The following is a 46,696-nucleotide window of genomic DNA, read 5'->3' as shown; positions in this document are numbered from 1 at the left end:
CGGAAGTGGGGCGAATTATAGACTTCCAGAATCTGCCGTCAACACCTAATTACGCCTTTCTTGCAGAAGGTGCCTTTTTAGCCATTAATCGCGGGATTCGACGGGCCACAGGGGGCAGACGCAGCACTAATAGCAATGCACCTATAGAAGCATAAACAGCCCACTCCTTAAGATCCGCGCGAACGATCCACAACATATGCAGCAACCCGAGACCGAGAATCACATAAATCAGTCGATGCAGCTTTTTCCAGCGAGCGCCCAAACGCCGCTGACTGTAACGATTGGATGTCACGGCCAACGCCAGCAAACAGAGAAACCCCAGCGTCCCGACAATAATGTAAGGCCGCTTACGCAACTCGACGCCCAACTGCGACCAATCAAAACCAAGAATGAATGCCGTATACCCACTCATATGCAGGACGACATAGGCAAAACACCACAATCCCAATTGCCGCCGGACTGCCACCCACCCCGCCCAACCGGTCAATTTCTGCAGGGGCGTCATGCTTAATGTCATCAGCAGCACAACAAGCGTCCCCAGCCCCAGCCGATCAACCAGCACTTTGCCCGGATCAGGCCCCAGCACATCCGCCCAAGCCTGATACAACCAAAACAATGGCCAAACCGCTGCAGCTATAAAGACGCCTATTCGCCAAAACGGAAAACGCATCAGTAGTTCTTCCGCAAATCGAGCCCGGCATATAAAGAAGCGACTTCATCCGAGTACCCATTGAACATCTGCGTGTCCCGCACATTGGGTTTGAACAGACCACTCGGCAAACGCCGCTCCCGCGCCTGAGTCCAGCGCGGATGGTCGACCGTAGGGTTCACGTTCGCATAGAACCCATACTCATCCGAAGCAATACTCTGCCAGGTCGTCTTCGGCTGTTCGCTGACCAGACTGATCCGGACGATGGATTTGATGCTCTTGAAGCCGTACTTCCACGGCACCACCAAACGCAGCGGCGCGCCATTCTGATTCGGTAACTCGCGGCCATACATGCCTACAGCCAGAATCGCCAACGGATTCATCGCCTCATCGAGACGCAACCCCTCAACATAAGGCCAGTCGATCAAGGCAAATCCGGAACGCTGCCCGGGCATGACCTTGGGATTCTCCAGGGTTTCAAAGCGAATGAATTTGGCTTTGGAAGTAGGCTCGACTTCCTTAAGTAACGCGGAGATAGGAAAACCGATCCAGGGAATCACCATCGACCACGCCTCCACACAGCGAAGACGGTAGATCCGCTCCTCCAGTTGATAAGGTTTCATGAAGTCTTCCAGCGCATACCTTCCCGGCTTGCCCACCTCCCCGTCCACCACCACGCTCCACGGCTCGGTCTTCAGCGCGCCGGCATTGGCTGCCGGATCACCTTTATCGGTACCGAACTCATAGAAGTTGTTGTAATGGGTCGCGTCCTTGAACGGCGTGATCGCCTCATCCTTGACGTTGACCGCCCCCCATTGAGTAGAAGGCAGCTTTTCCGCAAACCAGGAAGGCGCCTTACCGGGCGCTACATCGGCATAACGCGCCGCGTCATCAGCACGGGCCCAACGCGGAAGACTGCTCACGGCCAAGCCGGCCACGGCAGCACCGAGCACATTGCGACGAGAAAGATAGAAGGATTCAGGCGTAACGTCCGACTCATGGCAGTCGGACGCTTTAGGGACTTTGATCAGCATGGCTACTCCGCAGCATTGGAGGACAGATGCACCAACAGACTGCGGAGTATGAGGGAAATTACATCACTCGGCGTTTTTGTGCCGACGAAGACGTAACAGATATTGAACCGGGCCAGAGGCCGCGTACCCGAGGAATACCAACAGCAGAATGCGCGGCGGATCACTGAACACCACGGCGAACACCAACACCACGGCGAGGATTGCCACGAAAGGCACACGCCCTTTCAAGTCCAGCTCCTTGAAGCTGTTGTACTTGATGTTGCTGACCATCAGCATCCCGGCAGCCGCGACCATCAACGCCACCAGGAACGACATCTTCGAACCCTGGATGCCGTAATCACTGAATGCCCAGACAATCCCCGCCACCACACCGGCAGCGGCCGGGCTGGCCAGACCAATGAAGTAGCGCTTGTCCGCAGTGCCCACCTGAGTGTTGAACCGCGCCAGACGCAACGCCGCGCCCGCGACATAGATGAAGGCAACCATCCAGCCAACCTTGCCCATATCGCCCAAGGCCCAACCGAATGCCAGCAACGCCGGCGCAACACCGAAGGCGACCATGTCCGACAGCGAGTCATACTCGGCACCGAAGGCACTCTGGGTATTGGTCATGCGGGCAACCCGACCATCAAGGCCATCGAGCACCATGGCGACGAAAATAGCGATGGCCGCGAAACCAAAATACTTGCTCGCACTGACTGAGTCACCGGCGCTCAAGGCAGCCTGCGCACTCATCGAGTTGATGATGGAATAGAACCCTGCGAACAGGTTCGCAGTGGTGAACAGATTCGGCAGAAGATAGATACCACGATGCCGGACTTTACGACCTTCAGCGTCATGCCCTTCCTCGATGTGTTCATCGATGGGCAGCAGACTTTCGGCGTCAGGAGCCTGTTTTGGCTCTTCGGGACGTTCGCTCATGGACATTACCTTGCAACAGGGTGGAAAGTTTCGACAGGTGTCTGGGACGACGGTTCGGCCACAAACGATGCAGCTTTATACCAGAACCGGCGATCCAAACGAAAAAACGCGGCCTAGGCCGCGTTTTCCGTACAAGCGTGCGACTTAGTTTTTGGCTTTGTCGACGATCTTGTTGGCACCGATCCACGGCATCATGGAGCGCAGTTGCTCGCCGATGATTTCGATACCGTGAGCGGCGTTGTTACGACGCTTGGCGGTCATCGAAGGATAGCCGGTCGCGCCTTCGCTGATGAACATCTTGGCGTACTCGCCGTCCTGAATACGTTTCAGGGCGTTACGCATGGCCTGACGGGATTCGGCGTTGATCACTTCCGGACCGGTCACGTACTCGCCGTACTCAGCGTTGTTGGAGATCGAGTAGTTCATGTTGGCGATACCGCCTTCGTACATGAGGTCAACGATCAGTTTCAGTTCGTGCAGGCATTCGAAGTAGGCCATTTCCGGCGCGTAGCCAGCTTCAACCAGGGTTTCGAAACCGGCTTTGACCAGTTCAACGGTACCGCCGCACAGAACGGCTTGTTCGCCGAACAGGTCGGTTTCGGTCTCGTCCTTGAAGGTGGTTTCGATGATGCCGGTACGACCGCCACCAACGCCAGCGGCGTAGGACAGAGCAACGTTTTTGGCGTTGCCCGAAGCATCCTGGTAGATAGCGATCAGGTCAGGGATACCGCCGCCTTTGACGAACTCGGAACGCACGGTGTGGCCCGGAGCTTTCGGCGCGATCATGATCACGTCGAGGTCGGAACGCGGAACAACCTGGTTGTAGTGGATCGCGAAGCCGTGGGAGAAGGCCAGGGTGGCGCCTTTCTTGATGTTCGGCTCGATTTCGTTTTTGTACAAAGCAGACTGGAACTCGTCCGGGGTCAGGATCATGACCAGGTCGGCCGCTGCAACAGCGGAAGCAACGTCGGTCACTTTCAGGCCGTGAGCTTCGGCTTTGGCAACAGTAGCCGAACCTTTGCGCAGGCCGACAGTTACATCAACGCCGGAGTCTTTCAGGTTGCACGCTTGAGCGTGGCCTTGGGAACCGTAACCGATGATGGCAACTTTCTTGCCCTGGATGATCGACAGGTCGCAGTCTTTTTCGTAATAAACTTTCATGAAATTCCCCTATATATCCAGGCCGTTCAGGCCATTCACTAATTTGGTTTAGATGCTGAGTACTTTGTCGCCGCGAGCAATGCCGGTTACGCCGCTACGGACGGTTTCCAGAATCGACGCGGTGCCGATGGACTGAATGAAGCTGTCGAGCTTGTCGCTGGTACCGGTCAATTGAACGGTATACACGCTGGCGCTGACATCGACGATCTGCCCACGGTAAATATCGGTCGTGCGCTTGATCTCGGCGCGCTGTGCGCCGGTGGCCTTGACCTTGACCAGCATCAGTTCACGCTCGATGTGAGCACTCTCCGACAGGTCGACCAATTTGACCACTTCGATCAGCTTGTTCAGGTTCTTGGTGATCTGCTCGATCACTTCATCATGGCCAACAGTGGTCAACGTCAGGCGCGACAGGGTCGGGTCTTCGGTCGGGGCCACGGTCAGGCTTTCGATGTTGTAGTTGCGCTGCGAGAACAGGCCGACTACACGAGACAGAGCGCCGGGTTCGTTTTCCAGAAGCAAGGAAATAATGTGCCGCATGATTAAGTACGCTCCGTCTTGCTCAGCCACATATCGCGCATGGAGCCGTCTTTGATCTGCATCGGGTAGACGTGCTCACTGGTGTCGACCGAAACATCGATGATCACCAGACGATCCTTCATGGCGAACGCTTCTTCCATCTTCGACTTCAAATCTTTCGATTCGGTGATGCGCACGCCGACGTGACCATAGGCCTCGGCCAGCTTGACGAAGTCAGGCAACGATTCCATGTAAGAGTGCGAGTGACGGCTACCGTAACTCATGTCCTGCCACTGGCGAACCATACCCAGAACACCGTTGTTCAGGATGACGATTTTGACCGGCAGGCCATATTGCAGACAGGTGGACAGTTCCTGGATGTTCATCTGGATGCTGCCCTCGCCCGTCACGCAGACAACGTCGGCATCCGGGAAGCTCAACTTGATACCCATGGCCGCCGGGAAACCGAAGCCCATGGTGCCCAGGCCACCGGAGTTGATCCAGCGGTTCGGCTTGTTGAACGTGTAGTACTGCGCGGCGAACATCTGGTGCTGGCCCACGTCCGAAGCAACATAGGCATCGCCCTTGGTCACTTCGCACAGGGTTTCGATCACGGTCTGCGGCTTGATGACGCTGCCGTCGCCCTTGTCGTAAGGGAACAGGCCGCGATCACCGCGCCACTCATCAACCTGCTTCCACCAACTGGCCACGGACTCCTTGTTCGGGGTTTCGCCGATTTCCTTGAGGATCGCGACCATTTCGGTCAGGACGCTCTCGACCGGACCGACGATAGGCACGTCAGCCTTGATGGTCTTGGAAATCGAAGCCGGGTCGATGTCGATGTGGATGATCTTGGCATTCGGGCAGAACTTCGCCGGGCCGTTGATCACGCGGTCATCGAAACGTGCACCAACAGCCAGGATCACGTCTGCATGGTGCATCGCCAGGTTGGCGGTGTAGCTGCCGTGCATGCCGAGCATGCCGATGAACTGACGGTCGGTGCCAGGGTAGGCACCCAGACCCATCAGGGTATTGGTCACTGGCAGGTTGAGCATCTTCGCCAATTCGGTCAGCGGCGCAGAGCCACCACCGAGGATCACGCCGCCGCCGGCGTACATCACCGGACGCTTGGCCGCCAACAGCATTTCGGCTGCCTTGCGGATTTGCCCGGAGTGACCGCGAACGGCCGGGCTGTAGGAACGCAGCTTGGCTTTCTTCGGGAAGATGTATTCGAACTTCTCGGCCGGATTGGTCATGTCTTTCGGGATATCGACCACGACCGGGCCCGGACGACCGGATTGCGCCAGGTAGAACGCTTTCTTCATGACTTCCGGGATTTCCGAGGCGTGCTTGATCATGAAGCTGTGCTTCACGATCGGCCGGGAGATACCGATCATGTCGGTTTCCTGGAACGCGTCGGTACCTACCATGGTGCTAGGCACCTGGCCGGAAATGACCACCATTGGAATGGAGTCCATATAGGCAGTGGCGATACCGGTGATGGCATTGGTTGCGCCAGGACCGGAAGTCACCAGTACCACGCCGGCTTTACCGGTGGCACGGGCATAGCCGTCAGCCATATGGGTAGCCGCTTGTTCGTGACGAACCAGGATGTGGGTCACTTCCGGTTCTTTGAACAGGGCATCGTAGACATGAAGAAGAGCACCACCTGGGTACCCGTAAATATATTTGACGCCTTCGTCACGCAAAAAGCGGACGAGCATCTCACCGCCAGATAAAAGCTCCACGTTGTTCACCTCTAAAACGCCAGAATACCGTCCACTCACAAGAGGACGGGTCTTAATAGGTTTACTTCTCGGCAGAGCATGAGCGACGGTGGTCGCCGACTACGTCAGCACTGACTGAGCAAGTATTGGGATCGTCCCAAGTGTTGCGGGCCTTTCCCACCCAGCGCGAGGTAACGCGTTGCGGGTGTAACAGGTCGGCGCGGGTATGCGCCTCATGATCTGCCGAGTGGGTCTGCTTCTGGCAGTCCCTCTACAGCGGACTTTGGATTCTTCTGTTTCGTCCCCTGCAAGTCAAGTCGTCTATGTGCTTTATTGTGAGTAAGCACATGAGAACGCAAGAAAAAACCCGTAAACCGCGAGTGTGTTAGCTTCAATTGCGCAACTTATGACAAGGAAATGGCATGCGTACCTTCTTCTTCACCGCCGGTCTGCTGATCGTCCTGAGCCCTTGGTGCATGGCCGCGCAGATCTACAAGTGGGTCGACGCCCAAGGCGTGACCCACTTCGATGCCCAGCCGCCCCAGGGCCAGCAAGCCACCACCGTGGTCACGCCCGCCTCGCCCGCCGGCAAACCGCCCGCACCTGAACGCACCAACGTGCTCGGCGATCAGCAAGCCATCGATAAAACCGTGAAAAAGCAGGTCGCCGAGCAGCAAGCCCAGCTCAAGGCGTTCTGCGAACAGGCGCGGACGAACCTCGCGCAACTGCAGAACAATCCACGACTACGGGAAGAGATTGACGGCGAGATGCGCCGCCTGACCGACCAGACACGTCAGGAGCGCATGACCGAAGCACAGAAACAGATTGCGGATAACTGCCAATAACTCTCTCTGTAGGAGCTGTCGAGTGAAACGAGGCTGCGATCTTTTGACGTTGGTTGTTAAAACAAATCAAAAGATCGCAGCCTCGTTTCACTCGACAGCTCCTACGTGCTCCTACGGGCTCCTGCGCAGCGCGTTAGCGGGAGGCGGTGATCAGCAGGTCGAACTCTTTGAGCAGGACCTGCAAATAGCGATCCTTGCCCTGAACATTGCGCGCGGCGAAGACCATTTCGGCCATCTCCTGAATGCCCGACGCGTTGGGCAACGGCAGATCCTGTTCGAGGATCATCTTCATGCGCGGCAGGAAGATCCATTGCAGCCATTGCTCGAAGTCCAGGGTATCAACCGAAAATGGCTCGACACTGGACAGTGCTTCAGCACTCGGCGCGACTTCGTCCCACCAGCCCTGAATCCGCAGTTCACGCTCGATCAGCAGCAACTGCTCGGCAATCTTTGGGAAACGTGCATCCATCACAGCGAAACCTTGGCCTTCTGACGAGCCAGTGCAGCGCCAGCGGAATCGCCCTGTTTCTCACGCGCCTGAGCGATCAATTCCCACAGGCTGGCCTGAAGATCCGGACGGCCATTGGCGAACGTCAGACCACGACGGGCGAACTGCTCGGCTTGCGGTGCATCGCCCTGGGCCATGCGCACCTGCGCCAGGCGATAAAGCACTTGCGGCTCGCGCGGAGCCACGCGCTGGGCACGTTCCAGGCTGGAGGACGCGCCGTTGAGGTCGCCAGTGGCCTGTTGCTGTTGAGCGGTGGTCAACAACGCCAACACTGGACCGTCCAGTTGTTCGTCGGCAGACAACCCGCCACCGGTGCTGGCCGACGGAATCCCGCTCGGCGTCGATGGCATGCTGTAGCTACCTTGATTGATCGGCGCGGACTGAACCGGCGACGTATCAATCGGGCCAGGTGTAATCGGACCCGGCGTGATCGGCGAAGCGCTGATCGGTGCCGAAGACACGGCACCACCACCCGGCACCATCACCACCACACCGGTATCACCCTGCGGGATTGCCTGTGTCTGGCCTTGTGCGGGACGCTTCACGGTCGTCTGACGGAAACCGCCATTTGCCTGAATCCGTTCACTGTTCGACACCGCGCTGCCGGAATCCACAACCGGGATCGAACCGCGCTGCACGCTGGAGCAACCGCTGAGCAAAGCCACGGCGGTAACCGCTGGAATCAACCACTTGTTCACTTGAAACCCTCTTTGCTTAATTCATCCAGCCCTTGACCCAATCCATCACCGTTTCGCCGGAAGCTGGGGTTTCCCCACCGCAAGCGGCGCCGGGAGGCGGTTCGCTGCCGCGAATATACGGCATCTGCACCGCACCTGGGCAGTTGGCATCAGAGCCTTGCCCGGTGCGCGAATCAACCCAGGCCTGAACAATGTTGTCCGGCTGCGGCATGTCCAGCGGCAGCGGGTCGGCCTTGCGCATGAAACTGGTCCAGACCTGCAGCGCACCGGTGGCACCGGTGAACGGCGTCTTGCCGTTATCGTCGCGACCCAGCCACACAACCGCCAGTAAATCCTGGCTGAAACCGGCGAACCAGCTGTCCCGCGAATCATTACTGGTACCGGTTTTGCCCGCCAGCGTCAGGGTCTTGGGCAGCACGTTATAAACCGAACTGCCGGTGCCTTCACGCATGACTCGCTGCATGGCGCTCTGGATCAGGAAAATCGACGCCGGATCAAACCGCTGTTGAATCTGGAACGGATAACGCTTGAGCGGCTCGCCCTCGGCAGTCAGCACGCTGCGAATCCCGCGCATCGGCGTATTGAAACCGCCGTTGGCCAGGGTCTGGTACATGGTTGCCACTTCCATCGGCGTCAGGCCACCTGCGCCCAACAGCATCGATGGGAACGCCGGGAATTCGCGAGTCACGCCCAGCCGCGCCAGGGTCTTGAGGACATTCGGCACGCCCAGTTCCAGGCCGAGACGCGCAGTCGACAAGTTATAGGAATGCGCCAACCCTTGGTACAGGAACACCGTGCCATGGGAGCGGCGGTCATAGTTCTGCGGTTTCCAGACCTGACCGTCCGCGCCCTTCACCGAGAAGGCCTCGTCCGACAACCAACTGGTCAAGCTGTACTGGCTCGGCTTCTCAAGCGCGGTCAGATAAACCGCCGGTTTGATCAACGAGCCGATCGGTCGCACAGCATCGAGTGCGCGGTTGAAACCGGCAAAACTCGCCTGACGGCTGCCGATCATAGCCTGGACTTCGCCGGTTTCCGGGTTGGTCACGACCATCGCCGCTTCGACATCATCCGAACCTTTGCGCCCGGCCAGGCGTTTAAAGGTGTCGTTGACCGAGGCTTCGGCTTTCATCTGCAGGATCGGGTCGAAACTGGTGAAAATCCGCAGGCCTTCTTCGGTCAAATCTTCGTCGCGATAGTCTTCGCGCAGTTGACGCTTGACCAGATCGATAAAGCCAGGGAACGAGCTATCGGCAAGCTTGCCGCGCGTGGTCACACCCAGTGGCATGGCCTTCGCCGCCGCGACCTGTTCGGCGGTAGCGACACCTTGTTGCTCAAGTACATCGAGCACCAGATTGCGTCGCTCCAACGCCCGCTCCGGGTTGCGACGCGGGTTGTAATAGGACGGGCCTTTGACCATGCCGACCAGCAACGCGACTTGATGCAGTTTCAGTTCGGACAATGGCTGGCCAAAGAAGAACTGGCTGGCCAGGCCGAAACCGTGCACCGCGCGCTGACCATCCTGGCCGACGAACACTTCATTGAGGTAAGCCTCAAGAATCTCGCGCTTGTCGTAATGCAGCTCAAGCAGCATCGCCATCATGGCTTCGGTAAGTTTGCGGGTCAGGCTGCGTTCGCTGGTCAGGTAGAAATTCTTGACCAACTGTTGCGTGAGCGTACTGCCACCCTGGGTCATCTTGCCGCCAGAGGTGTTGACGTAGACGGCCCGGGCAATCGACTTCGGCGATACGCCCCAGTGGTGATAGAAATCCCTGTCTTCGACCGCGACCAGGGTTTCCAGCAGGTACGGCGGGACCTGATCGATTTTGATCAGTATCCGGTCTTCAAGGTTTTTCGGGTAAATGCCGCCGATCATGAGCGGCTCAAGACGCACCACGGACAGCTTCGAACCGTTGGTCGCCGAAAGCTCGGCCACGTAGTCGCCAGAGAAGCGCACGCGCACTGGCTGCGGTTTCTCCATGCCTTCATAGAACTGGAAGCCACGGGTATTCAAGTCAACGGTATTGCCGTTGACCGCCGCAGCGCCGGGGCCGTTGCTCACGGCTTCGCGTCGGTAGCCAAGGGCATCGAGTTCGGTGAGGAAGTCGTCCTTGCTCAGCTTCTGGCCGGTAAACAGCTCCAGCGGGCGCGCGTACACCTTGGCCGGAATGGTCCAGCGCTTGCCGGAGAACTTCTCCTGGACGATGGCGTCCAGGTAAACCGCGAACCCGGCGAGCACAACGAGGCCGACCAGGCTGAGTTTAAGGGCCCAGCCCAGCCAGGGGCGCAGGCCGCTGGACGGTGGTTTTTTTTTGCTGCGGGGGGATCGAGTACGAGTCATGGCGGCGGATTATACGCACTTTATTCATACTCAACAGGAGCCCGCCGAGGTTTGCGTCAGGCGGACTTACGGCCATAATGGCGACCTTGAATTTTCCCCCTACTCTGAAGGATCGCCTGTGAGCCAGTCCCTGATCGCCGCCCTGCAAAACCCGGCCCTCTACCCGCATCCCGTCGACGGGTTCCAGGTTATCGAGACCCATATCTCCTGGGTCATCCTCACGGGTCCCTTTGCTTATAAAGTGAAGAAGCCAGTGAATTTCGGCTTCCTCGACTTCACCAGCCTCGACGCGCGCGAACATTTCTGCACCGAAGAGCTGCGTTTGAACCAGCGCCTGACCAACGATTTGTATCTGGAAGTGTTGCCGATCACTGGCAGCGCCGAAGCCCCGCAACTGGGCGGCGACGGTCCGGCTGTCGAATTCGCGCTGAAGATGCGTCAGTTCCCGCAAAGCCAGTTGCTCAGCACCCTGCAAGCCAATGGCGAATTGACCACCGCGCATATCGACGAAATGGCCGAGCAAATTGCGCAGTTCCACCTCACTGCGCCGAAAGTACCGGCCGAACACGATGCCGGCACCCCGGACAGCGTCATGGCGCCCGTGCGCCAGAACTTCGAACAGATCCGCCCATTCCTCAGTGACAAGACCGACCTGTTGCAACTCGATGCCCTGCAAGCCTGGGCCGAAAGCAGCTTCGAACGCCTCAAGCCGCTGCTTGCCCAACGCAAGGCCGACGGTTTCACCCGCGAATGCCACGGTGACATCCACCTCGGCAACGCCACCGTGATCGACGGCAAGGTCGTGATCTTCGACTGCATCGAATTCAACGAACCGTTCCGCTTCACTGACGTCTACGCCGATACCGGTTTCCTGGCGATGGACCTGGAAGACCGTGGCCTGAAAAGCCTGGCGCGCCGTTTCATCAGCCAGTACCTGGAGCTGACCGGCGATTACCAGGGCCTTGAGGTGCTGAACTTCTATAAAGCCTACCGCGCACTGGTTCGGGCCAAGGTCAGCCTGTTCAGCATGCCGGCCGAGGCCGATCCTGTGCAGCGCGCCACCACCCTGCGCCAGTACCGCAACTACGCCAACCTGGCGGAAAGCTACAGCACCATTCCTTCGCGATTCCTGGCCATTACCCACGGCGTTTCCGCGGTCGGCAAGAGCCGCGTGGCGATGCGCCTGGTTGAAGCCCTGGGCGCCGTTCGCTTGCGTTCCGATGTAGAGCGCAAGCGTCTGTTCGGCGCGCAAACCGTCCCGAACGATCCACAGGCCGGCATCTACAGTGCTGACGCCAGCGCCGCGACCTACACCCGCTTGCATGAAATCGCCGGCGTGATCCTGCGGGCCGGTTTCCCGGTCGTGATCGATGCCACCTACCTCAAGCGCGACCAGCGCGACGGCGCGGCAAAAACTGCCGAAGCCACCGGTGCACCGTTCCTGATCCTCGACTGCAACGCGCCACAAGCCGTGATCGAAGGCTGGCTGGCCTTGCGTCAGGCAGAAAAGAAAGACCCGTCCGACGCCAATCTGGCCGTTATCGCCGCCCAGCAAGCCAGCCGAGAAGCGCTGACGCCGGCCGAGATTCTGTGCAGCAAACGCGTTCAGACCAATGAAAGCGGGACCCTCGATACCGTCGTGGCGCAGATTCGTCAGCGCATGCCAGGCCTGTAGGAATCTATTTCAGCCGTGAAGCCTTCGCCGACTTCACGGCTGCTAAATAGTGGCACTATACTGGCGTCATAAAACCATCAGGTGATGTGACATGAGCCAGCCGAAACTTCTCGACACCCCGCTTTATGCGTTGCTGCACAAAGACGACATCACAGGTTTCAACAAGGAACGTCCCAAGGATGGCCCGATCGACATGGTCGGTGGCGACTTCCGTGGTCTCGACCTGCGTGAGCTGAATGCCGATGGCGTCGATTTTACCGATGCGTACTTCCGTTCCGCCGACTTGCGCGGTATCGACTTTCGCAATGCGTCCCTGGAAGGCGCGAGCCTGGCCCACGCGCAAATCTCCGGCGCCTACTTCCCGCCAGAGCTGAGTGCCGACGAGATCCTGATGTCGATGAATTTCGGTACACGCCTGCGTTATCGCACGCGCTGATACCGCATCACCTCCTGACATGACACAGCCCCCTGTGGGAGCGGGCTTGCTCGCGAAAGCGGTTTAACCTTCAACACTTGTATCGACTGACACTACGCCTTCGCGAGCAAGCCCGCTCCCACAAAGGGATTGCACCGTCCTCCTCTACTGCATTCGCAGCCCCTTCGAACGCGCTTCTTAGAAGCTTTTGCGTCGAATCCGACCAAACAATCACGCTTTTCCTACTGATGGCTACACTCCTCAAAGGCTCGCCCACGCACCGTTCGGCCGTCGCAAGGAGGCTTGATGAATGATGAACTGCAACACCTGAAGAATCTTGGCAAGACGTCGGCACAGTGGCTGCATGCCGTGGGCATCCACAGTGCCTCGGACTTGCGTCGCCTGGGGGCGGTGGATGCTTATCGGGCCGTTCGCACGCGCGGGTTCCGGGCGTCCAAGGTGTTGCTGTATGCGATAGAAGGCGCGCTGATGGATGTGCACTGGAACGACATCCCCGCCGAACGCAAGGAAGCCTTGAACAAACAACTGGAAGCCATCTCGTCACGCCACAAGAATTGAACAGGCGCCATCGCCATGTACCTGCTCGGGGAACAACCGGCTTACGCCGACGCACTGATCAATCGCCTGCAAAACATACCTGCCCGGTTGCTGGAGGGGTTATCACCCTGCGGGCTGGCCCTGGAAGTTCCTGCCGTCGACGACCTTGCGGCGATATTGCCCGGCGATCAGTTGTTCTTGCTCGACAGTGGTTTGCTGCATGGCTGTATCGATGAGCGCGCGTTGTTTTATCTGCATGAAGGTGACCTCGTCGGCCTGCGCCAGGACGCCGAACTCCCCCATTGCCGTTTGCGCAGCGATGGACCGTTGTCGTTGATGCCTTATCTGCGCACCGAAGTGTTCCAGCATATTTATGCCGATCCAGAGCGTTCGGAGTTGTTCCTGCAGTACCTGGGCGGTCAGGCCTCCCTGCTGTCCGACGCCGTCGCGCGCCTGAAACAACCCGAATTTCGCAGCACCCACGGCTTTCAGCGCGTGGCCCGGGGCGAAGTGCTGATTCAGCAAGGCGATGAGGCGGACCACGTGTTCGTCATCATCGAAGGCCATGCCGAAGCATTTGTCGACGGACATAAAGTCGGCGATGTACCCAAGGATGAGATTTTCGGCGCCATGGCGGTGTTTACCGGCGAGAGGCGCAATGCCAGTGTCATCACCAGCGAACCGAGTACGGTGATCCTGATCCCCAAGGACCAGTTTTTGAGCCTGACGCAAAGCAATCCGAAGGTCGCCCACAGCCTGATCGAGAGCATGGCCCGGCGCATTGGCCTGCTGAACAAACAGATCACTCACCTGAGCGCAGCTAAAATTTCAGGCTGAAACCCAATAAATACGGGGTTTCCAGACGATTCTAAAATTAATCGCTAAACAGCGGTTGACTTGGTAATGAGAATCGCTATGATTATCACAACCGGTCGCGAGACTGGTCGATATTCTGAAAAGCCCTTGGTTCGGACTCTCAGATTATCTCCTCATCAGGCTAATCACGGTTATTTGACCCGGCTCTTGCCGGGTCTTTTTTTGCCTGTGGAAAAGTCGCCTGAGCCTACTTGCCCATCTGCTTGCCCATCTGCTTGCCCATCTGCTTGCGCATCTCTGCGCAATAATCGTGCGTCGGCGTGGCAGGCGTGTACCAGACGTAATCGGCCATGGCCGACGTGACCTCACTGCCCTGCTCCGCCAGCATCAAAACGGTGGGGGCTTCGGGCTCACCCAGATCCAGCACATGCAGCGGCGCACCGACATTCTTGCGCGCATGGTAAGCACCGGCGAATAACAATGAAGGCTTGGGTGCGGCAAGCAGCCGCTCAGCCATCCGCCGATCTCGCTGCTGCTGCACCGCCAACATGGCCGGCATTTGCGATTCGGGCAGCAGACCGCAATGAGATCCGCTGATTTGCGCCAGCAACTCTTTCTTGACCGACGGGGCATTGCTGCGCGAACCGCTCACTGCTGGCGATTGAGCGTAGAAAGCACGAACCTCGGCGTTGTCCAGATTGGCGGCCAGCAGCGGATAAGGCTGAGTCAGGGCAAAACGCACAATCGGCCCATACAAATCCCAGTCCCAACCCGATTGCCAGGCCAATGCGCCGGGCAGATCCGTTGGCAGCGTCGAGGCATGGCGCACGTCATCGACGCGCAGTTGCTGATCGGGCGTGAGCATTTCCAGCAGCAGGCTGCCCTGCGGTCGCCGCTGCCCCAGTTCCTGGAGCAACCACAATTGCAGTTGATGGTGATCGCGGTTGTCATGCTGCTCGCCGACGATCAGACGCTCAGGCCTGGCCAATCGCGCAACCAGTTCTTGCGCCGTCAGTGACTGACCACTGCGCAAGTCGCGAATCTGTCCGGCGATCGGCGGTGGCGTTGAAACATGCTGACAAGCACTCAGCAACAGCACCGCCAGCAGCAAAATCCCACGCATGTTCTCGCCTCCATGAACGACTCAGCGGGCGATGATCAGCGGATGCCCACGCTCCGGGTGCGGTTGCACCAGTACTTCCAGGCCGAATACCGCTTTGAGCGGTTCCGGACGCAACACTTGCTGCGGCGTATCCAGCGCCACCGGGCGCCCGCCTTCCAGCAGCAAGATGCGATCACAATACCGCGCCGCCAGGTTCAGATCATGCAGGATCACCAACACCGCCGCGCCGCGATCAGCAAACTCGCGCACCGCTTGCAACGTGGTGTGCTGATGCAGCGGATCGAGCATCGAAGTCGGCTCATCCAGCAACAGCGTCTGCCCCGCCTCGCCCGGCCAGAGCTGCGCCAGCACCCGCGCCAGATGCACCCGCTGACGCTCACCGCCGGACAGCGCCAAATAACTGCGACCGCTCAGATGCCCGGCATCAGCGGCAGCCAATGCGGCGACGACGATTTCATCATCGCGCACCCGGCCGGTCTGATAGGGCAAGCGGCCCATGCCGACCACTTCCTCGACACGAAAGCCGAAGTCCAGGGTCGACACCTGCGGTAACACGGCCAGTCGTTGGGCGCGCTGGATGCCGGTGCAGTGCCGCAATTGCTGTTGATCGAGCCAGACGCGCCCCTCATCAGGATGCAGTTCGCCGCACAACGCGCCGAGCAACGTACTCTTGCCAGCGCCGTTCGGTCCCAGCACGCCGAGGACTTCGCCCGGTTTGAGTTCAAGGGTGATATCCGTCAGCACGGTTTTGCTGCCCCGGCGGATCAACAGATTTTCGGTGCGCAGCATCAGGCAGGTCTCCTGAGCAGCAAAAACAGGAAGAACGGTGCGCCAATAAAAGCGGTGACGATGCCGATCGGCAATTCGGCCGGCGCCAGGGCCAGGCGCGCCACCAGATCGGCAAACAGCAACAGACTCGCTCCCGCCAACACCGACGCAGGCAACAACACCTTGTGATCCGGCCCGGCCAGCAGCCGCACCAGATGTGGCACCACCAACCCGACAAACCCGATCATGCCCGCCGCCGCTACTGCTGCACCGACGCCCAGCGCGGTACAGAACACCAATTCACGCTTGAGCCCTTCGACATCAATGCCCAAGTGACCGGCCTCTGACTCGCCCAGCAACAACGCATTCAGTGCCTTGGCCCGACGCGGCAACCACAACGCCACACCAGCCGTCACCAGCAGCAATGGCCAGAGCCGTGAATAACTGGCGCCATTGAGGCTGCCCAAGTTCCAGAACGTCAATGTGCGCAGCGTCGCGTCGTCCGCCAGATAAGTGAACAAACCCACCGCCGAACCGGCCAACGCCGTCAACGCGATCCCCGCCAGCAACATGGTCGCGACATTGGTTTGCCCGTTACGCCGACCCAGTCGATACACCAGCGCCGTCACCCCAAGCCCACCGAGAAACGCACACAACGATAAAAGATAAGGCCCGAACGCTTCAGGCAAACCACCGAACGCCGAACCGCCGACAATCGCAATCGCCGCGCCCAATGCCGCGCCACTGGAAACACCCACCAGCCCCGGATCGGCCAAGGGATTGCGAAACAATCCCTGCATCGCCACGCCAGATAACGCCAGCACACCGCCCACCGCCAGGCCCAACAGGGTTCGCGGCAGGCGAATCTGCCCGAGAATCAACTCAGCCTGTTCCAGTCCATCGGGCGCAATCGGCACACCGGTCAGCCGCAGCGCCGCACGCAACGTGTCGAGCAGCGGCAAGCTCACCGGGCCAAGGGCCAACGACAACCAGATCGCCAGCAAACACAGCACACTCAAGCCGATAAACAGTGCGCGAGGTTTAACCAGCGTGGTCATTGGCCGGTCGCGCCGGGATAGAAACCGTCAGACAGCTTTTTCAGCGCCTCGGGTAACCGCGGCCCGAGCCCACCCACCAGTAACGTTGGGTCGAGTTCTATCACTCGCCCGTCCTTGGCGGCGCGGGTCGAGGAAAGGATCGGGTTTTCCTTGAACAACGCCGCGCGAGCCGCATCACCGGTCAGGGCACGATCAGCGAACACCAGCACTTCGGGGTTCAGGCTGACCAGGGATTCATTGGAGAAAGGTTTGTAACCGGTATGCGTCGCCAGATTGTGGCCACCGGCCTGTTGCAGCAGCCAATCGGCAGCAGTGTCCTTGCCGGCGATCATTGGCTTGCCGCCCATATGACCAAGCAACAACAGCACGCCCGGTGAGTTCTGCTTGAGCTGGGCCCGGGTGACCCGGATCTTTTGCTGGTCCAGCTGCTGTTGATACGCCTGCAAGGCTTGGGATGCCTGAGCCTCGGCGCCGAGCAACTTGCCCAGATGCTCCAGGTTGCTTTGCAGCGCCGGCAAATCCGGCTGGGCCGAGAACAATTCGACTTGAATGCCTGCGGTGCGAATCTGCGAAAGCACCGGCGGCGGCCCCATTTCTTCGGTACCGACCAGAATCTGCGGGCGCAGGCTCAAGATGCCTTCCGCCGACAACTGCCGCTGATAACCGATGCTCGGCAGCGCCTTGAGGGATTCCGGATGCTGGCTGGTGGTATCGACGCCGACCAGTTTCGACTCGCCGCCCAGCGCGCTCACCCACTCGGACAAAGCGCCACCGGCACTGACCCAACGTTGCGGCAGTTCGGCCGCTGTCGCCTGATGGCTGACGAGCAGTCCGACACACAAGGCAAGAACGCGGGGACTCAGGCGCATAAACAGCTTCCTTAAAGGGTTTTCCCGGGCATCAGGCGGGCAAGCCAAGTATCCTCGGCAGACCGCACGCGCCCCATGGGCGGGCGGCCATTTGATAATTGTTTGCATTTGCACGTCAAGCCCGGACATATCTCGTCACGCGCCGCGACACTTGAGGATAGACATGAAGTTTCTCTGCCCAGGCCCAGAGCTGGCCGATGCCAGCAGCCGCGGTTTCGACATCGACGGCCAGAAGCTCTTCGCCGTGCGCCGGGCGGGTCAGGTTTACGTCTATCTCAACCGCTGCCCGCACCGTGGCGTAAGCCTTGAATGGAAACCCGACCAGTTTCTCGACCCCAGCAACAGCCTGATCCAGTGCGCCACCCACGGCGCACTGTTTCTGATCGAAGACGGCGAGTGCGTCGCCGGCCCGTGTGCCGGGCAATCCCTGACCGCGATTCCCAGCCGCGAAGACGCGCAAGGCATCTGGGTCAGCCTTTAACCGTTGAGCAACACGTCCAGGCGCCGATCCACCACCATCTCTTCGTGACTCAGGCGCACGCCATAGGCCAACACCTCGACCCCACACGCCACCGCCTCACGCAACGCGGCGGCGTAGGCCGAATCGATTTCTTCCGCCGGACGCACGGCCTCAATGCCAGTGAGGTTGACGCAATACAATTGCACCGCACGAATCCCATCCCGGGCCAAATGCGCCAACTCCCGCAAATGCTTGGCCCCTCGCTGGGTCACCGCGTCGGGAAATGCCGCCACCGCTGTACCGTCGTAGCCCAGGGTTACACTTTTGACTTCCACGTACGCCGGCCCGCTCGGGTAATCGAGGCGGAAATCGATGCGGCTGCTTTCCTGACCGTAGGCCACTTCGCGTTTCAGTTCGGTAAAGCCGTTCAGCTCGGTGATCACGCCGGCCCGCAGCGCCTCTTCGATCAAGCCGTTAGCCCGCCCGGTGTTCACGCAGAACAAGCGTCCTTGCGGGGTTTCACCGATTTCCCAAGTGCCGGGCAATTTGCGTTTTGGGTCATTGGAGCGGCTGAACCAGACCTGCCCGCCCTCGACTTGGCAATTAAGCATCGAACCGGTGTTCGGGCAGTGAATGGTCAGTAACTCGCCGCTAACGGTTTCGATATCGGCGAGAAAACGCTTGTAACGACGAATCAAACGACCTTCTTCGAGGGGAGGATGAAAGCGCATCAGCCTTGCCAGCTCTTCAAGCCGCGAGCGATGCGTTCCACCGCTTCCTGCAAGCGCGGCAGGCTTTGGGTGTAGGCAAACCGCACATGATGCCCGGCCTGATAACGCCCGAAGTCCAGGCCCGGCGTGATTGCGACGTGCTCGGTTTCAAGGAAATGTCGGCAGAACGCGAAGGCATCGCCGCCGAACTGGCTGATATCTGCGTACAAATAGAAGGCGCCTTCTGGCTCCACGGCGATTCCAAAACCGAGCTCGCGCAGGGCCGGCAGCAGGAAATCGCGACGACGACCGAATTCGGCGCGGCGCTCTTCCAGAATCGCGATGGTGGCAGGCTCGAAACAGGCCAACGCGGCGTGCTGAGCCATGCTCGGGGCGCTGATGTAGAGGTTCTGGGCGAGTTTTTCCAGTTCGCCGACAGCTGCTTCCGGCGCCACCAGCCAACCGAGGCGCCAACCGGTCATGCCGAAATACTTGGAAAAACTATTCAGGACGAAAGCACTGTCATCGACTTCCAGCACGCTGGCCGCGTCGGCGCCGTAGGTCAGGCCGTGGTAGATCTCGTCCACCACCAGATGACCGTGACGCTGCTTGATAGCGGCAGACAGACCGGCCAATTCATCGCGAGTCAGAATGGTGCCGGTCGGGTTGGCCGGCGAGGCCACCAGGGCGCCGACGCTGTCGTGGTCCCAATGCCGCGCCACCAGGTCCGGGGTCAGTTGATAACGCACGTCCGGCCCGACTGGCACCAGTTGCGCCGCGCCTTCCACCAAACGCAGGAAATGCCGGTTGCATGGGTAGCCCGGGTCCGCCAACAGCCAGTGTTTACCCGGATCGACCAGCAAGGCGCTGGCCAGCAGCAACGCACCGGAACCGCCCGGCGTCACCAGGATTCGCTGTGGATCGATGTTCAGCCCGTAGCGCTGCTGATAAAAGCCCGAAATCGCCTCGCGCAGTTCGGGAATGCCCCGGGCGGCGGTGTAGCGGGTCTTGCCTGCGGTCAACGCGGCCTGGCCGGCCTGAATGATCGGCTCGGCAGTGGTGAAGTCCGGCTCGCCGATTTCCAGGTGGATCACGTCGTGGCCGGCGGCTTGCAGTTCATTGGCCCGCGCCAGCAGCGCCATGACATGGAACGGTTCGATCGCACGACTGCGCGCACTGTAGGGCTGAGCCATTAGCCTTCCTTCAACAGGGAAAAGAATCGATTCTACCTATCCGCAGGAACGAGGGAGAACCTAAAGCGGTCAGAGCCCTATAACCGGAGCTGTAAACGACTCGAGCGAGTGTCTCAGGTTTGACTAAAATCAATATTTGATCAGGTCTCCAACACCACCAGTCAAGGTTTTGCAATCATTTGCAAGCACCATGGGCCATTACCTCGACATCCGGGAGTAGCGCGGTCCGTTTTGATCTGGTAAGTTCGCCCGCTTGCAGCCGCAGGGCCGGCAGGTGTCGGTGATGGAGCAATCCTGCGCAATGGATTACAAGAGTAGAGGCGGTCCATTTCATGCCCACCCAAGCAAAGCAGCAAAATCAGTCGATCAGCGGCTTCGAACCCTACAAAGAAGTTAAGGGCGAGGAATACATGGGCAAGCCCATGCGCGCTCACTTCACCAAGATCCTGAATAAGTGGAAACAGGACTTGATGCAGGAAGTCGACCGCACGGTTGATCACATGAAAGACGAAGCGGCCAACTTCCCTGACCCGGCAGATCGTGCCAGCCAGGAAGAAGAATTCAGCCTTGAATTGCGCGCCCGCGACCGTGAGCGCAAGTTGATCAAGAAGATCGACAAAACGCTGCAATTGATCGAAGACGAAGAATATGGCTGGTGCGAGTCGTGTGGTGTCGAGATCGGCGTCAAGCGACTGGAAGCCCGCCCTACCGCCGACATGTGCGTTGACTGCAAGACCCTGGCGGAAATCAAGGAAAAACAAGTCGGCAAGTAATCTCGACTTGATTAGAAAACGGAGCGTGCGAACGCTCCGTTTTTGTTTCCGTAATTTGCCACGCCACAAACCCTGTAGGAGCGGGCTTGCTCGCGAATGCGGTGTGTCATTCAGCTTAAATGTTGCCTGACCCACCGCATTCGCGAGCAAGCCCGCTCCCACAGGTGGATCGCGCACGATTAGACGACGTACCATCGCCCTCATGAATGCTTCCCCCTACATCGGCCGCTTCGCCCCCACGCCCAGCGGCCACTTGCACTTCGGTTCGCTGGTCGCCGCCCTGGCCTCGTACCTCGACGCGCGCTCGGTGGGCGGTCGCTGGCTGATGCGCATGGAAGACCTCGACCCGCCACGGGAAGAGCCCGGCGCCCAAGCCGCAATTCTCAAAGCGCTGGAAAGCTACGGTTTCGAGTGGGACGGCGAACTGGTCCGCCAAAGCGACCGACACGATGCCTACGCCGAAGTGCTCAATCGCCTGTTCAATCATGGCCTGGCCTACGCCTGCACCTGTTCGCGCAAACAACTGGAGCCGTATCACGGCATTTATCCGGGCCTGTGCCGCAACGCCGGGCATGGCACCGAAGACGCGGCGATCCGCTTGCGCGTGCCGGAGCTTGAATATCACTTCATCGACCGGGTGCAAGGCGAGTTCCGTCAGCATCTGGGCCGGGAAGTCGGGGATTTTGTGATTCGCCGCCGCGACGGGCTCTACGCCTATCAACTGGCCGTGGTGCTGGATGACGCCTGGCAAGGCATCACCGACATCGTGCGCGGCGCCGACTTGCTCGACTCCACGCCGCGCCAGCTCTACCTGCAAGAACTGCTCGGCGTGCCGCAACCGCGTTACCTGCACGTGCCGCTGATCACCCAGCCGGACGGTAACAAACTCGGCAAATCCTACCGTTCGCCACCGCTAGCCACTGATCAGGCCACGCCGCTGTTGCTGCGGGCATTGCGGGCGCTGGGGCAGCATCCGGGCGGCGAACTGGCGTACGCCACGCCACGGGATGTGCTGAATTGGGGCATCGTCCACTGGGATGCGGCACAGATCCCGCGCACACTGACCCTGCCCGAAGCGCAACTGCAGTGATGGCACTTGCAGTAGCGCCGCCATCCGTTACCATCGCCGCACGTTTTCGGGCACGCGCCTAAAAAAGAGAGGCCGGGATGTACATCTATCGCTTGGTCCTGCTTTTGGTAGTGGGGATTTACCTGTTCTCCCCGGCCATCATGGATTGGTGGATCGACGCCACTGGCGCCTGGTATCGCCCTTATCTGCTCTGGCTGATTCTGATCGTCGTGACCTTCATCCTGCAGAGCCAAAAAGATGCCGATGAGCTTTAGCCTCACCCAGATGCTGCTGATCAGCGCCGCCTACCTGGCTGCGTTGTTCGGCGTCGCCTGGATCAGCGAACGGGGCATGATCCCCCGGGCGATCATTCGCCACCCGCTGACCTACACCTTGTCGCTGGGGGTTTACGCCAGTGCCTGGGCGTTTTATGGCACGGTCGGCCTGGCCTATCAGTACGGCTACGGTTTTCTGTCCAGCTATTTAGGTGTCTCTGGGGCATTCCTGCTGGCGCCGGTGTTGCTGTACCCGATCCTGAAAATCACCCGCACCTATCAATTGTCGTCGCTGGCGGATCTGTTCGCTTTCCGCTTCCGCAGCACCTGGGCCGGCGCGCTGACCACGATTTTCATGCTGATCGGCGTTCTGCCGCTGCTGGCGTTGCAGATTCAGGCCGTGGCCGACTCTATCGGCATCCTGACTCGCGAACCGGTGCAGCACCGCGTGGCCCTGAGCTTCTGCGCACTGATTACCCTGTTCACGATTTTCTTCGGCTCGCGGCACATTGCGACGCGGGAGAAACACGAAGGCCTGGTGTTCGCGATTGCCTTTGAATCGGTGATCAAGCTGATCGCCATCGGCGGCGTTGGTTTGTACGCGCTGTACGGTGTGTTCGACGGCCCGCAACAGCTTGAGCTGTGGCTGCTGCAAAACCAGACCGCCCTCGCCGCCCTGCACACGCCATTGCAGGAAGGCCCGTGGCGTACGCTGCTGCTGGTATTCTTCGCCTCGGCGATCGTGATGCCGCACATGTACCACATGACGTTTACCGAAAACCTCAACCCGCGTTCGCTGGTCAGCGCGAGCTGGGGCTTGCCGCTGTTCCTGCTGCTGATGAGCCTGGCGGTGCCGCTAATTCTCTGGGCCGGGCTGAAACTCGGCGCCACAACCAATCCGGAATATTTCACCCTCGGCATCGGCATCGCCGCCAACAGCAAGGCCCTGGCGCTTTTGGCCTACGTCGGTGGTTTGTCGGCGGCCAGTGGTTTGATCATCGTCACTACCCTGGCGCTGTCCGGGATGGCACTCAACCACCTGGTGCTGCCGCTGTATCAGCCTCCGGCCGAAGGCAACATCTACCGCTGGCTGAAGTGGACCCGCCGGGCGCTGATCGTCGCGATCATCATGGCCGGTTACGGCTTTTATCTGCTGCTGGGCGCCGAGCAAGACCTGGCCAACCTCGGCATCGTCGCCTTCGTCGCCACCCTGCAATTCTTGCCGGGCGTGCTGTCGGTCCTGTATTGGCCGACCGCCAACCGTCGCGGCTTCATCGCCGGTTTGCTGGCGGGGATTCTGGTGTGGATGGTGACCATGTTGATGCCGCTGGTGGGCAATCTGCAGGGTTTCTACATTCCGCTGCTGAACATGATCTACGTGCTCGACGACACCAGTTGGCACATGGCGGCGATTGCCTCGCTGGCCGCCAACGTGCTGATGTTCACCCTGATTTCGCTGTTCACCAACGCCAGCCCGGAAGAGGCCAGCGCCGCCGAAGCCTGTGCCGTGGACAACGTGCGTCGCCCGCAACGCCGGGAATTGCACGCCGCCTCGCCCCAGGAATTCGCCACGCAACTGGCCAAACCTTTGGGCGCCAAGGCTGCACAGAAAGAAGTGGAACAGGCCCTGCGCGATCTTTATCTGCCGTTCGATGAGCGCCGGCCGTATGCGTTGCGCCGTTTGCGCGACCGCATCGAAGCCAACCTCTCCGGCCTGATGGGCCCGAGCGTCGCCCAGGACATGGTCGAAACCTTCCTGCCTTATAAGGCCGGCGGCGAAAACTATGTGACCGAAGACATCCACTTCATCGAAAGCCGCCTCGAGGATTACCACTCGCGCCTCACCGGCCTGGCCGCCGAGCTCGATGCCCTGCGCCGCTACCACCGCCAGACCTTGCAGGAACTGCCGATGGGCGTCTGCTCCCTGGCCAAGGATCAGGAGATCCTGATGTGGAACAAAGCCATGGAAGAACTGACCGGGATTGCTGCGCAGCGCGTGGTCGGTTCGCGTCTGAGCACCATTGGCGATCCGTGGAAAGAATTACTCCAAGGCTTCATCAATCTGCCGGACGAACACTTGCACAAACAGCATTTGGCCCTCGACGGCCAGACGCGCTGGCTGAACCTGCACAAAGCGGCGATCGATGAACCGCTGGCGCCGGGCAACAGTGGCCTGGTGTTGCTGGTGGAAGACTTGACCGAAACCCAGATGCTCGAAGACAAACTGGTGCACTCCGAGCGGCTGGCGAGCATTGGTCGATTGGCGGCGGGCGTGGCCCACGAAATCGGCAACCCGATCACCGGCATCGCCTGCCTGGCGCAGAACCTGCGCGAGGAACGCGAGGAAGACGCCGAGCTGACGGAAATCAGCGGGCAGATTCTGGAGCAGACCAAACGCGTGTCGCGCATCGTGCAGTCATTGATGAGTTTCGCCCATGCCGGTAGCCATCAGCACAGCGACGAGCCCGTCTGTCTGGCCGAAGTGGCCCAGGATGCCATCGGCCTGCTGGCCCTGAACCGGCGCAATTTCGAAGTACAGTTCTACAACCTGTGCGACCCCGATCACTGGGTCGAAGGCGATCCCCAACGGCTCGCCCAGGTGTTGATCAACCTGCTCTCCAACGCCCGCGACGCCTCGCCGCCGCACAGTGCGGTGCGGGTCAAAAGCGAAGCCGGCGAACACACGGTCGACCTGATCGTGGAAGACGAAGGCAGCGGAATTCCGAAGAACATCATGGATAGATTGTTCGAACCTTTCTTCACCACCAAGGATCCTGGCGAAGGCACCGGTCTGGGCCTTGCACTGGTCTATTCCATCGTTGAAGAGCATTATGGACAAATCACCATCGACAGCCCGGCTGATGTTCAAAGCCAACGCGGTACCCGTATCCGGGTGACATTACCGCGTCATGTCGAAGCGACGTCCGCTGTGAACTGAGACCGTCGAGAGTATCGAATCAATGCCGCACATTTTGATCGTCGAAGACGAAACAATTATCCGCTCCGCCTTGCGCCGCCTGCTGGAACGTAATCAGTACCAGGTCAGCGAAGCCGGATCCGTGCAGGAAGCACAAGAGCGTTTCAGCATTCCCACGTTTGACCTGATCGTCAGTGACCTGCGTCTGCCTGGCGCACCGGGCACTGAGCTGATCAAGCTGGGCCAAGGCACTCCGGTGCTGATCATGACCAGCTACGCCAGCCTGCGTTCAGCCGTCGACTCGATGAAGATGGGCGCGGTGGATTACATCGCCAAGCCTTTCGATCACGACGAAATGCTTCAGGCCGTTGCGCGGATCCTGCGCGATCGTCAGTCGTCCCCCGCTGCCGGTGAGCCAGTGGTCGGCAAAGCCGCCAATGGCGCAGCGAAACCGGGCGTCGATAACAGCAACGGCGAGATCGGCATCATTGGTTCCTGTCCGCCGATGCAGGACCTGTACAGCAAGATCCGCAAAGTCGCGCCCACCGATTCCAACGTCCTGATCCAGGGCGAGTCCGGTACTGGTAAAGAACTGGTGGCCCGCGCCCTGCACAACCTTTCCAAACGCGCCAAGGCACCGATGATTTCGGTGAACTGCGCGGCCATTCCGGAAAGCCTGATCGAGTCCGAACTGTTCGGCCACGAAAAAGGCGCGTTCACTGGCGCCAGCGCCGGGCGTGCCGGTCTGGTCGAGGCGGCGGACGGCGGCACCTTGTTCCTCGATGAAATCGGCGAACTGCCACTCGAAGCCCAGGCTCGCTTGCTGCGTGTGTTGCAGGAAGGTGAAATTCGCCGGGTTGGCTCGGTGCAGTCGCAGAAAGTCGATGTACGCCTGATTGCCGCGACTCACCGGGACCTCAAGAGCCTGGCGAAGATCGGCCAGTTCCGTGAAGACCTTTATTACCGTCTCCACGTGATTGCCCTGAAACTGCCGGCCCTGCGCGAGCGTGGTGCCGACGTCAACGAAATCGCCAATGCGTTCCTGGCGCGGCAGAGCGCGCGGGTCAACCGCACGGACCTGAAGTTTGCCCCGGATGCCGAGCAGGCGATTCGTCACTACACCTGGCCGGGTAACGTTCGCGAGCTGGAAAATGCGGTCGAACGCGCGGTGATCCTGTGCGAGAGCCCGGAAATTTCCGCCGAGCTACTGGGCATCGACATCGAGCTGAGCGATCTGGGCGATGACGATTTCATCGGCCTGCCTCCCCAGCAGGGCGGCGGCGCCGGTAACAATAGCCATGAGCCTACCGAAGACCTGTCCCTGGAAGACTACTTCCAGCACTTCGTCCTCGAGCATCAGGACCACATGACCGAAACCGAACTGGCCCGCAAACTCGGGGTCAGCCGCAAGTGCCTGTGGGAACGTCGCCAACGCCTGGGCATTCCACGGCGCAAAACCGGGGTGGCCAGCGAAAGCTGAACATCACCTGTAGGGTGTGCGGGTAACGCGTGACATTGTGGAAAAACTGTTACCTCAGACTTTTCACGTAACAGAAGCCGGGGCTTACGGTAACGAAGCCCCGGCTTTTTTTCGCCTCGGAAATCCCCTACCCACCACCTAACCCCTTGTTTTGCTGGGCCTCGTAAAAGTTGGCACGCACCCTGCTATATGCTTAGTACAAAAACAATAACAAGCAATGCACAAGACAATAAAAATAAGACGAATCGACTCACGCACAATAAAAACAAGACGGCGAGAGGCGCAGCTAACTGATTCTTTTGGAGAGGCGTTGTATTTGGGGCGTGCCCCACGACCAGGCCGAGAACAACAAAAACTGTCCTAAGACAGAGCCTGAACTGGTTGGATCGCAAGATCACTGCAACACAGCGACCAAAGCAATCCGTTTGCTCTTGGCTCCCGATTGGGAGGGTCATGAAGGAAAATCTTCATGACGAGGGCACTTAACAAAAACAAAAAGCCCGAAACCAATAATAAAAATAGAGCATGCAACTACTTCTTGGGGAGCTTCGGCTCCCCTTGTAGTTTCTGGCGTTTGAGCCACTTACGGCGTGTAGCAGCTGACGAGCACCGCGAGGCAGCGTTCGGGCGCGAAGCACCCGCAAACTGGCTGACCGCATTTATCCTGACACACCGCAATCTCTGGTTTTACGACGGCTTCGCCGCCGAACGCGGCCGCGCGCTGCTCGTCAGCTGCGACATCGGTCACATCCCGCGCCGACCAGACATACCCTTCAAGCCGTTTCGCAGCTTCCTACACCATCCCCCGACTAAATGCTAGAATCCCGGCCCATCATGCGGTCATTCTTCGTTATGGCCGAACATTCCTTCAAACAGTGCATCCCATGCTGAAGAAGTTGTTCCAGTCATTCCGTTCTCCCAAGCGTCATACGCAACACATCCGCAGCACACCTGAAGTGCTCAACAGCGGCCAACATTCGCTGCAGAAGGGGCAATTCAGCCGCTACGCGGTGAATATCGTCGAACGCCTGCAGAACGCCGGTTACCAGGCTTACCTGGTCGGCGGTTGTGTGCGTGACATGATGCTCGGCATCACGCCGAAAGATTTCGACGTCGCCACCAGTGCCACCCCAGAACAGGTACGGGCCGAATTCCGCAATGCGCGGATCATCGGCCGTCGTTTCAAACTGGTGCACATCCACTTTGGTCGCGAAATCATCGAAGTCGCGACCTTCCGCGCCAACCACCCGCAAAACGATGAAGAGGAAGACAGCAACCAGTCTTCCCGTAACGAGAGCGGGCGCATCCTGCGCGATAACGTCTACGGCACCCTGGAAGAAGACGCGCAACGTCGCGACTTCACCATCAACGCCCTGTATTACGATCCGGTCAGCGAGCGCATTCTCGACTACGCCAACGGCGTACACGACATCCGCAATCACCTGATCCGCCTGATCGGCGACCCGAAGCAACGCTACCAGGAAGACCCGGTACGGATGCTGCGGGCCGTGCGTTTCGCCGCCAAGCTGAATTTCGGTATCGAAAAACACAGCGCCGCGCCGATCCGCGACCTGGCGCCGATGCTGCGCGAGATTCCGTCGGCTCGTCTGTTCGAAGAAGTGCTCAAGCTGTTCCTCTCCGGCCACGCCGCGGACACCTTCGAGATGCTGGTCGACCTGCAGTTGTTCGATCCACTGTTCCCGGCGAGTGCCGAGGCCTTGGAATACAACCCGACGTACACCCACACGCTGATCAGTGAAGCGCTGATCAACACCGACCTGCGGATCAAGCAGAACAAACCGGTCACCCCGGCGTTCCTGTTTGCAGCGTTGCTGTGGCCAGCCCTGCCGGCCCGTGTGTTGCGTCTGCAAGAGCGCGGCATGCCGCCGATTCCGGCGATGCAGGAAGCGGCTCACGAGCTGATTGCCGAGCAATGCCAGCGCATTGCGATTCCGAAACGCTTCACCATGCCGATCCGCGAGATCTGGGACATGCAGGAGCGCCTGCCACGCCGTAGCGGCAAGCGCGCCGACCTATTGCTGGACAACCCGCGGTTCCGCGCCGGTTACGACTTCCTGCTGCTGCGCGAAAGCGCCGGCGAGCAGACCGATGGCCTGGGCGAATGGTGGACGGATTATCAGGACGCCAACGACAGCGAACGTCGCGACATGATCCGCGACCTCAGCGGCAAGGATGACGGCACCGGCGCACCGCGCAAACGTCGTCGCAGCGGTGGCGCCAAGCGCAAACGCGCCGCCGGCGCACCGAGCACCACGAGCGAATAAGCCATGGAACGCGTCTACATCGGCATGGGCAGCAATCTGGCTGACCCCGCCGAACAGTTGCGCAGCGCCGTCGAGGCGCTGTCCCGGTTGCCACAAACCGAACTGGTTGGCGTATCCGCGTTTTACCAAAGCGACTCGTTGCTGCCCGGTCAACCACGCTACACCAACGCCGTCGCCGCCCTCGACAGCCGGCTCGCGCCGCTGGACCTGCTTGATGCGCTGCAAGCCATCGAGAACGGCCAGGGTCGCGAGCGCCTGGAACGTTGGGGGCCGCGCACGCTGGATCTGGATATCGTGCTGTTCGGTGATCGCCTGATCGACGAGCCTCGCCTCAAAGTCCCGCACTACCATATGCAGGAACGCGCCTTCGTTCTGTATCCATTGGCCGAACTCGCGCCGGCGGACCTGCGGTTGGCGGACGGCCGAGCCTTGACCGACCTGCTGGCAGCGTGCCCGTTTGTCGGTCTGGAACGCCTCCCCCAAAATTGACAAAAATCCCCCTGTGGGAGCGGGCTTGCTCGCGAATGCGGTGTGTCATTCAGCATCAATGGTGACTGACACACCGCATTCGCGAGCAAGCCCGCTCCCACATTTGTTATGTGGTGCCACAAAACCTGCTGAATCGCATCAGTTACCCCGGTAACACCCCACACGTAACAATGCGGTAACACACGCAATTGACTTCCCGAGTCCTCCTCACGACTATAGGCGTCCCGCTGCCGCCAACGCGGCGCTAAAGGGCGCAATCCAGGCCTTATAAGCACGACAAAAGACCGTGCGCCTGAGTAAATGAAGAATCACGCGCGTTACTCGCAGTAGTTTCCATAGCGCCTGAACGAGGATTTTTTACATGCCAGCCATCACCCTGACCACGCTCCAGAGCCTCAAGCAGAAAGGTGAAAAAATCACCATGCTGACCTGCTATGACGCGACCTTCGCCCACGCCTGCAACGAGGCCGGTGTCGAAGTGCTGCTGGTGGGCGACTCCCTCGGCATGGTTTTGCAAGGTCACGACAGCACCCTGCCCGTTACCACCGCTGAGATGGCCTACCACGTGGCCGCCGTCAAACGCGGCAATGCCGACGCCCTGATCCTCGCCGACCTGCCCTTCATGGCCTATGCCACCACCGAACAAACCATGATCAACAGCGCCCTGCTGATGCAGGCCGGTGCGCACATGGTCAAGGTGGAAGGCGCCTTGTGGCTCGCGGACTCGATCCGCCTGCTGGCCGAACGCGGCGTGCCGGTGTGCGCGCACATGGGCCTGACCCCGCAATCGGTGAACATCCTGGGCGGTTACAAAGTCCAGGGTCGCAGCGAGAACCAGGCGCGACAGATGCGTGCCGACGCGATCGCCCTGGAACAGGCCGGTGCCGCCATGTTGCTGCTGGAGTGCGTACCGAGCGAACTGGCTGAAGAAATCACCCAAGCGGTGGGCATTCCGGTGATCGGCATCGGCGCCGGGAGCGGTACCGACGGCCAGGTATTGGTGCTGCACGACATGCTCGGCCTGTCGATTACTGGTCGCGTGCCGAAGTTCGTGAAGAACTTCATGGCCGGGCAGGTCAGCATTCAAGCGGCACTCGGCGCTTACGTCACTGAAGTCAAAGCGGCGACTTTCCCAGGTATCGAACACGGATTTTCTGCATGAACACCGTCAAAACCGTCCGCGAACTGCGGGCTGCCGTCGCCCGTGCCCGCGGCGAAGGCAAGCGTATCGCCTTCGTACCGACCATGGGCAACCTGCACAGCGGTCATATCGCATTGATTACCAAAGCCGCTCAACGGGCGGATTTCGTGGTCGCGAGCATCTTCGTCAACCCGCTGCAATTCGGCGCTGGCGAAGACCTCGACAAGTACCCGCGCACGTTGACGGCGGATCAGGAAAAACTGCTCCAGGGCGGCTGCCACCTGCTGTTCGCCCCGACCGTCGAAGAAATGTACCCCGACGGCATGGCCGGCCAGACCCGTGTCAGCGTTCCGCAATTGTCCGAAGGCCTGTGCGGCGCCAGCCGTCCGGGGCATTTCGAAGGTGTGGCGACGGTGGTCAGCAAGCTGTTCAACATGGTCCAGCCGGACATTGCGATTTTCGGTCAGAAAGACTTCCAGCAATTGGCGGTAATTCGCGCCTTGGTGCATGACCTGAACATGCCGATCCAGATCATCGGCGAACCGACCGTCCGCGCCGCCGATGGCCTCGCGCTGTCGTCGCGCAACGGCTTTCTCAGCGAAGAACAACGCGCGACGGCCCCCGTGGTCTATCGCACGTTGTCGACGATTGCCGACGCGATCAAACAGGGTGATCGCGATTACCCGGCGCTGATCGACGCGCAGATTAAACAGCTCGACGCCGCCGGTTTGCGCCCCGACTACCTGGAAATCCGCCATGCCGTGACGTTGCGTCCGGCCACCCCGGAAGATCGGGACCTGGTGATTCTGGTGGCGGCGTTCCTCGGGACGACGCGGTTGATCGACAACCTGCACCTGAACCTCGACACGCCCGCCTAAACACCGCAATACCCCTGTGGGAGCGGGCTTGCCCGCGAAAGCGGGGTGTCAGTCGACATCTCAGTTGAATGACACACCGCTTTCGCGAGCAAGTTCGCTCCCACATTGGTTTTTGTGGTGGTTTCCAGACCGTATTGCCGCCCTCAAAGCCTTCGGGCAAACTGCCCGCCGTTCGATTCCGACCTGGGAAAACACTCATGCACGCCATCATGCTCAAGGCCAAGCTGCACCGCGCCGAAGTCACCCACGCAGTACTCGACTACGAAGGTTCTTGCGCCATCGACGGCGAATGGCTGGACTTGTCCGGCATCCGTGAATACGAACAGATCCAGATCTATAACGTCGATAACGGCGAGCGCTTCACCACTTACGCGATTCGCGGTGAAGAAGGTTCGCGCATGATCTCGGTCAATGGTGCAGCGGCGCACAAGGCCAAGGTCGGTGACCGGGTGATCATTTGCGCTTATGCCCACTACAGCGACGCCGAGCTGCTGAATTTCAAGCCGCGCATGCTCTACATGGCGCCGGGCAATGAGTTGAGCCACACCAGCAATGCCATTCCGGTTCAGGTCGCCTGACAGCTCGCCCCTTCCGTTTGTCGGGGCGTTTGCCGTTTAGATGTTAAAAAAGTACAGAAAACGAGTCATACAAAGCCGAGACAGATGCACACGCGAGGTTTACTGTTACCGCCCTGCGCTATTTAATCGTGTCCACGCAGATTGACCGGAAGTAACCCACCCCGTGGTCGGGACATTCCGGGATCTTCAGTGTCTTAAAGGCAGTTCAAGTAAAAGGAAAATCGCAGCGATGGCGTACTACCGCACTCCTCACGACGTTACCGCTCTGCCCGCCTGGCAAGCGTTGAAAGACCACCGCCAAGCCATGCAGGATTTCAGCATGCGCGAAGCGTTCAATGCCGACCCGCAGCGCTTTACTCAATTCACCCTCAGCAGCTGCGGTCTGTTCCTCGACTATTCGAAGAACCTGATCAACGCCGAGACCCGCAATCTGCTGGTGGGCCTGGCCAACGAAGTCGACCTCAAGGGCGCGATCCAAGCGCTGTTCGACGGCGAAATCGTCAACTCCTCCGAAGGCCGCCCGGCACTCCATACCGCATTGCGCCGCCCGGTGGGCGACAAGTTGTCGGTCAACGGCGTCAACGTGATGCCGGAAGTGCACAAAGTGCTGAACCAGATCACCGACCTCGTGGGCCGTATCCACGATGGTCTGTGGCGCGGTTACACCGAGAAGCCGATCACCGACGTGGTGAACATCGGCATCGGTGGTTCGTTCCTCGGCCCCGAGCTGGTGTCCGAAGCGCTGTTGTCCTACGCCCAGAAAGGCGTGCGCTGCCATTACCTGGCTAACATCGACGGCAGTGAGTTCCACGAACTGACCATGAAGCTGCGCGCCGAGACCACGCTGTTCATCGTCTCGTCGAAATCCTTCAACACCCTCGAAACCCTGAAGAATGCCCAGGCCGCACGCGCCTGGTACCTTGCCCAGGGCGGTTCGGAAGCCGAGCTGTATCGGCACTTCATCGCGGTATCGAGCAACAACGCCGCAGCCGTGGCCTTCGGCATTCGCGAAGAGAACATCTTCCCGATGTGGGACTGGGTCGGCGGGCGTTACTCGCTGTGGTCGGCTATCGGTTTGCCGATTGCCCTGGCCATCGGCATGTCGAACTTCAAGGAACTGCTGTCCGGTGCCTACACCATGGACCAGCATTTCCAGAGCGCGCCATTCGAACAGAACATGCCGGTGTTGCTGGCGTTGCTCGGCGTCTGGTACGGCAACTTCTGGGGCGCGCAAAGCCACGCGATCCTGCCGTACGACCACTACCTGCGCAACATCACCAAGCACTTGCAACAGCTGGACATGGAATCCAATGGCAAGAGCGTGCGCCAGGATGGCACGCCCGTGTCCACCGATACCGGCCCGGTGATCTGGGGCGGCGTAGGCTGCAACGGTCAGCACGCGTACCACCAGTTGCTGCACCAGGGCACCCAACTGATTCCGGCCGACTTCATCGTGCCGATCGTCAGCTTCAACCCGGTGTCCGACCACCACCAGTGGCTGTACGCCAACTGCTTGTCGCAAAGCCAGGCACTGATGCTCGGCAAGACCCGCGCCGAGGCCGAAACCGAGCTGCGTGACAAGGGCATCAGCGAAGAAGAGGTGCAGAAACTGGCACCGCACAAGGTCATCCCGGGCAACCGTCCGAGCAACACGCTGGTGGTCGAGCGCATCAGCCCACGCCGTCTCGGCGCATTGGTGGCGTTGTACGAGCACAAAGTCTTCGTGCAAAGCGTGGTCTGGGGCATCAACGCCTTCGACCAGTGGGGCGTGGAGCTGGGTAAAGAACTGGGCAAAGGCGTCTACAACCGTCTGGTCGGCAGTGAAGAAACCCCGGCTGACGATGCTTCGACCCAAGGCCTGATCAACTACTTCCGCGGCCGTCACCGCGGCTAACGCCCTCATCCTGTAGGAGCAAGGCTTGCCCGCGATTGCGGTTTGTCATTCAGCAATGATGTTGACTGACCTGACGCTATCGCGAGCAAGCTTTGCTCCTACAGAGGCCGTCACCGCGGTTGATCTGACGCAGATCTGCTCTACCCTGTGGGAGCGGGCTTGCTCGCGAAGGCGGTGTGTCATTCAGCTTAGATGTTGACTGACACACCGCCTTCGCGAGCAAGCCCGCTCCCACATTGGTTTTGCGTCTGACTTGAACCCTTTCTTCTCTCGGCGCATCTTAATCTTGTCGCAAAACAAGAATAAGGAACCGTCATGTTCGATATCAGCACGTTCCCCAAAGCCGATGCCGTACGCCGGGCAGCCAACCTGAGTCAGGACGACTACCAGCGTCTATACCGACAGTCCATCGAACACCCCAGCACCTTCTGGGCCGAACAGGCCACGCGCTTCCTCGACTGGAGCACACCGTGGCAAACCGTCCAGCGCTATAACCTGAAAACCGGCGAAGCCAGTTGGTTTGCCGGGGGCAAGCTGAACGTCAGTTACAACTGCATCGACCGTCACCTGGAAAAACGCGGCGATCAGATCGCAATCATTTGGGAAGGCGACGACCCCGCTGAATCCGCCCAGATCACCTACAAAAAACTGCATCACAACGTCTGTCGCCTGGCCAACGTGCTGAAAAGCCGTGGCGTGAAGAAAGGCGATCGGGTGTGCATCTACATGCCGATGATTCCCGAAGCCGCCTACGCCATGCTCGCCTGCACGCGGATTGGCGCGGTGCATTCGGTGGTATTTGGCGGGTTTTCCCCGGACTCGGTACGCGACCGCATTCTCGACGCCGACTGCCACACCGTGATCACCGCCGATGAAGGCGTGCGCGGGGGCAAATTCGTGCCGCTCAAGGAGAAGGTCGACAAGGCGCTGCAAAGTTGCCCGAAGGTCAGCACGGTGATCGTGGTCGAGCGCACCCAGGGCGAAGTGAACTGGGTCGAAGGCCGGGATATCTGGTATCACCAGGCCCTGCGCGACGTCAGCGACGATTGCCCGCCAGAGCCGATGGACGCCGAAGACCCGCTGTTCATCCTCTACACCTCCGGCAGCACCGGCAAACCCAAAGGCGTGCTGCACACCACCGGCGGCTATTTGCTGCAAGCAGCGATGACCTTCAAGTACGTGCTCGACTACCGCGACGACGAAGTGTTCTGGTGCACCGCCGACGTCGGCTGGGTCACCGGCCACAGCTACATCGTCTACGGCCCGCTGGCCAACGGTGCGACCACGCTGATCTTCGAAGGCGTGCCGAGTTACCCGACCAGTTCGCGCTTCTGGCAAGTCATCGATAAACACCACGTCAACATCTTCTACACCGCGCCAACCGCCCTGCGCTCGCTGATGCGTGAAGGCCCCGAGCCGTTGAAGGAAACGTCGCGCGCGAGCCTCAGATTACTCGGCAGCGTCGGTGAGCCGATCAACCCGGAAGCGTGGGATTGGTACTTCAACGTCGTGGGCGAGCAGCGCTGCCCGATTGTCGATACTTGGTGGCAGACCGAAACCGGCGGCATCATGCTCAGCCCATTGGTCAGCGCGCAGCGCATCAAACCGGGCTGCGCCACGCAACCGATGTTCGGCGTGCAACCGGTGCTGCTCGATGAGGTGGGCAAGGAAATCAAAGGTGCCGGCAGTGGCGTGCTCGCGATTAAATCAAGCTGGCCGGCGCAGATCCGCAGCGTCTATGGCGACCCGCAACGGATGGTCGAAACCTACTTCAAGCCCTACCCCGGCTACTATTTCACCGGCGACGGTGCCCGGCGCGACGAGGACGGCGACTATTGGATCACCGGGCGTATCGATGATGTGATCAACGTCTCCGGGCACCGCATCGGTACCGCCGAAGTGGAAAGCGCCCTGGTGCTGCACGACAGCATCGCCGAAGCCGCGGTGGTCGGTTATCCCCACGACGTCAAGGGCCAGGGCATCTACGCCTTTGTCACGCCCATGAATGGCACCGAACCCAACGACGAACTGAAGAAAGAACTGCTGGCCCACGTCAGCAAGGAAATCGGCAGCTTCGCCAAGCCGGACCTGATTCAATGGGCGCCGGCCTTGCCGAAAACCCGTTCGGGCAAGATCATGCGGCGGATTCTGCGCAAGATCGCCTGCAATGAACTGGACAGCCTGGGCGACACGTCGACCCTGGCCGATCCGAGTGTGGTGCAGGAGTTGGTCGATAAACGCCTGAATCAATAACACTCGTACTGGAACGTCTCGCGTAGGAGCTGCCGAAGGCTGCGATCTTTCGATCTTGTTTTTTTAAGTCCAGATCAAAAGATCGCAGCCTTCGGCAGCTCCTACAGTGGCATTCCAGGTCTGCCTCTTTTTCCGCCATTGAGCCGCCATGGAATTCATCCGTAACCGCATCGAAACCCAGCTCATGAGCTTGACCGGTCTGTCCCTGGGCAACCTCGACCTGGAGAACCCCAAGGGCGATCCCGGCCTGTTCGGCCCTGATTCGGTGAGCTGGCAAGTGCATGGCGACTTCAGCAGCATGCTGATCGGCGGCATCAGTGCGTTGATGCTGCAAGCCTTGCATCCATTGGCGCTGGCCGGGGTCTGGGATCATTCGAATTTTCGCGAAGACATGATCGGCCGCTTGCGCCGCACCAGTCAGTTCATCTCCGGCACGACCTTCGGTTCGCGCAAGGACGCCGACTGGCTGATCGAGAAAGTGCGCACCATTCACTTGCAGGTGGTCGGCACTGCGCCGGATGGTCGGTCTTATGCGGCCAGCGATCCGGACTTGCTGACCTGGGTGCATGTGGCCGAGGTCAGCAACTTCCTCGCCGCGCATCTGCGTTATCGCAATCCGCACTTGTCCGGCGCGGATCAGGACCGCTACTACACGGAAATCGCGGTGATCGCCGAGCGCCTGGGCGCCCGTGACGTTCCCCATAGCCGCCAGGAAATGACCGAATACCTTGAGCGAATTCGTCCGCAACTCTTGTGCGACGCACGCAGTCGCGAGGTATTGCGTTTGCTGTTGAACGCGCCCGCCCCCAGTCGCATGGCCAAGCCGTTTGGCGGCTTGATGATGCAGGCCGGAATCGACCTGCTGCCGGATTGGGCCAGTGACATGCTCGGCGTCAATCAGAACCCGCTGCAACGCCAATTGATCCGCGCCAGCGTCAAGCGCAGTGCGCCAATGCTGCGCTGGGCGATGCGCAATGGCTCGGTGCAGCGGGCCAAGCGGCGGATGGGGTTGCTGACCTGACAAAAGCCCAAAAGCATCGCGAGCAAGCTCGCTCCCACAGGGATCTTTGCTGATCGCACATTTTGTGTACGCCACAAAACCAATGTGGGAGCGGGCTTGCTCGCGAAGGGAGCACCGCGGTCTCACGCCAAGCTGTTAAACTCCCGCGCCAAATTACCTCCTCCTGCAAGGCGCCCAGCATGTCTTCCTTGAATCAGGCGCTGCGCGCCGCCCTCGATCATCGCCAGGACCTGCTTGCCGAATTGCATCAGCAGGGCACCGATTGCTATCGCCTGTTCCATGGCAGCCAGGAAGGCGCCGGCGGTCTGACCATCGACCGTTACGGCCCGCAACTGCTGGTGCAAAGCTTTCACCAATCCCTTGAACGAGATGCCCTGCTGCAACTCCACGAAACAATCAATCAACATCTGGGCCTCGACCTGCTGCTGGTCTACAACGACCGCTCCCGTGGCAATTCGCGTATCGACCGCGAAGACACTGTCTACCGCGCCGACGAAGCCGCCCTGCAAGACCTGATCGGCCACGAATGGGGCCTCAACTTCCGGGTGCGCGGCCGTCACGCCGGGCAAGACCCACTGCTGTTCCTCGACCTGCGCAACACCCGTGGCTGGATCAAGGATCACAGCCAGAACAAAAGCGTGCTCAACCTGTTCGCCTACACCTGCGGCGTTGGCCTGAGTGCGGCGGCCGGTGGTGCGAGCGAGGTCTGCAACCTCGACTTCGCCGAAGGCAACCTGGCCGTTGGCCGCGAAAACGGCCTGCTCAACCCGCAGTTGCCGAGCATGGAATTCATTCAGTCCGACTATTTCCCGGCGATCCGCCAACTGGCCGGCCTGCCGATCAGCCAGCGCCGTGGGCAGAAACTGCCGAGCTACCAACGTCTGGAACCGCGTCAGTACGATCTGGTACTGCTCGATCCGCCAGCCTGGGCCAAGAGCGCGTTCGGCACGGTCGACCTGCTGCGTGACTATCAGAGCCTGCTCAAGCCCGCGCTGCTGACCACCGCCGACGACGGCGTGCTGATCTGCTGCAACAACCTGGCGAAAGTCAGCATGGACGATTGGCGCGAGCAAGTATTGCGCTGTGCCGAGAAGGCCGGACGGCCGGTGCGTGAGTGGTCGGTGATGACCCCGGGCGCCGATTTTCCATCGATGGATCAGCAGCCGCCGCTGAAGACCCTGATTCTGCAACTCTGACCGATCAGGTAACTGTTCCTACAAAAGAATCTGAACAATCCTGAGCAACGGCGAGACTTCGGAACCGAAATCGCGTGCCATACTCCAAGGCACTCCGACCAGACATATGAAGCCGCACATGCCCAAAGGATTGATTCGCGCTATCGGCGCCCTGTTGACTGCTCTGGCCCTTTACAGCCTGCTGGGATTTCTGATTTTGCCGGGCATTGCCCTGCGGATCGCCAACCAGCAGTTGGCCAACTACGCCACGACACCCGCGCACATCCAGCGGATCGAACTCAACCCCTTCAGCCTTGAAGTCACCTTGTGGGGCCTGATCATCGGTGAGCCGGGCAAGGAACAGGTTGGCTTCGAACGGCTTTATGCCAACCTGCAAATCGACAGTCTCTGGACCAAAGCGCTGCACCTGACCGATATCGAACTGGACAAGCCGAAGACTGAAATCCTCTTCGGCAAGGACGGCAAACTCAATCTGCTGGGCCTGTTCAAAATCCCCGCCAGCGAACCGACCCCGGCCGACCCGAACGCCAAGCCGTTCCCGCTGCGGGTGGAGCGGATCAAACTGGCCGGCGGCTATGTGCATTTCCAGGATGCGCGGCCCAGCGAGCCCATCGAATTTCTTTACGACAAACTCGATTTCGAACTGAAGAACCTCAGCACCCTGCCCGATGACAACGCCGACATGACCCTGGTCGCGGCGGGGCCGGCAGGTGGGCAGATCGACTGGACCGGCAATTTCAGCCTGGTGCCGATTGCCTCCGAAGGTAAATTGAAAGTCACCGATGGCCAGATGAAAGTCTGGTGGCCGTACGTAAGGGACGCGCTGCCGCTGGCCCTGGAAAACGGCGTGCTGAACCTGAGCACCGACTACAAACTCAACCTGGCCAAGGAAACCGAACTGCTGCTGAGCAACGTCGCGGTCAGCGTCGCGCCGTTCGCCCTGAATGCACCGGACGGTCGGCCGCTGGTCAAACTCGAACGCCTGGACGTCAGTGAAACCACCGTCGACCTGGCCAAGCAGCAAGTGGTGGTCGGCAAGATCCGCAGCAACAAACTCGAAACCTGGGCCGCCCTCGAAGCAGACGGGCAACTCGATTGGCAGAAACTGTTCGCCAGCCAACCTTCCAAAGCGGCGGTCAAAGCCAAAGCCGAACCGGCGGCCACTCCGGCAGCAGCCGACTCACCAAAACCTGAACCGACTCCACCAAGCAAACCGTGGCAGGTGTTGCTCAAAGACGTGCAACTGCGCAATTACCAGGTGCACCTGGCCGACCGCAAGGCGCAACCGGCCGTGGCGCTGGAAGTGGGCCCGCTGAACCTGGACCTGCAGAATTTCGACAGCCTCAATGGCTCGCCCTTCAACCTCAAGCTCGACACGGGTATCGGCAAGCAAGGCAAAATCACCGCAGACGGCGAGGTCAATCTGGCGCCGGTCAGCGCCAAGCTGAAAGTGCAGACCAAGGACATCGACCTGCGCGTCGCCCAGTCCTACATCACGCCGTTCATTCGCCTGGAACTGCGCAGCGGCATGCTCGGCAGTGACCTGGCCGTCGATCTGAAAAGCACCGATCCGCTGGCCTTCAGCGTGACCGGCCGGGCCCAGGTCGATCAACTGCACACCCTCGACACCCTGAAAACCCGCGATTTCCTCAAATGGCAGCAACTGGTGCTCGAAGGCCTGAACTATCAGCACGGCGACAGCCTGTCGATCGACAAGGTCAACCTGTTCCAGCCCTATGCGCGTTTCATGATCAACGATGACCGCACCACCAACATCGATGACCTGCTGGTCCCGCAACCGCCCGACGCCGGGGCCAAGACCGCCGCAACCAAACCGGCGGCCGGCAAGGACAAGCCACTGGCGATCCATGTCGGCGGCGTTGCCATCAATGACGGTTCGGCAAACTTCGCCGACTTCAGTCTGACCCCGAACTTTGCCACCGCCGTTCAGGAACTCAACGGTGCTATCGGCACCATCGACAGCCGCCAGGCGAAGCCGGCCACTGTAGACATCAAGGGCAAGGTCGACCGCTATGCGCCGGTGACCATCAAGGGCGCGGTCAACCCGTTCGACCCGATGGCCAGCCTCGACATCGCCACCAGTTTCAAACGTGTCGAGCTGACCACGCTGACGCCCTACTCCGGCAAGTTCGCCGGCTACCGCATCCGCAAGGGCCGACTCAATCTCGACCTGCATTACCTGATCACCAAGGGCCAACTCAAGGCCGAAAACAAAGTGGTGGTCGAGCAATTGCAACTGGGTGAAAAAGTCGACAGCCCGGACGCCACCAGCCTGCCGCTGAAACTGGCGATTGCCTTGCTCAAGGACGTCGATGGCAAGATTTCCATCGAATTGCCGGTGACGGGCGACTTGAACAACCCGCAGTTCAGCATCATGCCGATTGTCTGGCAGACCCTGCGTAACCTGATCGTGAAAGCGGCCGCCGCGCCGTTCAAAATGATTGGCGGTCTGATCAGTGGCGGCGGCTCGGAAGACCTGGGCACCGTGTCGTTTGCAGCGGGTTCGAGTGACCTGAGCAAGGAAGCCGAAGCGTCGCTGGTCAAACTCTCCAGCGCACTCAAGGAACGTCCGGCCCTGCGCCTGGAGATCGAAGGCACCGCCGCGCAAAGCAGCGATGGCCCGCTGATCGCCGAGCAGCGTCTGGAACGGGAATACCAGTACAACTATTACAAAATGCTCCAGCGCCGCGGCGACAAGGTCCCGGCTCAGGCGTCCCTGCTACAAGTGCCGGATGGCGAAAAAGGTCCGCTGCTGGAAGGCATTTACCGCACCCGCCTCAAGACGCAGCCGCCCGCCGAATGGAAGGACTTGGGCAAGGAAGAACGCACCGCGAAAATGCGCGCGGACGTGATCAAGTTCTGGAGCTCCAGCGATGTGCTGTTGCGGCAACTGGGCCAGGAACGGGCCAGCAGCATCAAGGACTTCCTGGTGGACAAGGCGCAGATGGCCGATGACCGTGTGTACTTCATCGACGCCAATCTTGGCGAAGCGCAAAGTGATGGCCGGGTCATTACACCCATGCACCTGGACGCCGAATGATGATCAGACAAACACTGATCGGCCTGACCCTGGCGATGGCTGCCAGTCAGGCCAGCGCAGCCGATACCTTGCGCTGCGGCAGTCAGTTGATCAGCGTGGGCGACCGCTCCAGCGAAGTGCTGCAGAAGTGCGGACAACCCGTGGCCCGGGATGCATTGGGCTACAAGCGCAGCACCAACCGGCGGGAAGAGTTCCAGGTCGAAGAATGGACCTACGGTCCCAACGGCGGGATGTATCAGTACCTGCGGTTCGAGGGTAACCGCTTGGTGCAGATCACCAGCAAGCGCGGCAATTAAGAGCAAAAGATCGCAGCCTTCGGCAGCTCCTACAGGGTGAATGCATTCCTTTGTAGGAGCTGCCGAAGGCTGCGATCTTTTGCTTTTGATCCTTTCACAATAGAACAGGCCCCCGACACGAATGTCGGAGGCCTGTAATGGCCACATCCTTATGGCCTTCGCATGAACTCTCCAGAGGCGGCAGCCGTACAGCTCAGCTCGTCTGCCACGCCTTCTCCCGGTTCAAGCGGAGAAGTCTTGCCTTACTCGGCTTTCAGGCCGTCAGCGGATACCGCTTTGACGCCTTTGATTTTCTTGGTGATCGCAACAGCGGTGGTTTTCTGAGCCTCGGTCACTGCAACAGTGGACGACAGCGATACAACACCTTTGTTGGTTTCTACTTTGATGTCGGTGCCTGGAATGCCTTTTTCGGTAACCAGATCGCTTTTGACTTTGGTAGTGATCCAGGTATCGGAAGTGGTTTCTTTAGCCTTGGTCATTTCACCAGCCGCCAGAGTCATCGGGGCTTGGGTGGTGGTGGTCTGTGCAAATGCTGCACCGGCCATGGTCAGGGTCAGCGCGGCAGCAGTAGCGATAGCGAACTTCTTCATACGAGTAACTCCTGTTTTTCTATAAAGTCTGCTGCGTGTCTTCTCAGCAGGGTTACTGGGTATATTGCGAACGCTGTGCCAACTTTGAGACTGACAATAAATCGTTATAAAACAATAAGTTATGAATTCGTTAAATTTCCGGATTCATGCAAAATGCATGACCGTTGAAATATGTACATGCAAGATGCCGGTTTTCTCGTTGGCCTAAGGCCATGAATTTTGAGGAATTTCACCGCGCATACGGTTTTAGGCATCTTTGTTTTTGAAAATCCGTGGTTTTTGCGCCCTTGCGGGTTTTCACCAGGCAAAAAAATGCCCCGTCTTCGACAGACAGGGCATTCGGACTCAGGAAAAAATTACGTCCCGCTGGCAACGCAACCGGTTGGCGCATACGTCGGGGCAACGGTAGTTGCGCAAGTCCAGCCGGCAGTCGCACTGCGCGAAAGCGTGATGGTCTTGCCCAGTACAGGCGCCGGTGCATTGATCAGCGTACAAACCAGTGTGCCCGTACCGGCGGCTACAGTCCCTGTCAGCGAAAGAGTGCAGTTTTGGGTTGCGGCCACACCGGCATTAACGTTGGCCAATGTCGGATCAGCCGAACCTGCATTAATCACATCTTCATACGGCACTTTGAGCGCCGACACTTCAGCAATACCGGCCGTCACTTTGGCTCGCGCCTGATACTTGGAATATTGCGGCAACGCAAACGTCGCCAGAATCCCGATGATCGCCACCACGATCAACAGTTCGATCAGGGTAAAACCTTTTTGAGTATTCATAGACAGGCTCCATGCATGAGTCGAAATCTCATGATCTGATTAAGCCTCAGCATACTCCGTGCCAGGCCTTCGCAGCCCTGGCTGCGGGGCGCGGAGGGTCAAAAGCGCCCTTTCCTACTCCCTGCAACCGCACTATCTGACACTTTTTGTCACCTCAACCCCACTGGTTTGGTTCCTCGCCTTGACTAGGCTATAAGTCATGAACTGTCTGCGTCCGGTATCCCCATGAATGACATCGCCCTTAGCGGTCTGGCCAAGCAATTGGTGCTGGCCGAACTGCTCACTGACAAAAGCGCGCAACAGGCGTATCAGCAAGCCCAACGCAATCGCATCCCCCTGGTCAGCTACCTGGTACAGAACAAACTGTTGAAGAGCCGCCAAGTGGCGGAGATTGCCTCGGAACATTTCGGCATGGCCCTGCTGGACCTCAACTGCCTGGACAAGGAAACCCAACCCAAGGGCCTGGTCAGCGAGAAACTGGTGCGCCAGCACCACGCCCTGCCCCTCTGGCGACGCGGCAACAAACTGTTCGTGGGGATTTCCGACCCGACCAACCACCAAGCCATCAACGACATCCAGTTCAGCACCGGCCTGAGCACCGAAGCGATTCTGGTGGAGGACGACAAGCTCAGCGACGCCATCGAGAAATTCTTCGACAGCCACGCCACCGGCCTGGAAGAAATGGCCGACATTGACCTCGATGGCGTGGATATCGAATCCGTCGACGACAAAAATCAGGATTCCATTGCCGGCCAGGACGCCGACGACGCCCCCGTGGTGCGCTTCGTCCACAAGATGCTGCTCGATGCGATCAAGAGCGGTTCTTCCGACTTGCACTTCGAGCCCTACGAAAAAACCTATCGGGTACGGATGCGCACCGACGGCATCCTGCGCGAAGTCGCCAAGCCGCCAATTCAACTGTCGGGACGGATCGCGGCGCGGCTCAAGGTCATGGCCAGCCTTGATATTTCGGAACGGCGGCGGCCCCAGGACGGGCGGATCAAAATGCGCCTGTCCAAGACCAAGTCCATCGACTTCCGGGTCAACACCCTGCCGACCCTGTGGGGCGAGAAAGTGGTGATCCGGATTCTCGACCCGTCCAGCGCACAAATGGGCATCGACGCCCTCGGCTACGAGCCCGATCAGAAAGCCCTGTTCATGGCCGCGCTCAAGCAACCACAAGGCATGATCCTGGTCACTGGCCCCACCGGTTCGGGTAAAACCGTGTCGCTGTACACCGGGCTGAATATCCTCAACACCGTGGACATCAACATCTCCACCGCCGAAGACCCGGTGGAAATCAACATGGAAGGCATCAACCAGGTCAACGTCAATCCCAAGCAGGGCCTGGATTTCGCCCAGGCCCTGCGCTCGTTCCTGCGCCAGGACCCGGACGTGATCATGGTCGGCGAGATCCGCGACCTCGAAACCGCAGAAATTGCGATCAAGGCTGCCCAGACCGGGCACCTGGTGCTGTCGACCCTGCACACCAACAGCGCCGCGGAAACCCTGACCCGCCTGCACAACATGGGCATTCCGGGTTTCAACATCGCCACCTCGGTCAGCCTGATCATCGCCCAGCGCCTGGCGCGCAAACTGTGCAGCCAGTGCAAGACGCCGATCGAAATTCCCCGGGAGGCGCTGATCAAGGAAGGTTTCCCCGAGGAACGCATCGGCTCATTCACGATCTATGAGCCCGTCGGCTGCGATCACTGCAACAACGGTTACAAAGGGCGAATCGGGATTTATGAAGTGGTAAAGAACACGCCAGACCTGCAACGGCTGATCATGGCCGAAGGCAACTCCCTGGAAATCGAGATCCAGATGCGCAAGGACGGTTTCAACGATCTGCGTACTTCGGGACTGATCAAGGCCATGCAAGGCATCACCAGCCTTGAAGAAATCAACCGGGTCACCAAGGACTGAACATGGCGGTCAAGGCAGCAAAAATCAGCGTGTACGCCTGGGAAGGCACGGACAAGAAAGGCACGAAGATGACCGGCGAGTTGAGCGGTCAGAACCCGGCGCTGATCAAGGCTCAATTGCGCAAGCAAGGGATCAACCCGGGCAAGGTGCGCAAGAAATCCGCCTCGATTTTCAGTTTCGGCAAACGCATCAAGGCCCAGGACATCTCCCTGTTCACCCGGCAGATGGCAACCATGATGAAGGCCGGCGTGCCACTGCTGCAGTCGTTCGACATCATCGGTGAAGGCTTCGATAATCCGGCCATGCGCAAACTGGTGGACGAGGTGAAACAGGAAGTCGCCGCGGGCAACAGCTTCGCCGCGTCCCTGCGCAAGAAGCCGCAATATTTCGACGAGTTGTACTGCAACCTGGTAGACGCCGGTGAACAGGCCGGCGCCCTGGATACGTTGCTGGATCGGGTGGCCACCTATAAGGAAAAGAGCGAACAGCTCAAGGCCAAGATCAAGAAAGCCATGACGTACCCGCTGGCCGTGGTGTTCGTCGCGATCATCGTCACCGGTATTCTGCTGGTCAAAGTCGTGCCGCAATTCAAAACGGTGTTCGCCGGATTTGGCGCCGAACTGCCGGGCTTTACCCTGATGGTGATCAGCCTGTCGGAGTTCATGCAGGAATGGTGGTGGATGATGCTCGGCGCACTGGGCGCGGCGATCTTCGGTTTTCGTCATGCCATGAAAAAGTCGCAGCCCTTCCGCGACCGGATGGACACCTGGCTGTTGAAGCTGCCGCTGGTGGGCGCGCTGATGTACAAGTCCGCCGTGGCCCGTTATGCCCGCACGTTGTCGACCACATTCGCCGCCGGGGTGCCGCTGGTGGATGCGCTGGAATCGGTGGCCGGCGCCACCGGCAACATCGTGTTCAAACGCGCGGTGCTGCGCATCAAGCAGGACGTGTCGACGGGCATGCAGCTGAATTTCTCCATGCGCACTTCCGGCGTCTTCCCCAACATGGCGATCCAGATGGCGGCCATTGGCGAGGAATCCGGCACCCTGGATGACATGCTCGACAAGGTCGCCAGTTTCTACGAGGACGAAGTGGACAACATGGTCGACAACCTCACCAGCCTGATGGAGCCGTTCATCATGGTGGTGCTGGGTATTGTCGTCGGCGGACTGGTGGTTGCGATGTACCTGCCCATTTTCCAACTCGGCTCAGCGATCTGACATGCCCCTGAATGAATACCTGACCCTCTATCCGCTGGCCTTCGTGATCACGGCACTCGTGCTCGGTCTGCTGGTCGGCAGCTTTCTCAACGTGGTGATCTGGCGTTTGCCGAAGATGCTCGAGCGGGAATGGCGAATGCAGGCCCACGATGTCTTGGGTTTGCCCATCGAAACGCCCCCGCCAACCTACAACCTGATGCTGCCCCATTCCCATTGCCCGCACTGCGCCCACAAGATCCGCGCCTGGGAAAACATCCCCGTGCTCAGTTACCTGTTGTTGCGCGGGCGCTGCTCGAACTGCGCGGCACCGATCAGCAAACGTTATCCGCTGACGGAACTGGCTTGCGGCCTGCTCTCGGCGTTTGTCGCCTGGCATTTCGGTTTTGGCTGGCCTGGCGGCCTGATGCTGGTGCTGAGTTGGGGCTTGTTGGCCATGAGCCTGATCGATGCCGAACATCAACTGTTACCTGATGTGCTGGTGCTGCCGCTGCTGTGGCTGGGATTGATCGTCAACAGCTTCGAGTTGT

43 protein-coding genes and 2 pseudogenes (1 of these 45 only partly in view) are annotated in these 46,696 nt (G+C 59.6%); 27 read left to right on the top strand and 18 right to left on the bottom strand.

Translation table 11 applies throughout. The features are described 5' to 3' along the window. Positions 1-49: 49 nt before the first annotated feature. The 6 genes from msrQ to HB680_RS22685 form a co-directional block, all read right to left on the bottom strand. A complete protein-coding gene (msrQ, locus tag HB680_RS22710) occupies positions 50-670 on the bottom strand; it encodes a protein-methionine-sulfoxide reductase heme-binding subunit MsrQ (RefSeq protein ID WP_213940721.1) in 621 nt (206 codons plus the stop codon). Continuing rightward, positions 670-1,683 (bottom strand): protein-methionine-sulfoxide reductase catalytic subunit MsrP, encoded by a 1,014-nt coding sequence (msrP, locus tag HB680_RS22705; RefSeq protein ID WP_213940720.1) that lies wholly within the window; start codon positions 1,681-1,683, stop codon positions 670-672. The genes msrQ and msrP overlap by 1 nt, the downstream gene beginning before the upstream one ends. Before the next feature lie 63 nt (positions 1,684-1,746). Next, positions 1,747-2,604 carry a CDP-diacylglycerol--serine O-phosphatidyltransferase gene (gene pssA / locus HB680_RS22700; RefSeq protein WP_213940719.1) on the bottom strand — a complete coding sequence of 286 codons (858 nt, stop codon included), beginning with the start codon at positions 2,602-2,604 and terminating at the stop codon, positions 1,747-1,749. A 144-nt stretch (positions 2,605-2,748) separates the two neighbouring features. After that, on the bottom strand, positions 2,749-3,765 hold the full coding sequence (gene ilvC, locus HB680_RS22695; RefSeq protein WP_123404988.1) for a ketol-acid reductoisomerase: 1,017 nt from the start codon (positions 3,763-3,765) through the stop codon (positions 2,749-2,751). Positions 3,766-3,813: 48 nt separating this feature from the next. After that, positions 3,814-4,305 carry an acetolactate synthase small subunit gene (gene ilvN / locus HB680_RS22690; protein ID WP_003176102.1) on the bottom strand — a complete coding sequence of 164 codons (492 nt, stop codon included), beginning with the start codon at positions 4,303-4,305 and terminating at the stop codon, positions 3,814-3,816. A gap of 2 nt (positions 4,306-4,307) precedes the next feature. Further along, positions 4,308-6,032 carry an acetolactate synthase 3 large subunit gene (locus HB680_RS22685; protein ID WP_213940718.1) on the bottom strand — a complete coding sequence of 575 codons (1,725 nt, stop codon included), beginning with the start codon at positions 6,030-6,032 and terminating at the stop codon, positions 4,308-4,310. Between the two features lie 401 nt (positions 6,033-6,433). Here HB680_RS22685 and HB680_RS22680 point away from each other — a divergent pair, with 401 nt between their 5' ends. Next, entirely contained in the window at positions 6,434-6,856 is a 423-nt protein-coding gene (locus tag HB680_RS22680; protein ID WP_213940717.1) for a DUF4124 domain-containing protein, read from the top strand. A gap of 133 nt (positions 6,857-6,989) precedes the next feature. Here HB680_RS22680 and HB680_RS22675 read toward each other — a convergent pair whose 3' ends face one another. From HB680_RS22675 to mrcB, 3 genes are read right to left on the bottom strand one after another with little or no spacing between them, the layout of a single operon-like run. Next, entirely contained in the window at positions 6,990-7,325 is a 336-nt protein-coding gene (locus tag HB680_RS22675) for a YqcC family protein (RefSeq protein ID WP_213940716.1), read from the bottom strand. Beyond that, a complete protein-coding gene (locus HB680_RS22670; protein WP_213940715.1) occupies positions 7,325-8,062 on the bottom strand; it encodes a tetratricopeptide repeat protein in 738 nt (245 codons plus the stop codon). Before HB680_RS22670 ends, HB680_RS22675 begins: the two co-directional genes overlap by 1 nt. Positions 8,063-8,078: 16 nt before the next feature. Continuing rightward, entirely contained in the window at positions 8,079-10,403 is a 2,325-nt protein-coding gene (mrcB, locus tag HB680_RS22665) for a penicillin-binding protein 1B (protein ID WP_213940714.1), read from the bottom strand. 118 nt (positions 10,404-10,521) lie between these two features. Between mrcB and HB680_RS22660 the strand changes: the two genes are divergently transcribed. The 4 genes from HB680_RS22660 to HB680_RS22645 all read left to right on the top strand — a co-directional run bounded on the left by HB680_RS22660 (position 10,522) and on the right by HB680_RS22645 (position 13,888). Next, positions 10,522-12,078 (top strand): AAA family ATPase, encoded by a 1,557-nt coding sequence (locus HB680_RS22660; protein WP_213940713.1) that lies wholly within the window; start codon positions 10,522-10,524, stop codon positions 12,076-12,078. Positions 12,079-12,169: 91 nt separating this feature from the next. After that, positions 12,170-12,514, top strand: a complete 345-nt coding sequence (locus HB680_RS22655; RefSeq protein ID WP_213940712.1) for a pentapeptide repeat-containing protein — start codon at positions 12,170-12,172, stop codon at positions 12,512-12,514. A 285-nt stretch (positions 12,515-12,799) separates the two neighbouring features. After that, the gene (locus HB680_RS22650) at positions 12,800-13,072 is read left to right on the top strand and encodes a TfoX/Sxy family protein (protein WP_007971093.1); all 273 of its coding nucleotides are present in this window, start codon (positions 12,800-12,802) and stop codon (positions 13,070-13,072) included. Between the two features lie 15 nt (positions 13,073-13,087). Continuing rightward, a complete protein-coding gene (locus HB680_RS22645) occupies positions 13,088-13,888 on the top strand; it encodes a cyclic nucleotide-binding domain-containing protein (RefSeq protein WP_213940711.1) in 801 nt (266 codons plus the stop codon). 226 nt (positions 13,889-14,114) lie between these two features. Here the strand turns inward: HB680_RS22645 and HB680_RS22640 are convergent, their stop codons facing one another. From HB680_RS22640 to HB680_RS22625, 4 genes are read right to left on the bottom strand one after another with little or no spacing between them, the layout of a single operon-like run. Continuing rightward, positions 14,115-14,990, bottom strand: a complete 876-nt coding sequence (locus HB680_RS22640; protein ID WP_213940710.1) for a ChaN family lipoprotein — start codon at positions 14,988-14,990, stop codon at positions 14,115-14,117. A gap of 21 nt (positions 14,991-15,011) precedes the next feature. Then, on the bottom strand, positions 15,012-15,779 hold the full coding sequence (locus HB680_RS22635) for a heme ABC transporter ATP-binding protein (RefSeq protein WP_213940709.1): 768 nt from the start codon (positions 15,777-15,779) through the stop codon (positions 15,012-15,014). Beyond that, on the bottom strand, positions 15,779-16,762 hold the full coding sequence (locus HB680_RS22630; RefSeq protein ID WP_213940726.1) for an iron ABC transporter permease: 984 nt from the start codon (positions 16,760-16,762) through the stop codon (positions 15,779-15,781). The genes HB680_RS22635 and HB680_RS22630 overlap by 1 nt, the downstream gene beginning before the upstream one ends. A 50-nt stretch (positions 16,763-16,812) precedes the next feature. Then, positions 16,813-17,685, bottom strand: coding sequence for an ABC transporter substrate-binding protein (locus HB680_RS22625; protein WP_213940708.1), 873 nt, complete (start codon positions 17,683-17,685; stop codon positions 16,813-16,815). A 163-nt stretch (positions 17,686-17,848) separates the two neighbouring features. Between HB680_RS22625 and HB680_RS22620 the strand changes: the two genes are divergently transcribed. Continuing rightward, positions 17,849-18,166 (top strand): Rieske (2Fe-2S) protein, encoded by a 318-nt coding sequence (locus HB680_RS22620; protein WP_213940707.1) that lies wholly within the window; start codon positions 17,849-17,851, stop codon positions 18,164-18,166. Here HB680_RS22620 and sfsA read toward each other — a convergent pair. Together sfsA and HB680_RS22610 are read right to left on the bottom strand one after the other, a co-directional pair. After that, the gene (sfsA, locus tag HB680_RS22615) at positions 18,163-18,876 is read right to left on the bottom strand and encodes a DNA/RNA nuclease SfsA (RefSeq protein ID WP_213940706.1); all 714 of its coding nucleotides are present in this window, start codon (positions 18,874-18,876) and stop codon (positions 18,163-18,165) included. The two genes, HB680_RS22620 and sfsA, sit on opposite strands and share 4 nt — an antisense overlap. Continuing rightward, the gene (locus tag HB680_RS22610) at positions 18,876-20,048 is read right to left on the bottom strand and encodes a pyridoxal phosphate-dependent aminotransferase (protein ID WP_213940705.1); all 1,173 of its coding nucleotides are present in this window, start codon (positions 20,046-20,048) and stop codon (positions 18,876-18,878) included. The genes sfsA and HB680_RS22610 overlap by 1 nt, the downstream gene beginning before the upstream one ends. A 332-nt stretch (positions 20,049-20,380) precedes the next feature. Here HB680_RS22610 and dksA point away from each other — a divergent pair, with 332 nt between their 5' ends. The 13 genes and pseudogenes from dksA to pgi all read left to right on the top strand — a co-directional run bounded on the left by dksA (position 20,381) and on the right by pgi (position 33,827). Next, positions 20,381-20,821 carry an RNA polymerase-binding protein DksA gene (dksA, locus tag HB680_RS22605; protein WP_007902025.1) on the top strand — a complete coding sequence of 147 codons (441 nt, stop codon included), beginning with the start codon at positions 20,381-20,383 and terminating at the stop codon, positions 20,819-20,821. Positions 20,822-21,023: 202 nt separating this feature from the next. After that, positions 21,024-21,911, top strand: a complete 888-nt coding sequence (gluQRS, locus tag HB680_RS22600) for a tRNA glutamyl-Q(34) synthetase GluQRS (RefSeq protein ID WP_213940704.1) — start codon at positions 21,024-21,026, stop codon at positions 21,909-21,911. A gap of 77 nt (positions 21,912-21,988) precedes the next feature. Then, positions 21,989-22,165 (top strand): hypothetical protein, encoded by a 177-nt coding sequence (locus HB680_RS22595; protein ID WP_003176118.1) that lies wholly within the window; start codon positions 21,989-21,991, stop codon positions 22,163-22,165. Further along, on the top strand, positions 22,149-25,103 hold the full coding sequence (locus HB680_RS22590) for a sensor histidine kinase (RefSeq protein ID WP_213940703.1): 2,955 nt from the start codon (positions 22,149-22,151) through the stop codon (positions 25,101-25,103). The genes HB680_RS22595 and HB680_RS22590 overlap by 17 nt, the downstream gene beginning before the upstream one ends. Before the next feature lie 22 nt (positions 25,104-25,125). After that, a complete protein-coding gene (locus tag HB680_RS22585) occupies positions 25,126-26,562 on the top strand; it encodes a sigma-54 dependent transcriptional regulator (protein ID WP_213940702.1) in 1,437 nt (478 codons plus the stop codon). A gap of 469 nt (positions 26,563-27,031) precedes the next feature. Next, a complete protein-coding gene (locus tag HB680_RS22580; protein WP_256735603.1) occupies positions 27,032-27,382 on the top strand; it encodes a hypothetical protein in 351 nt (116 codons plus the stop codon). A 64-nt stretch (positions 27,383-27,446) separates the two neighbouring features. Next, positions 27,447-28,847: a polynucleotide adenylyltransferase PcnB gene (locus HB680_RS22575; RefSeq protein ID WP_213940701.1), complete on the top strand. Its 1,401-nt coding sequence runs from the start codon at positions 27,447-27,449 to the stop codon at positions 28,845-28,847. A 3-nt stretch (positions 28,848-28,850) separates the two neighbouring features. Continuing rightward, the gene (gene folK / locus HB680_RS22570; protein ID WP_213940700.1) at positions 28,851-29,336 is read left to right on the top strand and encodes a 2-amino-4-hydroxy-6-hydroxymethyldihydropteridine diphosphokinase; all 486 of its coding nucleotides are present in this window, start codon (positions 28,851-28,853) and stop codon (positions 29,334-29,336) included. A gap of 361 nt (positions 29,337-29,697) precedes the next feature. Further along, positions 29,698-30,498 carry a 3-methyl-2-oxobutanoate hydroxymethyltransferase gene (gene panB / locus HB680_RS22565; protein ID WP_213940699.1) on the top strand — a complete coding sequence of 267 codons (801 nt, stop codon included), beginning with the start codon at positions 29,698-29,700 and terminating at the stop codon, positions 30,496-30,498. Then, positions 30,495-31,355: a pantoate--beta-alanine ligase gene (gene panC, locus HB680_RS22560; protein WP_213940698.1), complete on the top strand. Its 861-nt coding sequence runs from the start codon at positions 30,495-30,497 to the stop codon at positions 31,353-31,355. The genes panB and panC overlap by 4 nt, the downstream gene beginning before the upstream one ends. Before the next feature lie 16 nt (positions 31,356-31,371). After that, positions 31,372-31,455 (top strand): annotated as a pseudogene (locus HB680_RS33130) (DUF4381 domain-containing protein); the annotation flags it as partial. A 97-nt stretch (positions 31,456-31,552) separates the two neighbouring features. After that, entirely contained in the window at positions 31,553-31,933 is a 381-nt protein-coding gene (gene panD / locus HB680_RS22555; RefSeq protein ID WP_213940697.1) for an aspartate 1-decarboxylase, read from the top strand. A 229-nt stretch (positions 31,934-32,162) separates the two neighbouring features. Further along, complete coding sequence (gene pgi / locus HB680_RS22550) at positions 32,163-33,827, top strand: glucose-6-phosphate isomerase (RefSeq protein WP_213940696.1); 1,665 nt, start codon at positions 32,163-32,165, stop codon at positions 33,825-33,827. 145 nt (positions 33,828-33,972) lie between these two features. Here pgi and HB680_RS32900 read toward each other — a convergent pair. Then, positions 33,973-34,062 (bottom strand): annotated as a pseudogene (locus HB680_RS32900) (DUF4381 domain-containing protein); the annotation flags it as partial. Positions 34,063-34,142: 80 nt separating this feature from the next. Here HB680_RS32900 and acs point away from each other — a divergent pair. The 5 genes from acs to HB680_RS22525 all read left to right on the top strand — a co-directional run bounded on the left by acs (position 34,143) and on the right by HB680_RS22525 (position 41,654). Continuing rightward, on the top strand, positions 34,143-36,080 hold the full coding sequence (gene acs / locus HB680_RS22545; RefSeq protein ID WP_213940695.1) for an acetate--CoA ligase: 1,938 nt from the start codon (positions 34,143-34,145) through the stop codon (positions 36,078-36,080). Between the two features lie 148 nt (positions 36,081-36,228). After that, positions 36,229-37,101, top strand: a complete 873-nt coding sequence (locus HB680_RS22540; protein ID WP_213940694.1) for an oxygenase MpaB family protein — start codon at positions 36,229-36,231, stop codon at positions 37,099-37,101. 179 nt (positions 37,102-37,280) lie between these two features. Then, positions 37,281-38,297, top strand: a complete 1,017-nt coding sequence (locus HB680_RS22535; RefSeq protein WP_213940693.1) for a class I SAM-dependent methyltransferase — start codon at positions 37,281-37,283, stop codon at positions 38,295-38,297. 118 nt (positions 38,298-38,415) lie between these two features. Then, a complete protein-coding gene (locus HB680_RS22530) occupies positions 38,416-41,358 on the top strand; it encodes a DUF748 domain-containing protein (RefSeq protein WP_213940692.1) in 2,943 nt (980 codons plus the stop codon). After that, the gene (locus tag HB680_RS22525; protein WP_213940725.1) at positions 41,358-41,654 is read left to right on the top strand and encodes a DUF2845 domain-containing protein; all 297 of its coding nucleotides are present in this window, start codon (positions 41,358-41,360) and stop codon (positions 41,652-41,654) included. Before HB680_RS22530 ends, HB680_RS22525 begins: the two co-directional genes overlap by 1 nt. 242 nt (positions 41,655-41,896) lie before the next feature. Here HB680_RS22525 and HB680_RS22520 read toward each other — a convergent pair whose 3' ends face one another. Together HB680_RS22520 and HB680_RS22515 are read right to left on the bottom strand one after the other, a co-directional pair. Next, positions 41,897-42,244: a BON domain-containing protein gene (locus HB680_RS22520; RefSeq protein ID WP_213940691.1), complete on the bottom strand. Its 348-nt coding sequence runs from the start codon at positions 42,242-42,244 to the stop codon at positions 41,897-41,899. Positions 42,245-42,600: 356 nt separating this feature from the next. Continuing rightward, positions 42,601-43,023 carry a pilin gene (locus HB680_RS22515; RefSeq protein ID WP_213940690.1) on the bottom strand — a complete coding sequence of 141 codons (423 nt, stop codon included), beginning with the start codon at positions 43,021-43,023 and terminating at the stop codon, positions 42,601-42,603. 225 nt (positions 43,024-43,248) lie between these two features. Here HB680_RS22515 and pilB point away from each other — a divergent pair, with 225 nt between their 5' ends. The 3 genes in view from pilB to HB680_RS22500 are tightly spaced (at most 2 nt apart) and all read left to right on the top strand, a layout consistent with a single transcriptional unit that may run on beyond the window. Beyond that, positions 43,249-44,949 carry a type IV-A pilus assembly ATPase PilB gene (pilB, locus tag HB680_RS22510; protein ID WP_213940689.1) on the top strand — a complete coding sequence of 567 codons (1,701 nt, stop codon included), beginning with the start codon at positions 43,249-43,251 and terminating at the stop codon, positions 44,947-44,949. 2 nt (positions 44,950-44,951) lie between these two features. Then, positions 44,952-46,169: a type II secretion system F family protein gene (locus HB680_RS22505; RefSeq protein ID WP_213940688.1), complete on the top strand. Its 1,218-nt coding sequence runs from the start codon at positions 44,952-44,954 to the stop codon at positions 46,167-46,169. 1 nt (position 46,170) lies between these two features. Further along, positions 46,171-46,696, top strand: the 5' portion of a protein-coding gene (locus HB680_RS22500; RefSeq protein ID WP_213940687.1) for an A24 family peptidase. 347 nt of this gene lie beyond the right edge of the window; only the first 526 of its 873 coding nucleotides appear in the window; the start codon lies at positions 46,171-46,173; its stop codon lies beyond the right edge, outside the window.

The sequence above is a fragment of the Pseudomonas sp. dw_612 genome, assembly GCF_018449725.1.
Lineage (GTDB): Bacteria > Pseudomonadota > Gammaproteobacteria > Pseudomonadales > Pseudomonadaceae > Aquipseudomonas.
This window is presented reverse-complemented; position numbering and strand designations above follow the sequence as displayed.

Excerpts from the sequence above, each read along its gene's own strand:
- HB680_RS22620 (WP_213940707.1), top strand. The coding sequence starts at position 17,849 with ATGAAGTTTCTCTGCCCAGGCCCAGAGCTGGCCGATGCCAGCAGCCGC.
- acs (WP_213940695.1), top strand. The coding sequence starts at position 34,143 with ATGTTCGATATCAGCACGTTCCCCAAAGCCGATGCCGTACGCCGGGCA.
- HB680_RS22640 (WP_213940710.1), bottom strand. The coding sequence starts at position 14,990 with ATGCGTGGGATTTTGCTGCTGGCGGTGCTGTTGCTGAGTGCTTGTCAG.
- mrcB (WP_213940714.1), bottom strand. The coding sequence starts at position 10,403 with ATGACTCGTACTCGATCCCCCCGCAGCAAAAAAAAACCACCGTCCAGC.
- sfsA (WP_213940706.1), bottom strand. The coding sequence starts at position 18,876 with ATGCGCTTTCATCCTCCCCTCGAAGAAGGTCGTTTGATTCGTCGTTAC.
- ilvN (WP_003176102.1), bottom strand. The coding sequence starts at position 4,305 with ATGCGGCACATTATTTCCTTGCTTCTGGAAAACGAACCCGGCGCTCTG.
- HB680_RS22525 (WP_213940725.1), top strand. The coding sequence starts at position 41,358 with ATGATCAGACAAACACTGATCGGCCTGACCCTGGCGATGGCTGCCAGT.
- panD (WP_213940697.1), top strand. The coding sequence starts at position 31,553 with ATGCACGCCATCATGCTCAAGGCCAAGCTGCACCGCGCCGAAGTCACC.
- HB680_RS22635 (WP_213940709.1), bottom strand. The coding sequence starts at position 15,779 with ATGCTGCGCACCGAAAATCTGTTGATCCGCCGGGGCAGCAAAACCGTG.
- folK (WP_213940700.1), top strand. The coding sequence starts at position 28,851 with ATGGAACGCGTCTACATCGGCATGGGCAGCAATCTGGCTGACCCCGCC.
- HB680_RS22595 (WP_003176118.1), top strand. The coding sequence starts at position 21,989 with ATGTACATCTATCGCTTGGTCCTGCTTTTGGTAGTGGGGATTTACCTG.
- HB680_RS22625 (WP_213940708.1), bottom strand. The coding sequence starts at position 17,685 with ATGCGCCTGAGTCCCCGCGTTCTTGCCTTGTGTGTCGGACTGCTCGTC.
- HB680_RS22655 (WP_213940712.1), top strand. The coding sequence starts at position 12,170 with ATGAGCCAGCCGAAACTTCTCGACACCCCGCTTTATGCGTTGCTGCAC.
- HB680_RS22520 (WP_213940691.1), bottom strand. The coding sequence starts at position 42,244 with ATGAAGAAGTTCGCTATCGCTACTGCTGCCGCGCTGACCCTGACCATG.
- HB680_RS22540 (WP_213940694.1), top strand. The coding sequence starts at position 36,229 with ATGGAATTCATCCGTAACCGCATCGAAACCCAGCTCATGAGCTTGACC.
- HB680_RS22535 (WP_213940693.1), top strand. The coding sequence starts at position 37,281 with ATGTCTTCCTTGAATCAGGCGCTGCGCGCCGCCCTCGATCATCGCCAG.
- msrQ (WP_213940721.1), bottom strand. The coding sequence starts at position 670 with ATGCGTTTTCCGTTTTGGCGAATAGGCGTCTTTATAGCTGCAGCGGTT.
- HB680_RS22515 (WP_213940690.1), bottom strand. The coding sequence starts at position 43,023 with ATGAATACTCAAAAAGGTTTTACCCTGATCGAACTGTTGATCGTGGTG.
- HB680_RS22610 (WP_213940705.1), bottom strand. The coding sequence starts at position 20,048 with ATGGCTCAGCCCTACAGTGCGCGCAGTCGTGCGATCGAACCGTTCCAT.
- panC (WP_213940698.1), top strand. The coding sequence starts at position 30,495 with ATGAACACCGTCAAAACCGTCCGCGAACTGCGGGCTGCCGTCGCCCGT.
- msrP (WP_213940720.1), bottom strand. The coding sequence starts at position 1,683 with ATGCTGATCAAAGTCCCTAAAGCGTCCGACTGCCATGAGTCGGACGTT.
- HB680_RS22530 (WP_213940692.1), top strand. The coding sequence starts at position 38,416 with ATGCCCAAAGGATTGATTCGCGCTATCGGCGCCCTGTTGACTGCTCTG.
- pilB (WP_213940689.1), top strand. The coding sequence starts at position 43,249 with ATGAATGACATCGCCCTTAGCGGTCTGGCCAAGCAATTGGTGCTGGCC.
- pgi (WP_213940696.1), top strand. The coding sequence starts at position 32,163 with ATGGCGTACTACCGCACTCCTCACGACGTTACCGCTCTGCCCGCCTGG.
- HB680_RS22580 (WP_256735603.1), top strand. The coding sequence starts at position 27,032 with ATGACGAGGGCACTTAACAAAAACAAAAAGCCCGAAACCAATAATAAA.
- panB (WP_213940699.1), top strand. The coding sequence starts at position 29,698 with ATGCCAGCCATCACCCTGACCACGCTCCAGAGCCTCAAGCAGAAAGGT.
- gluQRS (WP_213940704.1), top strand. The coding sequence starts at position 21,024 with ATGAATGCTTCCCCCTACATCGGCCGCTTCGCCCCCACGCCCAGCGGC.
- HB680_RS22585 (WP_213940702.1), top strand. The coding sequence starts at position 25,126 with ATGCCGCACATTTTGATCGTCGAAGACGAAACAATTATCCGCTCCGCC.
- HB680_RS22680 (WP_213940717.1), top strand. The coding sequence starts at position 6,434 with ATGCGTACCTTCTTCTTCACCGCCGGTCTGCTGATCGTCCTGAGCCCT.
- HB680_RS22650 (WP_007971093.1), top strand. The coding sequence starts at position 12,800 with ATGAATGATGAACTGCAACACCTGAAGAATCTTGGCAAGACGTCGGCA.
- HB680_RS22505 (WP_213940688.1), top strand. The coding sequence starts at position 44,952 with ATGGCGGTCAAGGCAGCAAAAATCAGCGTGTACGCCTGGGAAGGCACG.
- pssA (WP_213940719.1), bottom strand. The coding sequence starts at position 2,604 with ATGAGCGAACGTCCCGAAGAGCCAAAACAGGCTCCTGACGCCGAAAGT.
- dksA (WP_007902025.1), top strand. The coding sequence starts at position 20,381 with ATGCCCACCCAAGCAAAGCAGCAAAATCAGTCGATCAGCGGCTTCGAA.
- HB680_RS22675 (WP_213940716.1), bottom strand. The coding sequence starts at position 7,325 with ATGGATGCACGTTTCCCAAAGATTGCCGAGCAGTTGCTGCTGATCGAG.
- HB680_RS22645 (WP_213940711.1), top strand. The coding sequence starts at position 13,088 with ATGTACCTGCTCGGGGAACAACCGGCTTACGCCGACGCACTGATCAAT.
- ilvC (WP_123404988.1), bottom strand. The coding sequence starts at position 3,765 with ATGAAAGTTTATTACGAAAAAGACTGCGACCTGTCGATCATCCAGGGC.
- HB680_RS22590 (WP_213940703.1), top strand. The coding sequence starts at position 22,149 with ATGCCGATGAGCTTTAGCCTCACCCAGATGCTGCTGATCAGCGCCGCC.
- HB680_RS22575 (WP_213940701.1), top strand. The coding sequence starts at position 27,447 with ATGCTGAAGAAGTTGTTCCAGTCATTCCGTTCTCCCAAGCGTCATACG.